We start from the raw sequence: 57,671 nt of genomic DNA, 5'->3' as shown, positions 1-57,671 counted from the left end.
CAGATCATCGAAAAGCTCGGCTTTTAAACGCCATTTCCGATTTAGGTCAGCGAACTTTCTTAGCAGGGTAGGTCTATGCAACAGCTTTCTGTGCAACTTGGCACGCGTAGTTACCCGATACTGGTCGGCAGCGGTCTGCTGTCGACCCTGGCTCTGCATTTAAAACCCTATCTGAACCAACAGGTCTTCGTCATTACCAATCAGGTTGTGGCGCCCCTGTACCTGGAAAAGATTAAAGCTGCATTATCCAACGACCATCAGCTGGATATCTTTATCATGGCCGATGGCGAAGAGGCGAAAAGCCTGCAAACCTGGCAAGCGGCGCTGGATGCCCTGCTGGCCAGTGGCTTTTCCCGGGACTGTACCGTGCTGGCATTAGGCGGTGGTGTAGTCGGTGACCTTGCAGGGTTTGTTGCCGCCAGCTTCCATCGCGGCGTTGATTTCGTTCAGATCCCGACCACCTTGCTGGCTCAGGTCGATTCATCGGTCGGTGGAAAGACGGCGGTTAACCATCCACGCGGTAAGAACCTGATTGGTGCCTTTCACCAACCACGAGCGGTTTTGATCGATACCAACTGTTTGCGGACCTTGCCACAGCGAGAACTCAGCGCAGGCCTGGCTGAAGTCATCAAGTACGGCGTGATGGCGGATCACGACTTTTTCAGCTGGCTGGAAAATACCATGCCTGCTTTAGTTGGCCTCGATGAGAGCAAACTCGAACAGGCGATCGTCCGCAGTTGTGCAATTAAAGCGCAGATAGTGGCAGCCGATGAAAAAGAACAGGGGCAACGCGCCTTACTTAACCTCGGCCACACCTTTGGCCATGCGATTGAAAAGGCACAGGGCTTTGGTAGCTGGCTGCATGGTGAAGCGGTCGCCGCAGGTATTGCCATCGCCGCCGATATTGCCTGTCAACGCGACATGCTTAGCGAAAGTGATTACCAACGTACCCTGCAGCTATTGAAAGCCGCGGACCTACCAGTGAGCGCACCGGTAGAAATGCCCTGGCAGCAGTGGCAAGATCTGATGTTGCGTGATAAAAAGGTGAAGCAAGGCAAAGTCCGCTTTGTATTACCCGAGAATTTAGGCCATGCGGTTCTCACCGCAGAGCTTGACCCAGAATTAATCCGTCAGGCGGTGAGCCGCCAACGTGACGCAGATAGCGGAAAGATCCATGCGCATTGAAGCACCAGAGCAGTCTCAAGAGCCAGGGTTGGCAATTGCCACTAAAATAACGGCCAGCCAACAGGCTATCCTTGACCAGCTACATAACCATGTGGCGTTCAGCGAGAGCCTGATTTTCCTAAGCGGCCCGCCGGGCGCTGGCAAGTCCACTATTCTTGAAGTTTTTCTTGAGCAGGCCTCAGATTACGCCAACCTCGCTTATCTGCCACAGCCGTCCAAGATCAATGCCGACGCCATGCGCAGCAAAATTTTGCGCCAGCTTGTCAGCCTCGACGCGTTTTCTACCGATGACCGAATCCTCGAAGCACTGCAACGCAATATGAAACCAGGCCGCCAGCATTTGGTGGTTTGCGTCGACAACGGCGAATCATTACCCGCGGCTATTTTAAGTGAACTGCAGGAACTGGCGACCAGCCGCCATTTATTTAAACCGGATCAACGAGTCAGTGTCGTTATTGCCGGATCGGCGGAGTGGATAAAGCGGGCCAGTAAAGGGCTTTCATTGGGCAGCAAGGAACCGGCATCACGTATTGAGGTATCACCTTTTAGCAAGCGTGAGCAGGCAAGTTTTGCGCGTAAGCTGGTTGAAACTCAGTCCAAGTCAATTCCGGAAGAAAAACTAAGCGCCGTGCTGCAACAAACACAGGGTTACCCTGGTGAAATCCAGCAGGCATTAGAAACCTTGTTACTTAAACCTAAAGCAGCACCTAGGTCAGCGAAACGCGGCGAGGCAACGAGTAACGAAAAAGGCGCCGCCAAAGCGCCTAAGTCAGGTTCGGCACTGAATAAACTACTGTTGCTGATGACGGTGATTGCATTTGCACTGGCGCTTTACGTCGCCTGGATGTTGCACGAAGGACAGCCCGGTGACCGCGAACCCGAGAGCCTTCCTGTCGAGACCGAGGTCGAAACCAGCAACGAACCAGAGCCCGCGCCAGCCGGGCAGGAAACACCACCTGTGGTGGTTGAACCCGCTGACGACGGCGTTGCAATGGATTACGACCAGGCCATAACACGGCTGCGTGAACGCAGTAGTCAGCGTCAGGAACAAGCCTCAGTGGAGGAACTTACCGCGCCGTTAAGCGAGCAGCCGGATACCATTACGCCTGCACCAGTTGCAGAGCAACCTGCAGAAGCCAGTGCCTCAGCTGACGCTAGTGACGAGGCTGAAACGGCCTACGATAACCAGGAGCTATGGCAGCGCAATGCGCAACGCTATGTGCTACAGGTTGCCGCATTCAGTGACGCAGCTCGCTTAGAGCTGTTTCTAAACGAATTCAGTCATCCGCAATTGCGGATATACCAGACCCTGCGCGATGATGAAAGCTGGTACTTTGTGGTGGTCGGTGATTACCCGTCGGCACAGGCTGCACGCGACTATGTGGCTGAGCAAAGCGAACAGGAAGACAGCGAACTGCAGGGCCTGCAGCCCTGGCCGAAGTCGATCGCTGGCGTGCGTCAGGATCTGGCACCGGTAATGGGCGACAACGCCGCTGCGACCAACTAACGATGAAAAAGCAACGCGCCTTTTTAAAGTGGGCCGGCGGTAAATACTCACTGGTCGAAGCCATTAACCAGTTGTTGCCGCCCGCTGACAAGCTAATTGAGCCCTTTGTTGGCGCCGGTTCGGTGTTTTTAAACAGCGATTATGACCATTATTTGCTGAACGATATCAATGCCGACCTGATTAACCTCTACCAGATTATTAAACGTCGCCCGAAAACCTTTATTGAGGACGCCAGGCGCTTGTTTGAGATGCGCAATAACCAGGCCGATGCCTTCTATGCGCTACGCCGTGAGTTCAACCAAAGCGACGACATTTACCACCGCTCGTTGCTTTTTTTGTACCTTAACCGCCACGGCTACAACGGCTTGTGCCGCTACAATGCCAGCGGCCAGTTCAATGTGCCATTTGGCAAGTACAAAAAGCCTTATTTTCCTCAAGCCGAACTGGAGTTTTTTGCTGAGAAAGCGAAAAAAGCCACCTTCACCTGCCAGCCATTTCAGAATAGCTTTCGACGGGCGCGTAAAGGGCATGCTATTTATTGCGATCCGCCCTATTTACCGCTTAGTCCGACTGCCAGCTTTACCAGCTATGCCAGCGGTGGTTTCAGCCTGGACGAACAGGCCATTTTGGCGCAAAAAGCAGAACGAGCAGCTTTCAAACGCGGGATCCCGGTTTTAATCAGCAACCATGACACAGAACACAGCCGTTTGTTCTACCATAAAGCTAAGCTGACCGAGTTGCAGGTTAATCGCTACATTTCACAGAAAGGCGACGGCCGCAGCAAAGCCGCCGAGTTGCTGGCGTTTTATCCGGCCCAGCTTTTCACCTGATTCAGGCTGACAAACCATGATTGAGTGGCAATTAAAGACCTTTAACGAACTTAGCGTAGCGGACCTTTATGCGGTACTGGCTCTGCGCCAGGCCGTTTTTGTAGTCGAACAAAACTGTCCTTATCAGGACGCCGACAGCGAAGATCAACAGGCGTTGCATCTGCTCGGTTACGAGAATGAGCAACTGATCGCCTACGCGCGTATTTTTCATGCCACAGGTAAAAAGAAAACCAGCCTGCACGGCGCCGATGCCGATGTACATCGAATTGGCCGGGTTATTGTGGCACCGCACGCCCGTGGACGACAACTCGGTCGGGTACTGATGAAAAAGGCGATGCAGGTAGCCCTGAGCAATAGCCTTAGCCAGCAGATTGTCATCGGTGCGCAGTGCTACCTGCTCGACTTCTATCGCTCCCTCGATTTTGTCTGTGAAGGGTCGGAATACCTCGAAGACGGCATTCCGCACCAGGACATGCGCCACATCGCCAGGGCTGACTAAGATGGCCACAGACACTGAGCACACCCCCGGTGGTTTACTGACTCCTGCACTGATGGCTGCGGAACCCGAACTCGCAGCCGCCGCCCAACAATTAGCCAGGCATTATCAGTTACCTGAAGAAGCCAATGAGCATGACTTTGTTCTTGAACTAACCCAATTCGGGGTTCAACTACGCTGGAAGTCACAACCGAAAGTAACGCCTTTGTTGGTCGATTTTGTCCGCGGCAAACAAGCCTGGCGTCGTCAGGCTGGCGGCGCTCGCGACGAGGCCATTGTCCGCGCCCTTGGCATTGCGAAGGGGCATCGGCCAACTATTCTGGATGCGACTGCAGGCCTGGGCCGCGACGGCATGATCCTGGTGCATGCAGGTTGCCAGGTACGTTTTTTAGAACGAAACCCAGCCATTCATGTTTTGTTGAGTGACGCGATCAACCGGGCTCAGCATGATGACAGCATAGGTCCATGGGTGACTGAACGCGCACGGGTACTGCCGCGCGGCAGTATCATTGAGCAGGCATACGCTCAGCAACTGACGAAAGAGCCACCCATGGCGATTTATCTAGACCCTATGTTTCCGCACCGGGATAAATCAGCGGCAGTCAAAAAAGACATGCAGATGCTGCAACATTTGGCAGGAACGGATGAAGACAGCGACCAGCTGTTACCCGCAGCGCTTGCGGTTGCCACGCACCGGGTAGTCGTCAAGCGCCCGGCGAAAGCGCCGTATCTGGCGGGGCAGCATCCAAGCGCCCAGGTTCCCAGCAAGAAGCACCGCTTCGATATTTATATAAAACAAGCCTATTAGCGCCCATTGGCGCTAAACATGCAGACAACTACCACATAGACAAAACCACGCAAACATACAACGCGCAAACAAAAAGGCCCCGTTGCGAGTGCAGCGGGGCCCTTCATTACAGCGGTGGCTAGTAGCCGACAAACACCGCAAATATCAGTGCGAACGAACACACTACCAGCAATTTCAACATCAAAGGCGCCATAAAACGGAACCAGCGGTCGTAAGGAATACCAGCCAGGCCAAGAATACCCATCAACACCGGGTTAGTCGGTACGATCATATTCATGAAACCGTCACCCATCTGGAACGCCAGTACAGCCACCTGACGACCAATTTCAGCGGTGTCCGCAATCGGCACCATAATCGGCATAGTCACAAACGCCTGCCCTGAGCCCGATGGAATGAACAGGTTAAGGAACGACTGAATGAAAAGCATGCCTACCGCACCAAAATAGGACCCCATGGCATCAACCGGCATCGACAAGTAATGGATAACGGTGTCGAGAACCTGACCATCTTCCAGGATCATCGCGATACTGCGGGCAAAACCAACCAATAATGCAGTCGCGGTTAACTGGGCAGCACCGTCAATGAACTTCTGCGCCGCTTCATCGAAGCCAAGCCGGCCGATAAAGATAGTCGCTATCCCCAGGCCGACAAACAGCGCACTCAGCTCTGTTAAATACCAACCGTGCCATTGAATGCCATAAACCAGTAACGCAAGGGCCAAACCAAAGGCGCTGATTACCGCAATATGGGTTTTATTCATTTTCGGGTAAGCATCGGCGTCCTGTTTGATCTCTTCGGTCGGTAAATCCGCCAGTAGCGAGTTGGCCGGGTCAGCTTTGACTTTTTTGGCGTAGCTGTAAACATGGTGGAAACCAACGGCAAAGACCGGGATCAACAACAGGATACGCAGCCAGGCGCCGCTGCCCGGTTGCACTTCGGCAATGGCCTGAGCGATCACCACGGTAAAGGGGTTGGTTAACGACAAACCGTACCCGACACCATAGCCGACCACCAGAATCCCCATTGCCACCATTGCATCGAGCTTAATGGCCCTGCACAACCCGACCAGCAGCGCCACGAAGACCACGTACTCGGCGGCCATGCCGATCACCGATGAGAACAGGCCAAAAATGAACATGCCACCGAAAATGAGCAGACCCATGCGGCTACCGAATTTCTCCAGCAGCTTGCCGATCACCGCATCCAGTGCGCCAGTGTGACGAATAATACCGAGCACGCCACCGATCAGAAAAACGAAGAAAATAACGTTTTGAGCCGCTTCCAGCGCTTCCGGAATCACCGTAAGCAAGCGCACAGGGCTCAGCCGGGGGACATCTTCCTGCATTTCATAACTGCCTGGTACCACGACGGTCAAACCATCTTCAACCTGACGGTCAAATGAACCGGTTGGCAAAATCCAGGTTAACACCAGCGCCACCATCATCATGATGAACATCAGCACCAGCGTGTGTGGAATTTTTATTTTTGACATAACAAATCAGTTCCCGAAATTTAAACGCGCTCTAGACTATGCAAAAGGGGGCTCCGAGGCAAATCCGATTTGTTCACAACTGTGCTAAACTGCCCGCTTTTAACGGTTGAAGCCAACCGCGAACTTGCCTGCTTTGAGCTAAGTAAATGGAAACTAAGACATTTGACTGCATTATTCTGGGCGCTGGCGCGGCCGGACTCCATTGCGCCGCCACCGCCGCTAAACGCGGAAAGTCGGTGCTGGTGCTCGATCACGCCAAGCAGGCAGGCAAAAAGATCCTGATTTCCGGCGGCGGACGCTGCAATTTCACCAATATGTACACCGCGCCAGACAACTTTTTGTCGGCAAACCCGCATTTCTGCAAGTCTGCATTAAGTCGCTACACCCAATGGGACTTCATTGCGCAGGTTAGCCGTTATGGTATTGCTTACCACGAGAAAACCCTGGGTCAGCTATTTTGCGACGACTCTGCTAAACAGATCGTCCGCATGTTGCTCGATGAATGCGCTGAACATGGCGCGCGTGTTCAACTGCGCACCAACGTGACTGATGTCAGCTTCGACGGCCAGGAGTACCAGCTCGACACATCGCAGGGAACATACAACGCTAAGTCAGTGGTGGTCGCGACTGGCGGTTTATCCATGCCGAAACTCGGCGCGACCGCGTTTGGCTTCAAGCTAGCGGAGCAGTTCGGTCACAGCATCCAGCCAGTACGTGCCGGGCTGGTGCCTTTTACCCTGCATGACAGTGACAAAGCGCAGTTTGAGCCCCTTGCCGGCACCGCCTGTGATGTCATTGCTGCCAGCGACCGTGCCAGCTTTAAAGAAGCCATGCTATTTACCCACCGCGGCGTCAGCGGACCGGCGATTTTGCAGGTGTCCTCCTACTGGCAGCCGGGCGAAAGCGTGCATATTAACTTAATGCCCGATGCAGATGCCTTTGAAGCGCTGAAAGCGAGCAAACAGCAACAACCCAAAATGGGCCTGAAAGCCTGGTTAAGCCAGCACATCGCCAAGCGTTTAGTAAGCATTCTGCTGGAGCGCGAAAAATGGCCACAGAAGAACCTCGCCGACTACAGTCATGCCGAACTCAGTAGCATCGCCGAATGCCTCCACAACTGGTCGCTTAAACCCAACGGTACCGAGGGCTACCGCACCGCCGAAGTCACTCTCGGCGGCGTCAACGTTGATGAGGTCAGTTCCAAGACCATGCAGAGCAAACTGCAACCAGGCCTCTACTTCATTGGCGAAGTGCTCGACGTCACCGGCTGGCTCGGCGGCTACAACTTCCAATGGGCATGGTCCAGCGCCTGGGTCTGCGGTGAGTCGGTTTGACCGCTAAAACCATACCCTTTTACCAGACAACCTAATTAGCTACAGCGCCCACCTGTTAGATAATTAGCGACTGTGTGAGCAATCTCGTCTTTAAGCCAGACGGGGCCGTAGTCAGTCATATCATTGTGCCGCGATTCCGCTATTGTCTTAACGCAAATACCGTAGCGCTCGCTTTCTTGTGATGAAGGTAACACCCCATCGTCCGCAGGGTAGTCACTGCCCCGAATTGAAAGCACGTCGATATCCGTACTACGTGGAAGCGGAACGCGCCGGTGATCAAGCGTAATGACGGTTGCTATGTAGTCTGTACCCTGATTGGCAAGCCAGGACGATATATCACCTCCGTTTGAATGACCGATAAGCAACAATTCACTAAAATTGTAGTTTTGATGAACAGGTTCAAGATTGTGTTTAATAAAGTCCAGTGTCTCAGCGCCCCGGCTCCAGTTCTCACTGCGGGATTCATACAGGTCACCAGACACCGATAACGGCGGATCACTCTCTAGTTCATGCCCGATAGCCACAACCATGTAACCCAATTGATTCAACTGCTGCGACAAAAAGGAGTATTTGACATGCGAGACACCATAACCCGCACTAAGAAATGCAACCGGACATTTTTCAGCCTCACTGCAGTCTCTTTGTGAGGTGGGATGCGATATTTCTATCGGAATATGCCTATCTCTCGATTCATCATAAACGGTACCAGCTGCGGCACTGAAAGCAGTGAATAGTGAAACAATAATTAATACAAAAGATTTCAAATCTTATTCCTTGAGTTTTGATCAAATTAAAGTCTTTAAAGAAAAAAGCGATTCGTTCCCCCTGGCGCACTTCTACCGTACAGTAGAAGAAAGAATCAAGGACGGAAACTTTTGCCAATGCCTGTTTATCAATCTGTGCAACGTATTTGCCTGATCCTGGCGACTTTAGTCATTGCTAGCGGCTGCACATCGCCTACAGTCTTCCTCAATGACTATAAGTTAAACCCCTCCAGCGTTATAGAAGTACAGCAAGAACTGGAGAAAGCGGGGCTTGAGGTTACGGTTATCTCGATTCCACACCCCGCAACGATGGATGCTTCGACCATAATTCTGGGCTCAGCGGCGACTCTTGGCCGCGAGGTCGACAGCGTCGCATCGCTTCTTCATGGCTTAGGCTACGAGAACATTGCCACCTCGATTATCCAGCGCGGTAACCACTGGTACCGGGCTGGCAATATGGGGTTATACCTGGTTGATGACACACTCATAAATGGAGCAATGCATTCTGTTATCGGGACCTATCAGGCAGACAACTGCGAGTTGATGCAAACCCTCACCCTGACCAACGACAATCGCTTTACGCTGACCTATACAGACGGTGAGACCTTGCAGGGTCAGTGGGCGATTGATGGCATGCCCTATATTAACCTGTCGAAGCAGAGCCCCTATGTAAACTTCTACTATCAGATTGAAAGTGAAGTGACGCATGATTTTTCTGGCCGGGTAGACATCACGAAACTACGACCATTAGAAAGCCAGAACTACCGCCAAATTGAAAATTGCGGGTTTGTTCAGGGCCTAAGGGTGAACCCCACTCAATCCCTTTAAACTGATCCGTACCGCCGGGCTCAGGTCTTTACAACCAACCTGGGATCAGGTTAGCTGGGGAGTAAGAAACCACATAAGGATTTGGCCATGGTCTTTTTTACTCGATTACTTGTTGCCGTACTTAGCTGCATTGTTTTGCCCTGCGCGGCGGCAGAAGAACCTTCTACGGACGTTACGCTGCTTGGCCAGGCGATCGAAGTGCGGCAGACACTTTCGTCTGAATGGATGGGAACCTACGGTACGGACGGGTATGAAGACGTAACTGCTTATGGCATCAGAAAGCTAGCTCAGGATACGCTTTGGATGCCTGCAGCTACATTGCAGACCTTTACCCGGCATGCGTTGCTAAACCAATTCGCCACAGACATTCAGTCTGCCCCTACACTGACGGACAATGAACGCACCTATGTACTTCACCTCTACAGTCAGGCGGACACGCAGACCGACGATGAGCAACTCACCGGCTTTAGCCTGGTGACCGAAAACAGCGAGAACGGCCAACTCAACATGCATACTTACCAGCGGGTCGATGAGCGGTTCGTGCGGCAAACGGAGTTCAGCGATGAGGTGCGCGGAGCACTTGACTGTGAGTCTGCTGCGCTGATGGCACTAACCTTCAGCATGCCCGGCACCATTAGCGGCTCCGGCGACAAGCAGGTTAAAGTGGTCACCCTCGGCCGTATGATTGATGAATATGACTCAATTGAATCAGAAACCCAATACCTCGAAGGATTGCAGCAACGCAGTCGGCAGTTGCTGCAATCCAGCGACTAGTTAAAGCAGCGTTTTCAGCATCTCGGCGTCGTATTCAACCAGCGCTTCGCCCTGTTGCACGCGTTGGATGTAATCCGGGTTGGCTATCAACGGCCGGCCGATTGCAGCGAGGTCAAATTTGCCTTCAGCGATACCCTGGTCAGCCTGATCGGCGGTGTAGCTGCCGCAGCCCATAAAGGTGCCTTTGTAGTTAGCCCGCAGGAACTCGCTGGAACGCATGCCGTCAAGGGCGTCGAAGGTCATACTGTCATCGAAAATACCCACATGCAGATAGGCCAGGTCGCGCTTGTCCAGCTCTGCTAACAGCAATTGAAAGACCGCTTTGTCGCGCGGATCTCCGGTCATATTCGCATAAGCGCCCGGCGATAAACGCAGGCCAACGCGATCGGCACCGACTGCTGCAATGACTGCATCGACCACCGCCAGAGGGAAACGCACCATGTTCTCCGGGCTACCACCAAATTCGTCCTCACGATGGTTACTGGCATAATGCAGGAACTGGTCGAGCAGGTAACCATTGGCTCCATGGATTTCAACCCCGTCAAACCCTGCGGCGCGTGAATTGGAAGCGGCCACCGCATAGTCTTCGATAAGCTGCTCGATTTCACCGCTGCCGAGAGCGCGCGGCACCGGGTACGTCAGACCCGGCATCCGCGGAATGCGCTCATTAAGGCCAATCGCTGACGCTGAGACCGGGCGCGAGCCATGAAAGACCTGATGCGAAACCCTGCCTACGTGCCACAACTGGCAAAACATGGTGCCACCTTTTTCATGCACGGCGTCGGTGACTTTCTGCCAGCCTTCAATATGGGACGGGCGGAAGATACCCGGCACGTTCGGGTAGCCCTGCGCGTCGGCACGAATGATGGTCGCTTCGGAAATGATTAAACCGACATCGGCACGGCGCGCATAATAGGCGGCCATGTCATCGGTCGGAGTCAGATCCGCAGCCGCCATGCAGCGGGTTAATGGGGCCATAGCGACACGGTTTTTCAGGGTTAGTGTCGGGTTTAAAGTCACCGGGGAAAACAGGTTGGTGTGCATTAGACGATCCTTTCAAGAGACTGTTGGTTGAATAGCAACCAGGACAAGTAAGCTAAGCTTGTCTACGCTATGAGGTCAGATTTGCTGCTTCACAAGGTCTGTTAAAAAGACAATAATCGGATAAATTATTCGTTTTTATACTAACGCATTGCCGAGGCCCCCAATTGGGACTGAAGTCTGGCATGGAAATTAACCACTAGGATGGTCTGAACTATGAAATCTATTGCCTGGCGTTCATTACTCATTAGCAGTTTATTAATTAGCTGGTTGGCGGCCTGTAGCTCACAGATTGCCACCGAAAACGAGACTCAGCGCGAGCTGGTCGAGCATGCTCAGTATATCGAACGCGCTGCTGCTCAGGCTGAAGAACTGTGGCCGGATTTCTGGAGCGCTAACACCCCCTTCATTGTCTATTTTCGACAAGGGCCCGCGTTGCTGGTTAGCGAGCAGGTGCCAGAGGGCGACTACCAGCAGCTTAGCGAGCGCTATTATTACTATGAAGATAGTCTGCCAAGACTCAGCGACAGCTTTCATATTGACTACCAGGCGGGCGATATCGTGGCCACGGCTGTGAGTTTACAAAGCAGCCCTCAGGACACTTTAAGCCTGCTGTTTCATGAAGCCTTCCACGGCTATCAACGCAGCCACTTTTCGCGCACCGCGGTGGCTGAATTTGTCGACCCTGACGCGTTTAAAAATCCACAAGTTCGCGCCTTACTGCAGCTTCGCCGCGATCTGCTGGAGCAGGCGCTGGATGCACCTGTCGAGCGCGTGCCCGGATTGCTGGATGACCTGCTGACCATTGATCATTTACTGGTCATGCAAATGGGCGCTGAACCGATGGAACGTATGCACCAGCTTGAAATTATTGAAGGGACTGCTGAATACATCGGGCTCACCGCCGGTCGTCTGGTGCATCCGCGCTTTAACGTCACACGCCGCGTTAAAGACCACCTGCAAGTAAACCCTGAAGGGGTTCACAACAGCAGTAACCTGCGCCGTTATTCCTATGGGACCGGCGCGGCCCAGGTGATCCTGGCAACCCGGTTGGAACAGGATGCGCAGCAGCAGATCAACGATGCCTCGTCATTAAACGCCCTGCTCGCCGAGTGGCGTCAGTTCGAAGAGCCTGATGAAGCGCGCATCAATGACCTGTTAGCCCGCTACCCTATTGAAGCGCTTGTCGAATGGGCCTATCAGCAAAGTAGCCCGGACCAGGCACTTAACCTTGAACAGTTCGCCGCGTTGACTGAAGCGACCCTGGATTTCGCCATTCATTTAAAGAGTAAGCAGGCGACCGCCGGGCTCGATGTTAACTTCTCAAGCGGTACGGGAGGCTTTACCCAGCCACAGCAGGGCTCGTATGTTCTGCCGCAGCCGCAGTCGATTTCTATTTACGGCAACATGACCAAGCTTCTTATCGAAGGTGCTGCAACCCATATGCAGTCACCGGGTGATGAAAGTCCGGTATTGCGACTGCAGGTTAAAGTCGATTCATTGCCCGTCTTGTGTGACGGAAACGAGAGCTGTCAGCTCGAGTCGATTGACTTTACCTGGCAGGGTATTGAGTTTAGCCATGCTGCCGAGACCAGTGTTCGTCAGCAAGGAAGTCATTTACATATTGATGTAACAGAGCTCTGATTGAATAGGCCGCTTTTATTGTATACTCAGGGGCTCTTTTAGCCCCTGTTTGTTATGCGCGTTTTTGTCGTACCCCTTAAAGCGCGCCGTATACAAGGAAGCCTTATGTTTCGTTGGTTTGAAAATCGTTTAGACCCATTTCCTGAAGCCGAGCCGGCCCAACCGCCGAAGGGTTTCTTTGCCTTCTGTTACCACTTCACCAAAGGCTCAGAAAAGTACCTGATTATGGTCGCCATTCTGATGGCGCTGGTAGCCATTACCGAAGTCTGGCTGTTCGGCTTTCTTGGCAGTATTGTCGACTGGCTCTCAGAGCAGGATCGCGCTAACTTTCTCGCCAACGAATGGATAAAACTGACCGCCATGTCGGCGGTGGTATTGATTGGCCTGCCTACACTGGTTTGGTTTCAGTCACTGCTTATGCACCAGACTCTGCTCGGCAACTACCCGATGCGTATTCGCTGGCTGGTGCATCGCTATCTGTTGAAGCAGTCTATGAGCTACTACCAGGACGAGTTTCCCGGCCGGGTTGCAACCAAGCTGATGCAAACCGCGCTCTCGGTGCGTCAGGTCGTGGTCAGCTTTATCGAAGTGGTCAATTACATCGGCGTTTATTTCCTTGCCATGTTTGTGTTGATTGCTACTGCCGACTGGCGTCTGATCCTGCCACTGGCTGGCTGGATCGTTATCTATGCATTGCTGCTTTATATCTTTGTTCCGCGGCTGGGCAAAATCTCCCAGGAGCAGGCCGATGCCCGTTCGATTATGACGGGTCGTATCGTCGACAGTTATACCAATATCCAGACCGTGAAATTGTTCTCTCATGGCGCGCGTGAAACCAGTTTTGCCCGCGATGGCATGGATGACTTTCTGCTCACCGTGCACAAACAGATGCGCCTGGTGACGTTGCTGTATGGTTTGCTATATGTCATCAACTGCCTTTTGCTGTTTGCTTCTGCCGCCCTGGCGATCGGTTTATGGCTCAATGAAGCTGTCTCCTTGGGCGCCGTCGCGGTAGTAGTAGGCCTGGTGCTGCGATTGTTTGGAATGTCACAAATGGTGATGTGGCAACTGACTCAGTTGTTTGAAGCCATAGGTACCGTGCAGGACGGGATCGGCTCGATTGCAGTCTCGCGTACGGTCGAAGACAAGCCCGACGCGCCTCCATTGCAGGTCAGCAAAGGTGGGATCGAATTCGACGACGTTAACTTCCACTACGGTAAAGCCAGCGGGGTGATGGACGGGCTCAAGCTGAACATCAAACCCGGCGAAAAAGTTGGTATTGTCGGTCGCTCCGGCGCCGGTAAGTCGACCCTGGTCAACTTGTTGCTGCGCTTCTACGATGTACAGAGTGGTCGTATTCTGATTGATGGTCAGAATATTTCTGACGTGCAGCAGGACACCCTGCGGGCACATATTGGCATGGTCACGCAGGACACCTCGTTACTGCATCGCTCGGTACGCGACAATATTATGTACGGCCGTCCGGATGCCAGCGAGGATGAACTCTTCTATGCAGCGCGGCGCGCCCATGCCGATGAGTTTATCGCCGGCTTAAGTGACCACAAAGGTCGCACTGGCTACGATGCGCATGTTGGTGAGCGCGGGGTCAAACTGTCCGGAGGCCAGCGCCAGCGGATCGCCATTGCCCGGGTGATGTTAAAGGATGCCCCCATTCTGATTCTGGATGAAGCGACCTCGGCACTCGACAGTGAAGTGGAAACCGCTATCCAGGAAAACCTCTATAACCTGATGGAAGGTAAAACGGTGATCGCAATTGCCCACCGACTGTCCACCATTGCCGCGATGGACCGTCTGGTGATCATGGATCAGGGACGGGTTATCGAACAGGGCACGCACGAACAACTGATCACCCAGGACGGTTTGTATGCCAAACTCTGGCGCCGACAGTCAGGCGGCTTCCTGGCGGAGGATGTAAGCTAACAGCACCTGTATGTCATTGAAATGAAACAAAGGTGACACCAAGTTGTCACCTTTTCATAACCATAGTGTCACGCAGAGGAAGCACACTAACCGCGCTTTTCTCTCACAACCCTCTGCGGAGACAACTCTATGTTCCAACTAAAACAATTATTCCGGCTGAGCCTGGTCACGGCCGCATTAACACTGGCTGCCTGTGGCGGTGACATCAACATTAGCAGTGGCGGTGACGGCGACGGCGGTAATACGCCTCCACCCGGTGGCGGCGGTGGTACTCCACCTCCAGCCACTGCTGATTGCCCGGAGTGGGCGGTAGCTGGCGATCCAGTGGATGGCATGAATGCAACCGTTTGCGAAATCAGTGGCACCTTCACCACCGACCGGACGTTAACCAATGACGTGCTGTGGGCCTTAGACGGCCGTGTTGCAGTGGGCAACGACCAAGCGGACAACACAGTACTGACCATCGAACGCGGCACCACGCTGTTCGGTAAAAGCGGTGCCGATTTCCTTGTTGTACGCCGCGGCTCTCAACTTGAAGCTGAAGGTACCCGCAACGAGCCTATCGTGATGACCTCGCTGCAGAACCTGCTCGGCCTGACCGATGCCACTTCAATCGGGCAATGGGGCGGTTTGGTATTACTTGGTCAGGCACCCGTCAACGGATGCGACCAGGCCAACCTGGATGACTGCGCCATTGAAGCAGAGGGTGATGCAGGTCCATACGGTGGCTCCGATGCAAATGACAATAGCGGAACCTTGCGCTATTTGCAGGTACGTTACGCAGGCTACGAAGTCCTGCCTGACAACGAACTGAATGGCATTACCTTCGGCGGCGTCGGTAAAGGCACCACCATTGAATACATTCAGGTACATAATAACCTCGACGATGGCATCGAGTTTTTCGGCGGCACTGCGGACGCTAAATACGTCGTTCTGACCGGCAACGGTGATGACTCGCTGGACTGGGATGCTGGCTGGAATGGCCGTCTGCAGCACGTATTAGTGCAGCACAACACAGTCAATGGTAAGGCCAACCGGGGTATCGAGGCTGATAACAGCTCAAGCAATTTCAGCGCGACCCCTCGCAGCCGCCCGATTATTTCCAATATGACTATTCTTGGCAATGAGTGGGATGGGGACGACGACGGTGAAGGCATTCTGCTACGTCGCGGCACCAGTGCTGAGCTTTATAACTTCGTTGTGACCGGTGAACCGGGCATGGGAGAATGCTTTGAGCTGAATGATCAGGAAACGGTCGACAACGCGGACAGCGGTGACTTACGTTTTGAGCATTCTATTATTCATTGCAGCGAACCATTCAAAGACAGCGTTGATGAGACCGACACCGTTATTTTTGACGCTGAAACCTGGTTCCTGGCACAGCCTGGTAACTCCACCGACGATCCGTTGTTAGGTGGCTACTTCCCGTCAGCGGTTTCACCTGCACTGGGTGCCGGACTGAACGTTGCCAACGAGGTCGATACCTGGTTTGACGACGTTGACTACATCGGTGCTTTCGATGGCGAGAACGACTGGACCCTGGATTGGACCTACGCGCTACACAACGACGCTTCTGCGATTAGTTGCCCGGCCGGTACGACACAGGTTGAGTCGCTGACTGACAAGCTGACTTGCGAACTAACTGGCTCCTACACTGAGAACCTTCACTTGCCCGTTGGCGCTGACTACCAGCTCGATGGCCTGGTCCGTATCGGCAACGACAATGCCGACTCAGCAACCTTGTTTATCGACCCGGGTGTGCGCCTTTACGGTGAAAACGGTGCTGATTTCCTGGTTATCGCCCGCGGTTCTAAAATTATCGCCGAAGGACGTCCAAACGCGCCCATCACTATGACCTCGCTACAGGATGTAATTGATGCCAACACTGGCAAAGGTCAGTGGGGTGGCCTGGTATTACTGGGTAACGCACCAAGCAATAAATGCGACCAGGCTGACCTTGCCAGCTGTGATATCGAAGCAGAAGGTGATGCAGGTCCTTACGGTGGTGCCGATGCCAACGACGATTCTGGCAAACTGAAGTTTGTCCGCGTTCAATACGCGGGTTACGAAGTACTAACTGATAACGAGCTGAACGGTATCACTTTCGCAGGCATTGGCGATCAAACCCGGGTAGCCTTTATCCAGGTACATGAAAACCTCGACGATGGCATTGAGTTCTTCGGCGGCACCGTCGATGCACGTTACGTGCTTACCACGGGTGCTGGTGACGATTCACTGGACTGGGCGGATGGCTGGACAGGTCGTATACAGTTTATGCTTGCAGCTCATAACGATGTAGCCAACCGCGGTATTGAAGCAGACAACCAGTCTGGTGACCTTACAGCGACACCAATTTCCAATCCTGTCATTGCCAACATGACTATTATCGGAAATGACTACACCTCGGCGGACAAAGACTCTGAGGGCATTCTGTTGCGCGCAGGCACCACCGGTAAACTTCACAACATGCTGGTAACTGGCCCGAGCGGAATGGGTGAATGCCTGGAGTTCAACTCGCAGGAGGCAGAGGACCTTGCTGCCAATTTCACCACTGAGATGACTTACTCGGTGATTGCCTGTGACGAACCTTTCCTTGGCGATGTCAGTGCTACGCAGACAACCGAACAGTGGTTCTTGGCTCAGGATGGTAATGCAGTCGCCGCTGGTATCGACGATGTAGTCGACGGTTACCTGACCATTAGCGCCAACCCAAGCAAAGACTTTAGCGGTGATGAGTTCTTCCTGAATGTTCCATTCGTCGGTGCAGCGTCTGCTGACTATGACTGGACTCAGGGCTGGACTATTGGTTTGCAAGCTAACTAAGAAGAGAGGCTGCGATGAGCTGTTCAAACATGACCTTACGCCCGCTGGCCAAGGCCATCCTGCTCGCGCTCGCCTCTGTCTCTTGTATCTCTCAGCCCGCATGGGCTGAGAGTGCAGAGAGCGCAGAAGCAGCCGACAGTAATGTGACACCTAGCATTGAGCGTATTCAGGTAACCGGCCGATTAATGAGTTCGGCGGCGATCACCGCGGCTGAACGCCGTGAGCAATCGCAGGTTACCGAAATTTTGGATGCAGAAATGATCAGCCGTATTGGCGACTCGGATGTTGCCGCGGCACTGAAACGAATCACTGGCCTGACCCTGATTGATAACAAATTTATCTACGTCCGTGGTCTCGGCGAGCGTTATTCCAGTACCTTACTCAACGGAGCCATGGTTCCCAGTCCTGACCCGACCCGGAACGTGGTACCGTTGGATATGTTTCCAACTGCTATCATCGAAAGCCTGATGGTGCAGAAGTCTTTCTCGGTAGATCAACCGGCTTCATTTGGCGGCGGCGGCGTTAACATTCGTACCCTAAGCCTGCCACGTGAACGTGTGTTCGAGCTGTCGCTGGGTACCGGGTACAACAGTCTGAATTCAGACGACGGACTCGAATATGCTGGCGGAGACGACGACTGGCGCGGCCGTGATGACGGCACCCGCGGTTTACCAACCGACATTCAGCAGGCGCTGGATTTGTATGGCTCGCTGGAAACCATTCCGATTGCCCGCCAACTTGGCGGTATCAACGCCGAAAACCTGGCGCGTGCCGAAACCATCAACCGTGAACTGGGTGTCGCCCTGAACCGGGAAATGGACATTGAGCGTACCTCGATTGGTCCAGACATGGATGCCAGCCTGACCTACGGCGACAGTCTGCAGTTAACTGATAAACTGACCTTTGGTGCCATTGGCTCCTTCGCTTATGACCGTTCCAGCAAAAATATTGACGAACAGGAACGCTACTACTCAATCACCAGTGGCAGTGAACTGACTCCACTGGTTCGCTACGATGATATTTCAGGCACCGAATACAGCACGCAGGTGTCCTCGATTGTGAACTTCGGGCTGAATTACGACAACATGCACACGCTCGAAAGCAGCACCATTTACCTGCTTGATACGAGCGATGAAGTAAAACTGAAAGTTGGCGATACCATCGAAACCATCAACGAGCCGAACCGTGAAAACATGGACTACTCGGCCCGTTATGAAGAACGCACCCTGACTGCTAACCAGTTTCGCGGCGACCATCATTTTGATTTCCTAAGTGATCTCAATATGCAGTGGCAATGGACAGATGCCCGCGCCCGCCGCTACGCACCTGGCGAAGTTGAGTACCGCTACATTCGCTCGATTGAGGATGACGGTAGTCAAACCGCCACCTTGCGCCGCAGCGACAATGCGGTGCAGTATATCTTTGGCGATATGAAAGATCGGACCGAGAACGGCAGCATCGACTTCAAATTGCCAGTTAGTCTGGCAAGTTGGGAGCTGGAACTGCAAGGCGGTTATATGTACTTCCAGCGCTCACGTAACTCAGAAGTCGACCGCTTCAAGCTGGATAGCCGTGGCTTCGATAACGTTGAGCTGCAGCAGCGCTTTTCGGATATATTTTCCGATGCCAATATTCTCGACCCGTCGAAGAGCTTCGCCATCTCAGATGTTACCGCCCAGGCGGACGACTATGTGGCCGCTCAGCAACTGGATGCGTTTTATCTCGGCCTCGACTCGATGCTAAATGACACCTGGCGCTTTACACTGGGTGCTCGCTACGAAGACTTCCGTCAGCTGGCATTGCCATTAAGCCCATCCACGGGTGAGATCCAGGGTGACCCTGCTGATTATCCGTTGCTGGATGAAGACTGGTACCCCAGCGCTGCACTAACCTGGTTGTACCACCCTGATATGCAGCTACGTTTTGGTCTCAGCCAGTCGGTAGTGCGTCCGGATTTACGTGAAGTCACGCCGGTTCTCTACGTCGACCCATTAACTGACTTCAACGTGATCGGCTTTCAGGATCTGGAAAGCTCGAAGCTGCTCAATGCTGACGTGCGCTGGGAGTGGTACCTACCCTCCGGCAACAGCCTTAGCATTGGCGCCTTCTATAAGGACATTGACGCGCCGATTGAAAGCATTGAAATCATGGGCTCGGACGGTAACTTACTGGTCTCGTTCCGTAATGCGGAAGAAGGCAGCATTTACGGTGTGGAAACCGAGTTTGTACGCCGTTTAGGTGGGCTATGGTCAACCTCTCCGGGCTGGCTGGATCAGTTCTTTGTCGCTGGTAACCTGACCCTGAGTGACTCAGATATCCGTATTGAGCGGTTCGGCGCGTCCAATATCACCAACCTGGAACGTCGCATGAGTGGACACTCGGAGTATGTTGTTAACGCGCAGCTCGGCTTCGATTCCAACAATGAACGCCACTCAGCAACGCTTAGCTACAACGTATTTGGCGAACGGATTAACTTTGCCGGCGTGAATGGCAAAGACGATGCCTTTGAGCAACCGTTCCACTCTGTCGATGCCACATACAGCTACTATCCGGTGGAAGGACTGTCGTTGAAACTGGCAGCGAAGAACCTGCTCGGGGAGCGCACTGAAATTCTCCAGCAAGGGGAAATTCTGCAAGGTCGCGACCCTGGGACTAGTGTCAGTGCCAGCCTGACCTACCGTTTCTAAGCAGGATTAAGAGCGACTACAAAGGGCCTGCGGGCCCTTTTTTAATCCCTGCTGCTGCGCTAAAGTAACGCCTTCCGTTACTTTACGTATTATGCCTGTAGCCCATGAAAACTCTGTCGACACCCTGTGTCTTATGCGCCTCAACCAATTTCGAACACTGGTATCAGGGCCAGCATGGTGCGATTGAGAATCGTGACTACTTTGCCTGCCTCGAATGTGGCCTGGTGCAGGTGCCCGCTGAGCAACAGCCTGGCGCCAGCGAGGAACAGGCAATCTATGAACTGCATCAGAATAACCCACAGGATCCAGGTTACCGGCGTTTTTTGAACCGAGCCTTTGAGCCTGTGGTAACAAGGCTGAAACCGGGGGCAAGCGGGCTGGACTTTGGCAGTGGCCCCGGCCCAGCCCTGTCGCTGATGTTCGAAGAGGCTGGTTTTAGCTGTGCCAATTACGATATTTATTACGCCAATGAACCTGCCCGTCTGCACCAGGATTACGACTTCATCACGGCCACCGAAGTGTTTGAACACCTGAGCCAGCCAGCTCAGGCTCTTGATACTCTCTGTCAGTGCCTTAAACCTGGCGGCTTACTGATGATCATGACCCAGCGTGCGACTAGCAAAGCTGAATTCGTCAGCTGGCGCTATATTCACGATCCGACCCATATCAGCCTGTTCAGTGACAAAAGCATGGACTACATTAGTCAACGCTGGCCTCTGCACGAGTTAGAGCGACGCCGCGATACCGTACTGTGGCAAAAACCTAGGGGTTAGTATTGTCATCCGCGACTTCCCGTGGCCCGCTCAACGTCTGCCCGAATTGCCGCAGTTCCAGCCCGCTAACGTGCCTGTCTTCGTCACGTTCAAATTCGATTTCGACGCCATGCTGAAGATTTTCAAAAGTATCTTCACTCTGATAATTAAGAGGTGCCGCAGGCTGCCCGCTTGCCTGCAAGTACAGCTGGTTATCTTCAACAAAAATACGCAGATTAAAGCCGGGCATCAATGGATAATCGCCCTCATAGTCGTCAAGGCTCAATGCCTCGGGCTGAGCGGCTACGCGGTGCGCCAGACCAGGTTCGACAGACTCATCCAGTAAATGCAGTCCCAGCGATTGCACGTCCTGAGTGTTATAGAGCGCGGCATTAGCCAATACCACCACCGCCTGCTGTTCTGCAGGTTCAATAATAATTACCGCATTGAAACCACCCGTGCCACCCCCGTGCAAAATATACTGATGATTGTTGCGCTCATGCAGCATCCAGCCCCAGGCGATACTGTGCTCCCCGACCTCGGCCAGCAGCTGATGCGATTGCTGAGCCGCATCGACCAGTTCAGGTGGTCCTAAGCCGAGCTGTAACTGCGCAAAATTAAGCATGTCATGTAAGCTGCTGCGCACTCCTCCGACGGCTTCCATATCCTTAGGGAAATTCCAGTTTTTAGCCGCATCCCCATTCGCCAGGCGCCCTTCAATGGTTTCCAGCCCGAAGCCGGAATGCTCCATTGCCAGTGGCTCAAATAAACGCGTCTGGTAATAATCCTGCAGCGACTGCCCGGTCACCTCCGCAATGAGCTTAGATAGGATCATGAAAGCAAAATTTGAGTAGCTGTACTCCGCTCCCGGCTCGCTTGCCAGTGGCGCGTTCTCAAACGAGTGCCACAAAGCTTCGTCGGTGAAGTCTGCATAAGGGTCTTCATGGTCCGCTGGTTGCAAAGCGGGTAGCCGCGGCAGCCCGGAGGTATGAGTTAGCAGGTGACGCACCAACATGGTCTCAGCGCTGTCCGGTGGACCAGAGTAAGGCAGGTAATCCGCTACCGGACGCTCAATATCAAGCTCCCCTTGCAGCACCAAATCGGCTGCTAAGACGCCAAGCATTGCTTTACTGATGGAGCCTATTTCAAAAACTGTGCGGGCGTCAGGCTTGTTTGTTTCATTGTCCGCACAGGCGAAAGTGGTCTCGCGCCTGATATCTGCACCGTCCTCAATTACCTGGATTCGCCCTACCGCCAGACATCCACCTGAGCTGTCGCCTTCAATGCGAGCCTGAACAGCAGTAGAAATATCAGCGCCGTTGGCACTGCCCAAGGGGCTTAGCAAGCCTGCTGCCAGAGCAGCAATAGCCCCAATAGTTTTTGCTGTTGGATACCCTCGTGGATACATAGAAATCTCCCGTATTTTCGATCCTGACGCTGATAACTTTAGTATGCATTGCTGGCAACAGATCATGCAGTAAAAAATTGTAACCAGTTTTAACCTTTAGCTGCTAGGCTAATCCAAATTAAGAATTAAAAAACAAGGACCTCACCCTATGATCGACTTTACTGACTATCGCATAAGTTTGCTGGCTATCGGACTGCTTTTATTAATGGTGTTCGTGCAGTGGCTTATTGCCAGTGGACGCAAAGCGCGCGAAGAAGGCGCTATTCCTGGCACGGCGCCGAAGGCCAGCGACCATCATAGCTTCACCTTTCGCGCCTGGCGTACGCACCAGAATACGCTGGAGAACCTAGGTACTATGTTGGGCGCCAGCGTATTCGCCATAGTGGTCGGCGTGAACCCGGTACTGGTTGCCTGGCTAACCTGGATTATGCTGCTCGCCCGGGTGCTACATATGGTGCTTTACTATGCGATTGCGACCAACAGTAACCCGAGCCCCCGTAGTTACTTTTTCATGCTGGCCTGGGTTGCGAACCTGGCATTGCTGATCAGCGCACTTATTGCGTTATTTTAGTGAGCTGGCATCAGCTCAACGCTAAACCAGCGAATGCTGACTGAGCAGGCCGCGGTTATCACGGCTTACGAAAATGCACTATAGTTGTCTCTTAACATTATTCGGAGCTTTATATGCGGTTTACCATGCGTAAGCTATCGCGTTTTATTGTGCGCGGCCTATTCATTATTTTACCTCTGGTCATCACCATCGAGTTGGTGCGCTGGCTACTAATGACCATCGAAAGCTGGTTGTCGCCCACACTCGAGGCGTTTGTTCCTGCCCATTGGTATATCCCAGGCATGGCGCTGCTTGCCTTTCTCACCATCTGCGCCCTAATTGGTTTTACTGCCTACTCACGGCGCGGTGCAAGGTTGTGGAAAATCCCTGGTCGTATCCTGGCGCACATTCCGGGGGTGAGTCAGGTGTACGGTATTATTCAGGATCTCTTTGAAGTGATGAGCGGTGAAAACTTTGAAGACGAGTCAGTGGTTATGGTGAAAATGCCTAATTCCGAGATCGAAATGATTGGAATAGTGACCAAGAAAGGCACAGATCAAAACGACAAAATTGCCGATTTGCTGGACGAAGAACAACTTGCAGTCTTTTTACCAATGGCGTACAACGTTGGTGGTTATATGATCATGGTGCCCAAATCCTATACACGCAATTTAAGCATGAAACCTGCTGAAGCTCTGCAACTGGTTCTGAGCGGCGGGCTTGGGAGCAAGAAGGCGCCACACACCACAATTAAATAATTACCAACGACCAGCAGGAACTAAGCATGAAGTTAGCGCTGTACCTGGCGTCCGGTGCGCTCTTGGCGAGTGGCTCGATGCACGTAGTCGCCGAGGAGAGTACTCGTGGCTATTATCGCAACCCCAGCATTCATCAGAACCAGATCGTTTTTACCGCTGAAGGCGACCTTTGGCGCACCACGGTGCATGGTGGCAACGCTACCCGGCTTACCACAAGTGATGCTGAAGAACGCTATGCAGCCATTTCTCCCGATGGCGACTGGGTTGCCTATGTGGCTGACTACGAAGGCGCACCAGAAGCCTATGTCATGCCACTTCAGGGCGGTATTCCAAAACGGATTACGTTTGAAAACAGCCGCGTACGAGTGCAGGGCTGGACGGCTGACGGCCAGGTGCTTTATAGCACCGATCATGTCATGGGCCCTGCAAATCAGTGGCTACTGCGCAGTGTCAATCCGGAGTCACTGACCACCAGCACAATCCCGCTGACTGACGCGATAGAAGGCAGTTACAACCTGCGCGCTGAGGGCCGGGTAATAGAGCACCGCAGCGACGAGCCGGATGCGGACGGCAATTACGAAGTTCGCAGCGAAACCATTCACCCGGTTAACCCCGAAACTCTCTACTTCACCCGTTTTGGTCTGCAGGCAACTGGCGACAACACGCGTATTTATCGTGGTGGGGCAATGGGCCAGCTGTGGCGCTTTAACCCCGGAGACGAAGAAGCAGAACTGCTGACCGACGACCATATTGCATCCGTTCGCCAACCGATGGTTGATGGCACTCGTGTGTATTTCATTTCGGACGCCACTGGTACTCCAAACTTGTGGTCAATGAATGGCGATGGCAGCGAGAAACAGCAAGTAACAGAATACAATGACTGGCAAGTCTGGTCGGCAGATATAAGTCAGGGCCGGATTGTCTACCAACTTGGTGCAGATCTGAAGCTACTGGACCTCGAATCAGGGCAGAGCGAAACACTCGATATCCAGCTTACCAGCGACTTTGCCCACCGCCAGGAACGCTGGATTGAAAACCCACTGGATTACCTGACTGACACCAGCTATAACGGCGAGCAGGAGCGGGTAGTGATAACAGCCCGCTCACAAATCGCGGTGGCAGGTAAAAGCCATCAACGCCTGTTTGAAGTGCAGACCCCGGTTGGCAGCCGCTCCCGTGGTGCGGTCATGAGCCCTGACGGGCGCTGGATATACGCGCTCAATGATCACAGTGGTGAAAATGAAATCTGGCGCTTCCCGGCCGATGGCTCCAGTGGTGCCAGCCAACTGACTGATGATGGCAATGTATTTCGCTGGGGTATCCACCTCTCGCCAGATGGCAACTACCTTGCCCATGACGATAAAAACGGCGATCTTTGGCTGCTTAATTTAAGCAATGGTAGCAACAGGCGCATCGCCGAAGGCGGCTGGGGTCACTCTCCCTACGCAGACGTCGTCTGGTCCACCGATAGTAAATTACTCGCATTCAGTAAAAGCAATCAGGACGGCGACCGCTCACAGGTTTTACTCTATTCGGTCGATGAAGAGCGTCAACAAGCGGTTAGCACAACTAAGTATGATTCATTCTCGCCGGCCTTTAGTACTGACGGTCATTGGTTGTACTTTGTGTCGAACCGTAATTTCGATGCCAATCCGCGTTCCCCATGGGGCGACCGCAACCTGGGCCCGATGTTCGACAAGCGTGGGCTAGTGTTTGCAGTGAGCCTGAAGTCACAGGCATGTTTCCCGTTTCAGCCAGAAAGTGAAGTCAGTCAGTGTGATCCGGATGCTACTGAAGAACGCTCGCGCCGCCAACCGGTTGACTGGGACGGCCTTGCTGACCGCCTGTGGCAAGTTCCACTGGAAGCCGGCAATTATCGCCAACTGCAAGTAAGCGATGAATTCCTCTACCTGCTGCGCGCCGGGGATAGTCATCCGCAGCTGATAAGTGTAGCCATTGACCCGCATCAACCAGAGGTTAAGGTATTTGCGAGCCAGGTCGAGGACTACGCCGTAAGCTCGCAGAGAGACAGTCTGTATTGGCGAACCAGCAACAATGACTTCTATATTGACGATGTTCAGGCCACCGCACCTGACGATCTGAGCCGCTCGCTTTTAGCAACTGACCAGTGGCAACTGGCATTCAACCCGGTTGAAGAGTGGCAGCAAATGTTCCGCGATGCCTGGCTAATGCACCGCGACTTCCTCTTTGACGCGGACATGCGTGGGTTAGACTGGCGTGCCACCCGGGAAAAATATCAGTCGTTGTTGCCCCGTGTTACTGACCGGCATGAGTTAGATGACTTATTCGCACAGATGATGGGCGAACTCAGCGTATTGCATTCGCAAGTTCGCGGCGGTGACTATCCAGCCGCGGACGATCAGCCATCGGCGGCAACCCTGGGAGCCGCCTTAGAAACAACCGACAACGGCGTGCGTATTCTGCGTATCTACCGGACCGATCCAGAGCTGCCCGAGCAAGCCTCTCCACTGGCCAAACCTGGTGTTAATGCGACTGAGGGAGACTACATAACAGCAGTCAATGGGCGCCACATCAGCACCCAGGCGGACCTTAGCCAGGCGCTGCGCAACCAGGCCAATAAACCGGTGCGCTTAGATCTGCGACGTGAACGATCCTCGCTACAGACCATGGTGTACCCCGCTACTGTGCAGGAAGACCATCAGTTACGTTATCAGGACTGGGTTCAGCGCAACCGCGAGAAAGTAGACGCGGCCTCGGAACAAAATTTCGGCTACCTGCACCTGTATGCGATGGGACCCAACGACATCGCCTCATTTGCCCGTGAATTTTATGCCAATGTCGACCGTGAGGGCCTGATTATCGACGTGCGGCGTAACCGTGGCGGCAATATTGACAGCTGGATTATCGAAAAACTGCTGCGCCGCGCCTGGTCATTCTGGGAGCCTAATACGCACGGCGCGCCGTATACCAATATGCAGCAAACCTTCCGCGGGCATCTGGTCATTCTTACTGATGAACTGACCTACTCTGACGGTGAAACGTTCGCTGCCGGGGTTAAAGCGCTTGGCCTCGGGCCGCTGGTGGGTAAACGCACGGCCGGGGCCGGGGTGTGGCTCTCAGGGCGTAATCAGTTAGCAGATGGCGGACTGGCACGAGTGGCTGAGACCGCGCAGTTTGCCATGGACGGACGCTGGGTTATTGAAGGCTACGGCGTGGAACCGGACATTGAAGTGGACAATCTGCCCCATGCCACCTTCAACGGCATCGATGCCCAGCTCAATTACGCTATCGAACTGTTGCAGCGCAAACTGGATGATGAGCCTATTCCGGAGCTGCGGAGTCAGCCCATTATGTTACCGGTCGCTGATGACATTACGCCCTAATGACGTTCAACGGGGACAAAAAAGCATGCCGGGTGGCATGCTTTTTTTATAGCTCAGGCTCTATCTGAGTTTTAGTCCCGCGTTACCACCACTTTACCTACGGTTCGCTGCGACATCAGCTGCTGGTGGGCCTGCCCGAGAGTCGCCGCGTTCAGCGGAGACAGATGCTGCTGCAAGCTTGTTTGTAAACGCCCACTATCGATTAACCTTGCCGCTTGTTTGAGAATATCGCCCTGACGTTGAATATCGGCGGTTTTGAACATGGCCCGGGTAAACATGAACTCCCAGTGCAATGACAGCGATTTTTGTTTCATCGAGCCGATATCGAGTGCTTGCTCAGGGTCATCAATCAATGCAAACCGCCCTTGTGGTCTGAGCATTCGCACCAGCTCATCAAAGTGACTGTCGGTGTGCGTTAACGAGGCCACATCGGTGATATCGCTGAGACCACATTCTGCAAGCCCTGCTGACAGCGGTTCAGAATGGTCAATCACATGATGTGCGCCACAACGACTCACCCAGTCTTTTGATTCAGGACGAGAGGCAGTGCCTATCACCGTCGCTTTGGTTAACTGTCGGGCAAGTTGCACCAACATCGAACCCACGCCTCCGGCGGCTCCTACGACCAGCAGTACCCGTTCGCTACTGGCGGTGTCCCCTGCATCGTCACTGGCATCCGAGGTCAATTGCAAGCGGTCAAACAGCAGTTCCCAGGCGGTTAATACCGTTAACGGAATTGCAGCGGCTTCGGCATCGCTTAATGACTTTGGTGCATGACTGACTATTCGCCAGTCGACACACTGAAATTCAGCGTTGCTGCCAGGCCGGGTGACGTCGCCGGCGTACCAGATACGGTCACCAGGTTTAAAGCCTTCTACCTGATCACCTACTGCCTCAACGATACCGACCGCATCATAACCAAGCACTTTTTCATCGCCACTTTGCTTTGCTCGCATCCGTACCTTGGTGTCTACCGGGTTGACCGATACCGCCTGCACCTGGACTAATATATCGTGCTCCTGCGGACTTGGCTTAGCCATTTCCACATCCACTAATTCGCCTTTACGCGCAACAACTGCTTGCATAGAGGTACCTCCGGTTACGTATCCTGTTTTTAAGGCCTGGGATTTTAAAGACCCGCGCTTTCCAGCAGCGAACTCATTCGTTCAAGCCCTTCGATTCCTTCAATATCCATTGCCTGCAACGGCACAAAATAACGCTTCAGATGAGCAAAGCGCTGATCTATCTGCTGCAGATATTGTTTTTCATGTTCCCGTCGTTTAGCCAGAAATTCCCCATCCGCGTCATCTGGCAGAACCCGGTTCACGATCAGGCCAGCCAGCGGTAACCCTTCACCCTTGAGAGTCTCAACGGCACGGCCGGTTTCCAGTACCGGTAGCTTTTCCGGGGTCAGCACAAATAGCATGGCACAGCGCTTACTGTCGGTAAACAGTCGCCGGGTCCGCTGAAACAAACGCTGCCGCGTGAGTAAGCGCTCCGTAATAGCCTGGTTACGTTTACTCATGCCGTCCGTTTCATGCTCTTTTGGGTCCGCCATCGGGTTGGCAATATCACGGCCCTGCTTCGGCGTCAGGTGATCGAGCACCCCTGCCAGCTTCTGCGATCTGCTGTCATGCTTTAGCAAACCCTGGGTCCATGCCGCCATCGCTTCTGGCAGACTGAGTAGTCGCAGGGTATGCCCGGTCGGTGCGGTGTCGAAAATAATCAGGTCATAGCCCTGCTCATTGAGGCCGCTATCAAGAATAGACGCTATGCGTTCTAACAAAGCCGCTTCCTGCGCCCCCGGTGACTGCTGAGTGAGGCGTAACTGACGTTCAATCTCATGATACATCTCAGGGCGCGTAAGCTTTTTCATTTCCGCCGCCACCCGATCGATGTGAGCTTTTACTTCCCGATCAGGGTCGATTTCCAGGGCCCACAGATTTTCCCGTAGCTTAACTTCCTGATCACCCACCGGCTGACCAAAGGCGTCTGCCAGACTATGAGCGGGATCCGTTGAGATCACCAGCGTTTTACGTCCCCGCGACGCAGCCAGTAAAGCCAGGGTCGCCGACATCGTCGTCTTGCCGACCCCGCCTTTGCCGCCGACAAGGAGAACATTTTTATCAGTTAGCAGCATTTAAAATGATCCAAAGGGGATTTTTCCATGCCCATGCGCATATGCCAGTCATGAAAACGTTCCAGTAATAAAGGTTGTAACTCAAGGGTGTAATAGCTGGCGGGATTGGGAACACCCATCATTTCAGAAAAGACGAGCAGCATGAATAAATCATCCTGCTCGCGTTTTGCTCTTGCTATGGCAGCGCGGTAGGGGGCGTTATACGCCTCCTCCGCGAAGTAGTTCGCTTTTTGCCACCACTTTTTGATGGCTGTCAGCTTATGAATTTTCATTGATTCCTTTTTCAACCCGCTCTTTACGCAGTCGGCTCAATGTAGTGCCACACTCAAACACTATAAAGATAGCAGCAACCAGCACCACAATATCCAGACTGAAGAGGAACCAGTTGCCACTGGCGTAGAATGTCTTCAATTGCAGAATCAGCGCTGCAACCGTCATTAGCAACAGGAAAATTAAGGGGATAAGCGTGTAGTATGCTGGACGACCCATGCGCACCAGAATCACTGTAATTACCATCAGGGTCAGGCCGGCAAGTAACTGGTTAGTGGTGCCAAACAGCGGCCAGATAACCAGACCACCAGAACCGTCCGCGCCACCGGCTCCAAACGCCAGTAACAAACAGGTGCCCACCGCGAGTAGGGTGGCCGGCATAATTTTTTGCATCCATTTTATATCGTAGATGCTACCCCATTCCTGGAAGATATAACGCTGCAAGCGCAAACCTGTATCCATCGTGGTCCCGGCAAATAATACCGCCATTACGGTGAGCAGCGTTTCAGCCAGACCAATCTCAATGCCAAGCCCATTATTAATGATGTATGCGCCCCCTTCGACAAAGGCATTGACACCACCCTGACCGAAGGCAGAGTAAACCGCATTCCAGTCAGCAAAGGTGGCAAAGCCTGCTGTCGCGGCAATGATAGCGGCTAAGGCCAGTGAGCCTTCACCTACCGCACCAAAATAACCAACAAAACGGGCATCGGTTTCTTTATCCAGCTGCTTAGACGTAGTACCGCCCGCAACCAGACCGTGGAAGCCAGAAATTGCACCACAGGCAATCGTTACAAAGAGCAGTGGGATAATCGATGGCGTTCCCTCGGGCACGTCGCTGTTAAACGCTGGGGCAACCATTTCAGGCCCCATTACCAACACGGCTGCGTAAAGCAGGATGAGGCCGATAAACAACTGCAAACCATTGATGTAATCGCGTGGCTGGAGCAACATCCAGACAGGCAATAACGAGGCAATTGCTGCATAGCCGAAGAGGATGACAATCCACATCGCGCGGTCAGACAGCCCGACCATAGTTTCAGGTAAGCTGATCGGCATCACCGGACCGAGCCCGATCAACGCGTACAGTGCAATCACACCAACAATAGAAACCGTAATAAGACCAATGTACTTACGGTAAATCAATTGGCCGATAATCAAGGCGACAAAAATAGCGCCCCAGACCGGAATTACCGATGTCGGGAAATCGACCAGTAAGCCTGCAATGACGGTGGCAAACACGGCATTTACCATCAGCAGTACAAGGAAGATTACAATCATAAACAAGCTGCGGGCACGAGTTCCAACCACATCCCCGGTCAATGCACCCATTGACTTCGCTTTATTGCGGTTGCTCGCCCATACCGCTCCGGCATCATGCACGCCGGCAAAGAAAATAGTACCTAATATGACCCACAAAAAGGCAGGCACCCACCCCCAGATAACCGCTATCGCAGGGCCTATAATCGGCGCCGCGCCAGCGACAGAGGTAAAGTGGTGGCCCCATAACACGTATTTATTGGTAGGCACAAAATCAACGCCATCCTCAAACTCATGCGCTGGCGTTTGAAAATTAGGATCGAGCCGATAAATCCGTTCGGCAATGAACTTCGAGTAAAAGACGTAACCAAGCGCCATTGCGCCAAGCCCTACTATGAGTACGAAGATTGCATTCATGTGTTGCTCTCACTAGGTATATTTACAGAATTAGAGATTCTACCATGTACGTTTATAGCCCGAGATTAGACTAAGGTATAGGGTGACAAATACCGAAAATGGCAGAAAGTTCCATTTTTGGAGTAAATAAACATGAAAAAAGTATGAAATTGGTTACTTTTTGTCATAAAATACGCGCCACATTGTCATGGTGTTGTCACAAACTGGATGTAACCTCACGCATTCAACAAGCTTTACTCTCAAACTCTCTCACAAACTATGCAGGAAAATGGCATGACTAAGAAGACGAAACTGACTCGCATCGCAGCGGCAGTCGCGCTTACCATCGGAATGTCCTCTGGTGTTGCTTTAGCTCAGGAAACAACCTCCGCGGTACGTGGTGTTGTCTCAAACGAGCAGGGGCAGACAGTTGCAAACGCGACTATTCAGCTGATTGATACCCGCACAGGTACAAGCCGCACACTCACCTCGAATGCAAATGGTACTTTCAACGCGCGCGGTCTGGCGGTTGGTGGTCCATACATGATGGTTGTCGAAGGTCCTGAAGGCCGTCGCGATACCGTCGAAAATGTGTTCCTGTCACTGGGTGATACGCAAAACGTTAGCGTAACCATTCGTTCTCAGGAAGAGTTCGAACGCATCGCAGTCACTGGTAGCCGCATGAGCGACCCAATGATCGGTCGCAACAGCCCAGCCGCCGTTTTCTCGCAAGAAGATTTAGAAAATGCGCCTGCTATTAACCGTGATATTAAAGACGTCCTGCGCATCGACCCACGCGTATACGTTGACGAGAGTTTCGGTGATGCCATTCAATGTGGTGGTGCTCACCCACGTTACAACTCACTGACAGTTGACGGCGTGCGCATGAACGATAACTTTGGTCTGAACTCAAATGGCTACCCAACTGAGCGCATCCCGTTCTCTTTCGACGCCATTCAGCAAGTAGCCGTCGAGTTCGCGCCTTTTGACGTACAGTACGGTAACTTCACCGCCTGTAACATCAACGCTGTTACTAAATCGGGTGGGAATGAGCTGTTTGGTTCTGCTTTTTTTGACTACACCAGCGATTCTTTAAGCGGCGATTCCCTTGAAGGTGATAACTTTGATAATGGCGACTACACCGAGGAACGTTATGGCTTTAACGTCGGTGGTGCGCTAATTAAAGACAAGTTATTCTTCTTCACCGCTTACGAAAAACTCGAAGGTGTTGAAAACTTTTCCTTTGGTCCTGCCGACTCGACAGCCGCTACTCAGGTTGCCGGCGTGACCCAATCACAGATTGACCGCATTGCTCAAATCGCGAGTGAACGTTATGGCTACCAGGTAGGTCAACCGATAGCTTCAGCGCCGGTTGAAGATGAAAAATTACTGGTCAAATTAGATTGGTACATCAATGACGACCATCGTTTAGCCTACACCTACAATTATAATGACGGCGGTAACGTACGTCGCTCAGATGGTGACTCGGACGAATACGAATTCTCTGACCACTTTTATAACCGTAGCACTAAGCTAGAGTCGCATGTGGCTCAGTTGTTCTCTGACTGGACCTATGACTTCTCTACCGAAGTTCGGGTTGGTTCAACATCTGTTGAGAACTCTCAGGTAAACAATGGTCCAGGCGGCTTCGGTGAAGTTCAGATTGCCACCACCAATATTGCCCCAGACCAGTCAGAGCCATCATCGGCAACGGTTTACCTGGGTGTGGATGACTCTCGTCAATCAAACTCTCTCAGCTATGATTCAACGTTCTTCAATGCGATGGCCACCTATCAGTTAAATGACCACACATTGTCAGCTGGTTTCGAGCGCGAAGAGTTCGATATCTTCAACATGTTCGTTCAGCACAGCATTGGCGAATATCGCTTCGACTCAATTGACGCATTCGAAGCTGGCACTCCAAGCGTTATTTATTACGGTAATGCCGCAGACACCCTAAACCCGCGTGATGCTGCGGCTGAATACAGCTATGCGATTAACACGGCTTATCTGCAGGACGAGTACTATCACTACGACTGGGATGTAACTTTTACTTTCGGTCTGCGTTACGACTGGTACACCAGCAGTGACTTACCAGCAGAAAACGCTAACTTTACTGAGCGCTACGGGTATAGCAACGCCCAGAACTTTGATGGCGAAGGCCTGCTGCAACCACGCTTCGGCTTTAACTGGCGCGCCCTGCCAGAGCTGGAAGTTCGCGGTGGTATTGGTCTCTACTCTGGTGGTAACCCGAACGTCTGGGTAGCGAACGGCTATCAAAACGACGGTATTACTCAGGTTCAGTTAACTGACCGCACTGGCCAAAGTTTGTTTGACCGTGAAATCAGCGGTGACGGCAACCCAATCGCCAATGCGCCAGCAGACATGGTCGATCAGGTTGCAAACGCAAGCCCTGACTCAGGTGTTAATACGTTAGATCCTAACTTTGAAATTCCAAGCGAGTGGAAATATGCGTTAGGTGCTACGTACTCGTTCGACAGTGGTTATGTAGTAAATGCTGATCTGATTTACACGCAGAAAAAAGATTCAGTCATTGTCTATGACGGATCAGTTGAACAAACTGATACATTGCCGGATGGACGTCCGTTGTATTCTCCTATCTTCGAGAATTCAGACGGTGAGCTGGAAGCGCGTGAAGACTTCATTTTGGGTAACGCTGCCGAAGATGGTAAGTCAGTCGTCTTCTCTACCTCTCTGAGCAAGTCATATGATTTCGGCTTAAGCTGGTCACTTGCCTATGCTTACGCAGACGCAGAAGATGCTAACCCAATGACGAGTTCAGTTGCCTATTCAAACTGGTCATCATACGCTGCTAGTGACTTCAACAACCCAGGCCTTGCGACCTCGAATTACGAGATTCCGCATCGCTTTACGATGAGAGCTACGTATCAGCACGAGTTCGTTAGTGGTTACAACACGACCTTTAGTTTAGTCGGTACCCACAACAAAGGCCGCCCCTATAGCTACACATTTAGCGGTCAAAACTTCGGCGATGGTGGCTACGACCGTCAGTTGCTGTACGTACCAACAGGCATCGACGATCCAAACGTAGTTTTTGGAGCTGATTTCAACACTGACGCATTCTTTGACTTCGTTCAGAATTCAGGACTGGATAAGTATGCTGGTGGCATTGCAGACCGAAATGCGTTCTACAGTGACTGGTGGACTAAAGTCGATTTGCGGATTGAGCAGGAGCTTCCTGGGTTCATGGAGAACCATCGTGCTAAAGCCTTCTTCACCATCAACAACCTGACAAACCTGTTGAACGATGACTGGGGCGTGATGTACCAGGCTGGATTCCCTCAGATGACAGATGTTGTCAATGTCGACTTAGTAGGCTCTGAAGGTAACTACCAGTACCAGTTCAACGAGTTCTTCTCACCATCTGGTCAGTCGCGCGTTCAGGCGCCATCAGTTTGGGAAATTCGTGTAGGTGTTAAATACGACTTCTAAGACACTTATAGAAACGTAGTTAATCTACCAACAATAAAAAGGCCCCTCACGACAACGTGAGGGGCCTTTTTTTTATTATTGATTGAAGGCGGCCTGTTTACTGAGACCGTTGTGACTCAGTTTGAAGACGTTCTGCTTCAAATTCATTGCCTTCGCGCCAGGCTGGCCAGGTGCGGCTGTTAACCAGTTCATGGCCAACCCGGAAGTAGATCCAGAGGTCCTGTTGCATGCCACGTAAGTCCCACTCAGGGTCATATTCATCTGCTGGTTTGTGGTACAACTCTGCAAATAAATAATCAAACTTCTCACGGCCATAGTCTTTGCCAAACTCGAAGTGGTCTATACCTCCCTTCGCGTAGAGCATCGGCACACCTTTATTGGCCAGGCTAAAGTGGTCCGAGCGGTAAAAGAAGCCTCGTTCCGGGTTGGTTTCCGGCGCCAGATAGCGTTGTTGCGCCTCAACATAAGGGGCCGCAATGTCCTGCATTTCAGAATTGTCCCAACCGACCACGACGAAGTCACGCACCGGCCCGTACATATTCTGCATATCCATATTGATTCCGGCGACAGCCTGGTCGAGCGGTAGCAAGGGGTTCTCGGCATACCATTTGGACCCTAGCAGGCCGCGCTCTTCAGCGCCGACCATAGCAAACACCACAGTCCGCTCAGGTTGTTCAATGGCGGCAAACTTCTCAGCCAGTGCTAACAGGGCGGCGGCGCCGCTCGCGTTGTCCTGGGCACCGTTAAACACTTCGCCGCTAATGGGTTCGACCCCCATATGGTCCCAATGCGCCATGTAGATCACATGTTCATCCGGGTAACGGCTGCCTTCAACCTGGCCGATCAGGTTGGCGGTTTCAAAATACTCAATCTCATTCTCTATAATCAGTGACAGCTCGCGCTGCAAGGGCAGCGGTTCAAAGTCGGCTGCCAGAGCCTGAGTCCGTGCCTGGTCCAGGGTCATGCCGACGTTGGCGAACAGTTGTTCTGCGCTGTCCTCGGTGATCCAGCCTTCCACCTTGGCGCGGCCCGCATTCATGTCCTCACTTTTCATGCTGTAACGAATGGGTGAGCCACCCGCCACCACACCCCAGCCGTAGCCCGCTGGCCCTGTTTCATGGACAATAATAGCCGCATCGGCACCTTGCCGTGCTGCTTCTTCAAACTTGTAGGTCCAGCGCCCATAGTAGGTCATCGAATTGCCGTTAAATAACGCCTCGTCCTGAGTCGCATAACCGGGGTCGTTCACCAGCATCACCACAGTTTTACCCTCGACATCGAGGCCTTCATAATCATTCCAGTCATATTCCGGGGCAACAATGCCGTAGCCGACAAAGACCATCTCACTGTCTGCAATTTCGACCTCGTTGACGGCGCGATGAGTCCAGCCCATCATTTGCTGACGGTACGCCAAGGTTTCCTCAGCCTCGCCACCGCGTAATGTCATGTCGGTCACCCGGGTTGGCGCGATACGAACCATCGGCACCATTTGCGTATAGTCGCCTTCGGTCCCGCTGAGCGACTGCACGCCGGCCTGCTGAAAAACGTTGGTAATGTAGTCGATGGTGAGCTCTTCACCCCGGGTCCCGGGGGCACGCCCTTCAAACTCGTCAGAGGCGAGGGTCCGTAAATGCTCACGATAGGTGGTTGAGAAGTCGGTGTCGAAATAGCCGTCGGCGTCTTCGACCAGGGGGAATTGACTGGCCGTTTTCGGTTCGTCAGGCCCTGAGGTTGGGGTGCAGGCCAGCAGAGCTGAACACACCAAAGTAGAAGTAACTAGTTGCCGCATCGGAAGATCCTTTACATAGGTAAGTCGGTTTACGCACATTGCGCAACTGATACCATACGTCGGGACACAACCGGGTTACAAGTTTCCTGTCAGGTAGCTGGTAATCTCTTCAAGAAAGGCTTTGCCGTAGCGCTCAAGCTTAACCTGACCGACACCGGACACCAGCAGGAACTCAGCTTCAGTGGTCGGTAAACGGGTCGCCATGTCCTGCAAGCTGCTGTCGCCAAAGACCACAAAAGGGGGCACTTCCGCTTGTTCAGCAATGCGTTTGCGTAACTTGCGCAAGCGTCCAAACAGTACTTTGTCGTGGTTGCCCCGCTCGGCCACGGCCGCGCCAGTTTTGATCGCATCCAAACGCGGTTTAGCCAGGGTCAGTGCGACTTCTCCACGCAAAACCGGCCGCGCATTCTGGGCCAGATGCATCGCACTATGACGACGAATATCCTGGATTAGCAGGCCACGGTGGATAAGTTGACGAATAACCGACACCCAGTGCTCCGCGCTTTCTTCTTTACCGATGCCATAGGTAGAAAGCTGGCTGTGGCCATGCTGTTTGACCTTTTGCGTTTGCGCCCCGCGCAGCACTTCAACAATGTAATTAACGCCGAATTGCTGGCCTGTCCGGTAGACACAACTTAGCGCCTTCTGCGCATCCACGGTGCCATCGTACTGTTTAGGCGGGTCAATGCAGAGGTCGCAGTTGCCACAGGGCTGCTCGCGGTATTCGCCAAAATAATTCAGTAACACCAGGCGGCGACAGGTTTGTGCTTCCGCAAACGAGGTCATTGCATGAAATTTCTGCCGCTCAACACGGATCCGTTCACTATCGGGCTGCTCATCGAACAAACGCCAGATCCAGCCGGCGTCGTTCGGCTCGTAGAACATAACCGCTTCGGAGGCGACCCCATCGCGGCCAGCCCGACCAGTTTCCTGATAGTACGCTTCAATACTTCGCGGAATATCGTAGTGCAACACGAAACGCACATTGGGCTTGTTGATCCCCATCCCAAAGGCGATGGTCGCCACCACGACATCAATGTCGTCGCGCAAAAAACCGTGCAACGTTTCGCGTTTTTCTTCGTGCGGTAAGCCTGCATGGTAAGGGCGCGCCTTCACGCCTTCAATTTGCAGCTTTAGCGACAGCTCTTCGGTCTTCTTTCTGCTTCCGCAGTAAATAATTCCGGAGGCCCCGCGCTGTGCTTTGACGTAATCAATAACCTGCTTTTGCGGCTTAAACTTTTCCTGCACCAGGTAACGGATATTGGGGCGGTCGAAGGAACTTTGGAATATAAAGGGGTCGCGCAGCGCCAGGCGTTGCACAATATCATCACGCGTCACGTGGTCTGCAGTAGCAGTGAGTGCTAACAGGGGGGCATTAGGTAACAGCTGGCGCAGCTCGCCTAAGCGACCGTATTCGGGTCTGAAGTCATGCCCCCACTGTGAGATACAATGCGCTTCATCGACCGCAATCAGCGCCACCTGCAAGGTTTGTAGCCGTTCCAGAAACGCCGGGGTCAGAATCCGCTCAGGCGCGACATAGAGCAGCTTAATAGAGCCGTCCTGCAGCGCCCGTAACACCTCCATCACCTCAGGTCCCTGCATTCCGGAGTGGATAGCGCCAGCTGAGATACCCATAGCTTTAAGAGCACTGACCTGATCATCCATTAACGAGACCAGCGGCGACACCACAATGGTCACTCCGGGCAGTAACATCGCTGGCAACTGGTAGCACAATGACTTACCGCCACCTGTCGGCATCAGCGCTACCGCATCGCGCCCCGCCAGTACCTGCTCTATCACCCCCTCCTGACCATCGCGAAACTGACGGTAGCCGAACACCCGCTGCAGAACCTCGAGGGCCTGTTGCATGTGATCGTGGTTTGAGGTGGCTAGGCTTTGCATGGTACTCCAGAGTTGACGGCGATTTGTTCGCCCCCTATTGTATGCGTCCCGACCCTTAATAACCATTTACAAATGCCGACATCGCCGCTACTTGACCAAATTTCGCGCTTAATGAATGAACAAATTCCCTTCCATCGCCTTATTGGGCTTGAGGTGAAGCGGTTCGCGTCCGATATTTCGGAAGTTCAGTTCCACTGGCAGGCTGACCTGATTGGGAATGTCCCCCAGGGCATTTTACATGGCGGGGTCACCGCTACGGCGCTGGATATGTGTGGCGGTCTGGTCGCTATCGCAGGCGTGGTCGAGACATTGCCGGACGATACGTCACCGGACGAGGTGATTCAGCGTATCTCACGTTGTGGCACCATTGATTTACGGGTCGACTATGTGCGCCCGGGCCGGGGCAAGACCTTTATCACCACGGCGCACACCATTCGTTCGGGCAATAAAGTCGCTGTCGCGCGGATGGAAATGCATAATGAAGACAACATGCTGATAGCCTTTGGCACCGGCACTTACATGGTGGGTTAGTAATGGACGATCTGCACGCTGCAGAACAACATAAGCGCTCCCGCGAGGGTGTTATCTTCGCCATTGTGGCGTATACCATCTGGGGGCTGGCGCCTATCTATTTCAAAGCCGTGGGCCATGTCCCGGCATTCGAAATTCTTGCCCACCGGATTATCTGGGCCTTTGTCCTGGTGCTGATACTTATTATCGCGACTGGTCGAATGGGGCGGGTCGCCGCCGCCTTCAAGGCGCCAGCATTACTATTCCGGCTGGGTATTGCAGCCTGCCTGATCGGCTTTAACTGGTTGCTGTTTATCTGGGCGATCGCCAATGACTTTATTCTTGAGGCCAGTCTGGGCTACTACATTAACCCGTTACTGAACGTGGTGATTGGCATGGTCTTCTTTGCCGAACGCCTGCGCCGGTTGCAACTGGCGGCGGTCTTTCTGGCTCTTTTCGGCGTGCTCTTTCAGCTGATTACCTTTGGCTCTATTCCCTGGATAGCATTAGCACTGGCCGCCTCGTTTGCTACCTACGGGGCGATCCGTAAAAAGCTGCCGTTTGATTCGCTGACCGGGCTGTGGCTGGAAATTCTTTTGTTACTGCCGTTTATTCTGCTTTGGTTTTTCTTCTGGGCAGACAGTGAAACCAGCAACCTGATGGCCAACAGCTGGCAATTAAATGGGCTGTTAATAGCCGCAGGGGTGATTACCACAGTGCCCTTACTATTTTTTACCGGCGCGGCACAGCGGATTCGCTACTCGACCCTTGGCTTTTTCCAGTACATTGGCCCCAGCCTGATGTTTTTACTCGCGGTGGGGGTGTATGGCGAAACCTTTAGCAAAGACAAAGTTATTACCTTTGCGATTATCTGGACCGCCCTGGCGATTTACTCCTTTGACGCCGCGCGTACCCACCGTCAAACCATTCTTGCGGCCCGGCGTTATCGCAACGAGCAACATTAAACCCGCTCTCGCCAACGTTATCCACGTTAACATTAACCCCGCTAAGACAGCGGGGTTAATTTAGCATAGGCCACCACCAGCCATTTGCTGCCGCGATCGTCGAAATTAATCTGAATCCGACTTTGCGGCCCGCTGCCCTCATAGTTCAGCACCGTGCCTTCGCCAAAGGTTGCATGCAATACTCGCTGCCCCAGCTGAAAACCCGTTTGCTCAAAGGTTTCGTGACTGGCGCCGGTATGGAAACGACCTAAACCTGTCTGCGGCGCGCTGACCCGGGCTTGCATCCGCACTTCATCCAATGCTTCCGGCGGCATTTCTCCTATAAAACGACTTTTACGGTGAAACTGTTCCTGCCCATACAAGCGACGGCTCTCGGCATAGGTAATGACCAGCTGCTGCATGGCGCGTGTCATACCGACATAGCACAGGCGTCGTTCTTCTTCGAGCCGCCCCGGTTCTCCCATCGACTGCTGCGACGGAAATAAACCTTCCTCGACACCGACCATAAACACCAGAGGGAACTCAAGCCCTTTGGCGCTGTGCAGCGTCATCAACTGCACCGCGTCCTGGTGCTCATCTGCCTGCTCATCACCGGCTTCAAGCGCGGCGTGAGAGAGAAACTCAGCCAGCGGTGTCATCTCTTCATCGCCGGTTGGCATAAAGCTTTCAGTTGCACTGACCAGCTCACGTAAGTTTTCTACCCGGGTTTCCGCCTTTTCACTTTTTTCCGACTCATACATCGCCATCAGGCCACTGCGTGAAATCGCAATATCCGTCTGTTTTGCCAGCGGGCGATCAGTGGTTTCATCTTCCAGCTGGGTAATAAGGTCAATAAACCCCTGCACCGCTGACTTCGCACGTCCGGTCAGCCGCCCTTCGCGAACCAGAAACGCGGCGGCGTCCCACATGGGTAGCTGCTGATCGCGCGCTGCTTCACGGATTAAGCCTAAGGTGCGATCACCAATACCGCGGCTGGGGGTGTTAATCACCCGCTCAAATGCGGCATCATCAATTCGGTTGCTGATTAAGCGTAAGTAGGCGAGGGCGTCTTTAATCTCCTGCCGGTCGAAGAAGCGCAGGCCACCGTAAATCCGGTAGGCCAGGCTGTTGTATAGCAAGGTCTCCTCCAGCACCCGTGACTGGGCGTTGGAACGATACAAAATAGCGACATCCTGCAAGGCATTGCCCTGATCCAGCCATTCCTGAATACGCCCTATTACATAGCGTGCTTCGTCCTGCTCATTAAACGCAGCGTACACCTTAATCGGCTCGCCGCTTACCCCGTCGGTCCAGAGATCTTTGCCTAAGCGGTCGCTGTTATTGGCAATAACCTCGTTGGCGGCATTAAGGATGGTGCTGGTCGAGCGGTAATTTTGTTCCAGCCGAATGGTCTCGGCAGTCGGAAAGTCACGCAGAAAGTGCTGCAAATTCTCTACCTGGGCTCCGCGCCAGCCGTAGATCGACTGATCGTCATCACCGACGATGGTGACATGATTGTCTTTACCGGCCAGCAACTGGACCCAGGCATACTGAATGGAGTTGGTATCCTGAAATTCGTCGACCAGTAGATGACGAAAGCGTCGCTGGTAGTGCTCCCGTACATACTGATTGTCGCGAAGTAGCTCATGAGCACGTAACAACAGCTCCGCAAAATCGACCAGGCCAGCCCGGTCACAGGACTCCTGGTAGGTCTGATAAATCGATTTGTGGGTTTGCTCGGCAATATCATAGGCATCGATGTGGTGCGCACGCAGGCCCTCATCTTTTTTCCCATTGATATACCACTGCGCCTGTTTCGCTGGCCATTGCTTTTCATCAATGTTCAAAGCACGAATGGTGCGTTTGACCAGGCGAAGTTGGTCATCACTATCGAGGATCTGGAAGTTCTGTGGCAAACCAGCATCTTTGTAATGAGCGCGCAGCAGACGGTGGGCGAGACCGTGGAACGTGCCGATCCACATTTGACGGACATCGCGGCCCATTAGCTTTTCAATTCGTCCGCGCATTTCCGCGGCCGCTTTGTTGGTAAAGGTCACCGCCATCACCGACAACGGTGACTGGTTCATAACCTGGATCAGCCAGGCAATCCGATGGACCAGCACCCGTGTTTTGCCGCTGCCAGCTCCGGCCAGAACCAGCATGTGCTGCTCACCCGCGCTGACCGCTTCACGTTGCTTGTCGTTAAGTCCATCAAGTAAGTAAGATACGTCCACTGCGAGCCCCATATAACAAGATAAGCAAAAGGCAACGGCTGCTGCCCAGGCGGTTCAGCCTATAGTGTACGGCCCGTATACTGTATATGCAACCAGCACTCGGCGTTACAGAAAGTCGGACAGCAGCGGCAAATGCGCAATTGTGACCGTGGGCAACCAGGTCAGGCGCGGGTCAAAACGGCCACTCTGGTTCAGCCACACAGTTTGCGCACCAAAGCGGGCCGCGCCCTGCACGTCACTTACCGGATGGTCGCCGATATGCAGCAGTTCAACTGGGTTAAAGCCCAGTTTCTGCTGTGCGGCACGAAACATATCCGCGGTCGGTTTACCGCGTAAACGGTCACTGGGTTGCCATGCGTGGGTAAAGTAATCGCCGATGCCGATCTTACTGATATCCGCGTTGCCATTGGAAATAGCCAGCAGCGGGAAGCGTCCGGCTAAGGCGTCCAGCAGGCGATGCACATCATCCGCGACGTCCACCTGGTTTCGATGTTCAAGAAAGTGAAGCATGGCGTCTTCAGCACCGCGCGTGGCCAGATCAGCGGCGAGGCCGTGTTGTTCCAGTCCATGGCGCAGTGTGGCCTGGCGTAACGCGGTCATATTGGTTGCCAGCATGGCATCAGCCGCCGCCAGTTTGTCACGCAGCGCGCGCCAGTCATGCAGGCCGAAGGCCTCTGTTTGCGGGAACTGCTGATGAAGGTATTCAAGCAGCGCCTGTTCAGCCTGCTGCATCACCGGAAGGTTGTCGTACAGAGTGTCATCAAGATCAAAGCTAATCACTTTGACCGGTCGTAAGCGACGGTGAAATTGGATCATGGTTTCTTCTTTGCCCGTGGGTGAGCGTTGTCATAGACACCAGCCAGATGCTGGAAGTCGAGATGGGTATAGACCTGAGTAGTGGATAAATTGGCGTGCCCTAAAAGCTCCTGCACCGCGCGCAGATCGCCACTCGACTCCAGCATATGCGAGGCGAAACTATGGCGCAGTTTATGTGGATGCAAGTTATCGCTGATACCCCGGCGCAAGGCCCATTGTTTCAGCCGCAACTGCACCGAACGGACCGACAGCCGCCGTCCGCGCTGGCTTAAAAACAATGCCTCGGGTTCTGTCTGTGGCCAGTTTTTGCGGGTCGCTATCCATAGTTTTAACCACAACCCGGCTTCAGCGCCATAGGGTACTATTCGGGTCTTACCGCCTTTCCCGGTCACTCTGAGCTCATGGGTAGCAAGCCGCCCGGTAGGGATATCTGAGAGGTTGAGACTAACCAGCTCCGACACACGCAAACCGGCACTGTATATCAATTCAAACATACTACGGTCACGAATACCGAGTTCGTCGTCTGGCTCCTCATCAAGCAGATGAGCCACCCCATCGACATCCATGTTTTTTGGTAAGCGCCGACCTTGCTTCGGTGCCTGCACCAGTTTAGCCGGGTTGTGTTGCAGTTCACCACGTTCGCCAAGGTAATCGCAAAAGCTGCGCAACGCGGCCAGACGCTGATGAATCGAAGGAATACCGACTTCCTGGCGACGCCAGCTCACCACCAGGCCCTCGACGGCGCGGGCGGTTAATTCCGACCACTGTTGCAGTCCCTGCGAAGCAAGCGCCTGAGTAATGACCCCTAACTGGCGGCGATACTGGGTGAGCGTATGCACCGCATAGCCGCGACTACCCTGCAGGTAATCAATAAACCGTTCGACCAGTCGTTCAAGCTCGATGGACTCAGCCATAGGGGCTTCCGCTACTCTGGTGTGGTAACCAGTCCAGGTAAAACGACACTTAGCAGCGCCTGTAACTGACTGATTAACAGGTAATCCATATTGGGTTCGAAATGCGACGGGTCATGACTGCCAAGCGCCAGCAACCCGACTTTCGGATCACGCCCCAACAGCATCAAGGCCACGGACTGAACTGGTTTACCCGGGAATAGTAAATTCAGTTCATCCTGGGTAAGTCGGCCAAAGTAGACCGGCTCATCGACAAAGCGTTTACTGAGTAATTGCTTGTGCGTGTCGGCGCTGAACCGGTAACGATCCGGCACGCGGTGGTCGTCAATGAAGAACTTTAAGGTTAACTCAGGCAGACTTAATTCATTGATAAAGGTGTCATGCAACGCCGCTGACACTTCAGTCAACGACTGACAGCGTAGCAGCCTTGTATACAACGCACTGTAACCACGGAAAATATGTTCGTTACGCCGGGCGTTGCTCATTAAGTCAGTAATTTCTTCCTGCAACAGTTCAATCTGGTCGCGCAGCAAACGCTGTTGACGCTCGATCAGTGACACTGTCCCCTGCTGTTCATGGGGTAGCTTCATCGATGCAATCAATTCCGGATTGCGAGCGAAGAACTCTGGGTTTTCTTTGAGGTATTCTGCGATCGCCTGGTCATCCAGGCGCAGTTCACTTTCGCTGACTAACATCTCGGCTTTGCTCATAATACCATTTGTCCATCAAATACATGGGTCGCCGACCCGGTCATCATTACGCTTTGCCCTGCTTGCCAGGTTATCTGTAGTGGTCCACCTGGTAGCTGAATCGTGGCAGTCGCATCCAGTTTATCTTGCATCATTGCCCAAACGGCGGCGGCACATGCACCACTGCCACAGGCTTGTGTTTCGCCGACACCGCGCTCAAATACACGTAAGCGCGCATTCTGGCGGTCTATAATCTGTAAAAAGCCAATATTGGCACCTTCCGCAAAACGTTCATGCTGGGTCAGCAACTGGCCAACCTCGTTCACTGGCGCTTGCTCGATATCATCAACCAGCATCACACAATGGGGGTTACCCATACTTAATACACCGCAAAGGAAGGTTTGTTCCGCTGCTCTTAAAATATAGGTGGTCTCACTTTTATTCGCCCGGAACGGAATCTGTGCAGGGTCGAACACGGGTTGGCCCATGTCCACTTCCACCTGCCCATCGCTTAACAGGCTAATACTGATCACCCCTTTTTTCGTGCTGACGCGGAAACGGTTCTTATTGGATAATCCTTTATGGCGGATAAAGCGTCCAAAACAGCGCGCGCCATTGCCGCATTGCTGAACTTCCGAGCCATCCGCATTAAAAATTCGATAATGAAAATCCACGTCAGGATCGTACGGCGCTTCGACCATCAGCAATTGGTCAAAGCCTACTCCACGGTGACGATCAGCAAGCATGGCAATTTGATCGTTGTTCAGAAAGACATTCTGAGTCACATTGTCAATGACCATAAAGTCATTGCCAAGACCATGCATTTTCGAAAAATGAATCAACATTTAAAGTCCGCCAGTCGTTCGTGTTGCCACAGCTGCTCCAGCTCCTCTCGCTCGCGGATGAGATAAGCGGCATCGCCGTCGACCATGACTTCAGCGGGCCGTACCCGGGTATTGTAGTTTGAACTCATAGCAAAACCATAGGCGCCAGCACCGAAAACCGCCAGTACATCACCTTCTTCGGCGGCCAGTGTTCGTCCTTGCGCTAAAAAATCGCCGGTTTCACATACCGGGCCGACCACGTCGACCGGCTTAGTAATAAGTGGCTTACCCTGCACGCTATTCTCAACACGATGATAGGCCTGATACAGCGACGGACGCAACATGTCATTCATACCCGCATCGACAATCACAAAGTCTTTTTTCTGACTGGCTTTAATATACTCAACCCGGGTCAACAGCATGCCTGCATTGGCGACAATGGCGCGGCCAGGCTCAAGGTACAAGGCCAACTGAGGATAATCTGCAAGCCTGGCAAGCATTGCCTGGATGTAGTCACCTACTGCCGGGGGCTGTTCATCCTCGTACTGCACGCCTAAACCGCCGCCCATGTCGAGATGAGTAATTTCAATACCCTGGGCGGCCAGCTCGTCAATCAACTTGAGCATACGGTCCATGGCGTCAAGGAAAGGAGTCAACTCAGTCAGTTGCGAGCCGATATGGCAATCCACACCGACCACCTGCAGACCCGGCAACTGACTCGCTTTGCTAAAGGCAGCCAGTGCATCCCGCATCGGAATACCAAATTTATTCGCTTCAAGCCCGGTCGCAATGTAGGGATGAGTGCGGGCGTCTACGTCAGGATTAACACGCAATGAGATCCGCGCCTGCTGTTGACGCTGCTGCGCAATCGCACTGATACGTTCAAGTTCGGCTAAGGATTCGACATTGAACTGGAGGATGCCGACCTCTAGTGCGTACTCAATTTCAGCTTTCGATTTAGCGACCCCGGAAAAAACGATGCTGTCTGCGCGGCCACCGGCTTTTAAAACGCGAGCGATTTCACCGCCCGAAACAACATCGAAACCGGCCCCTTTTAACGCCAGTAATTGCAGGATCGCCAGGTTGCTGTTCGCCTTTACCGCATAACAGGTGCGATGTGGGGCCGGCAGGTGCTGATTAAACGCATCCCAGTTTTGCTCGATCGCAGCGCGGGAATATACATACAGCGGCGTGCCGAAACGTTCGGCCAGACTAGCCGCCGTCACATTTTCTGCATGGAGGTGAGTCGCCTGGAACGTAAATGCTTGAAAACTCTGATTAGCCATTGTTACTCACTGATTGCTGGGACTGCGCACTCTGATCGGCTTCATCGCGTTGTTGCTCAATATCTGTGGTTTCAGGTTCCGGCGGTATATAAAGCGGCCCTTTTTGCCCACAGCCAGCCAGGGCAGAAACAACGGAAACAACAGTTACCAGGTGGAAGATGCGTTTTATCATAGCTCGCGTTACACTTAAGACGGCAAAGGGCCTATAATCGCATTCAAAGGGGCATTTGTCACCCGACTCCAGGGGTTTTCGTGTGGCTATTCACGCGGCTATTCAATGACAGCCAGGCAAGTTAAAGTGGTACTCATGGTGGCTGCCCAATACAAGGACTTAGATGATGCTAAACAAACTCGCGACAATTTCACTTTCTTTACTTTTCCTGTTCCAGTTTTCTGCTGTGACGGCTTCCGAGACAGACCACGTCACTCTTAATGAACAATATGTTGAACGCGCTGTACTGACCACTGCAGTAGAAAATCGCGAACCCGTTGATGACCTGGGCAGCAGTTACACTCACAGCGGTGAAGAGTTCGACCGTCTGGCTTTTTTCACTCATATGGTTAATCACGATGGACGCGGTATTACTCACCGCTGGTACCGCAATGGCGAACTGGATGCTGAAATCGAGCTTGCTGTCGGTAGTAACAGCTGGCGTACCTACTCCACTAAACAGATCAGTCATTTGGAAGAAGGCGACTGGACCGTGCGCGTGGTCAATGACGGTGGTGATGAATTGGTAGAGTATAACTTCCAGGTGCAGCGCTAATCGTGCTGCCTCATTCTTTAAGTAGTAGAGCAGGTTCATGAGCAAAAACGATAAACTGGTCATTGCAACACGCAAAAGCGCGCTTGCCCTATGGCAGGCAGAACATATTAAAGCACGTCTGGAAGCGCTACATCCGGGGTTGCAGGTGGAGTTGTTGCCAATGAGCACGCGCGGCGACGTTATTCTGGACACGCCGCTGGCGAAAATCGGAGGCAAAGGACTGTTTGTCAAAGAACTTGAAGTTGCCATGATCGAACGCCGTGCTGACCTGGCTGTCCACTCAATGAAAGACCTGCCGGTTGAGTTCCCACCTGGTCTCGAGCTGTTCACTATTTGTGAACGTGAAGAGCCCAGCGACGCCTTTGTCTCGAATCAGTACGACAATTTGCAGCAGATGCCAGAGGGGGCCGTGGTCGGCACCTGCAGTCTGCGCCGCCGCTGCCAGATCGCAGCACGGTTTCCGCATCTGCGGATTAAAGATTTACGGGGCAATGTGCAAACCCGTTTACGCAAGCTCGATGAAGGTGAGTTCGATGCCATTATCCTGGCGACGTCGGGACTGGTTCGGCTGGAGCTTGGTGAGCGGATCCGCATGCGCTTACCCGCAGAGGAGTCATTGCCGGCCAATGGTCAGGGTGCCTTAGGTATTGAATGTCGCAGTGACGATGATCGCGTCAAGGCCTACCTGAAGCCGCTGGAACACGAGATCACCCGTATTTGTGTGCTCGCAGAACGGGCCATGAACCGACGTCTGGAAGGAGGCTGCCAGGTTCCTATCGGAGCCTTTGCTGAACTGCACGGCGACGAAATTTATTTGCGCGGCCTGGTGGGCCGCCCTGACGGTAGCGAAATTGTTCGTGGTGAAATCCGCGGCGATAAAACTGACGCTGAAGACTTAGGCACCGCGCTTGCCGATGACCTGCTGTCCCGTGGTGCTGGTGTGATTTTACGCGACGTCTACGAAAGTAACGAGGCCTGAGCTATGACCACCGGTGTTCTGTTAATCCGACCGCATGATCAGGCCAACGCGCTTGAGCAAACTCTGTCCAGCGAAGGCTATCAGGTGTTTCGTCATGCGGTGATTGAAACTCAACAGATCACCTTATCCGACGAGGTGTTGGCGCAGCTTGCTGATACCTATGACGGCATTGTCGTGGTCAGCCCGACGGCCGTTGGTTTTCTCGATCAGCAGCTTAGCGGGCACAAACTTACCTGGCCAAAAGGCCGTTATTACTGTGTCGGCAGTGGCACCGCTGAGCGTCTCGTTGCCGCTACTCATCAAGCGGTAACCTATCCGGCGCCCGAGCATACCGGCGAGTCACTACTCGCCCTCGACGAATTAGGTAAACTGGATAACCAGCACTGGTTATTTGTTACCGGTAAAGACGGTCGTACCCTGATTGCCGATACACTGCGCCAGCGAGGCGCCAGCGTTGAGACGCTGGAGGTCTATGAGCGCAGCCCGTTGCATCCGAATATCTCGGCCAAACTTCCAGAATGGCAGCAACAGGTAGATATCGCCGTGGTCACCAGCATGCAGCAGCTGGAACTGTTTTTTTCCGACCTTATTGATGACGGGCTGCAGTGGGCGCAACGTTTAAACTGGGTCGTTTCCAGTCAGCGCCTGCACGATGCGTTGACCCAGCAAGGGGTCAAAACCACACATGTACATAAGGCACAGAATGCCACCACGAATGCATTGGTGACGACCATTCAAAACCTGCAAACTAAAGAGACTAAAACTGTGACCAGTCAATCTTCTGACCGCACCGAACATTCTGCCAAGCCTATTGAGCCGACCCCCCGTAGTCGCTTTTACCTCTTTTTCAGCCTCATCCTGTTAGTGTGCGTCATTATACTCGCGGGAGGAAACTACTGGGTATGGACGCAGCAACAGAGTTATCGGTCGCAGACCAACGCTCAGTTACAAACGCTGAATGAGCGTATTGAATCGTCAGCCCGGGCTCAGGAAAGACTGGAAGGGGATCTTTTCAGAGGCCTGCAAAATAGTCTCGATGAACGCATGAGTCGATTGCAACAGGAACGCGAACAAGAGGCGAACCAACGACGGGAAGAACAGGCGGAAGAACGCCAGGCGATGCGTGACGAGTTTTCCCAGCAACGCAATGAATTAGAGCGGCTACAAGAGGATTTAGATAGCTCAGGCATGCGCATGTCGCAGGACCTCTATCTGGTTGAAGCACGTGATCTGGTTATGGCCGCAGGCCGGACGCTGTGGTTGGATATGGACCGGCCGACCGCGATTCGTTTACTACAACGAGCGGACGAATTACTGCGCGACGCCGATGACCGGAGTTTGATTCCGCTGCGCCAGCAATTGCAGGCAGACATTGATTTACTCGAGAACATCGAAGAGCCCAATCTGGAAGAGCTCGCTATTCGCTTGAGCTCGATGCGCCGTCAGATCCATGACCTGCCATTCAATCAGCAACAATCGCAACTGGATCAACCGACAGAGAACAACAGTGATATCAGTGGAGACTTCTCAGAATGGCGCAACAACCTTGCCAAAGCCTGGGACTCCTTCACCGACGACTTCATTCGCGTTCAGCGCACTGATGAACTGCCAGCAATGCAGCTGGGCCATGAGCAACGGAGCTTACTGGTAAGTCAGTTGCAGCTGCAATTGCAGTTAGCCCAGCAGGCATTGATGCAACGGCAAACGGTTAATTACCGTGAAGCTTTACGCCAGACAGCAGACTGGATAGAGCGCTATTTCGATATCGAAAGCCAACGAGTGCAGGAGTTAGTGAGTGAATTACGGCAACTGAGTGAACACGATTTAGAGCCTGACTACCCGACACGGTTACTGTCTGAAGCGATGCTTAAAGATGCAGTAGATGACCGACTTGAAGGAGCAAACTAGTGGTTAAAGCCCTGATCTTGCTCCTTATAGTTCTGGCTGGGTTCATCGCTGGGCCGTTATTTTCCGGTCAAACCGGTTATGTGCTTATTGTGATGGCCGGGTATCAGATAGAAACCAGCGTCGTGGTACTGGTTTTGGTAGTCCTCGCAGCACTGTTACTCATCTGGCTGCTGGATTGGTTAATTAAAAAGATAGTCCGCAGCACCCGACGCGGCTCCCGGTGGGCAAGCCAGCGTCGAGAGCGTAAAGCCCACGAGCAGTTCACTCAGGCGCTGCAGCAGCTCACCGCGGGTGACTACGAGCAGGCGCAGAAACATGCCGAACGTGCGGCCAGTCTGCTCAAAGCGCCCCATAATGCTCTATTGCTTGCAGCCACCTCAGCACGGTTGCTGAAAGACGACGATACTGAACGCCGCTTGCTTGAACAAGCCAGCGACAAAACAGATCCGCTTCTGGCACTGCAAATCCAGCATGCTGCCAGCTCTGCACCAGATGCTGGTGTTACTGCGTTCAAACGCTTACTTTCAGAACACCCCGGACATGCCGGGGTAACACGTGCGGCGGCCGCGTTTTATCTGCGTCATAATCGCCATGAGTTACTTTTCGAACTGTTGCCCGCCTTAGAAAGCGACCGTGCACTGCTCTCGACTTTATTAACTGAGTATCAAAGAAAAGCGGTGATTGGCTATTTCACTGCTGCCTCTTCCAGTACTGATTTACAACAGCGTTGGCGTTCGCTACACAAAAAATCCCGCCAGCGTGCATTAGTGCGCCTGGCCTATGCCGCGGTACTCGACCAGCGAGGAGAGCAAAGCGCAAGTCAGAGCGTATTAATAAAAGGTCTGCAAAAGCAGTACCTGACGCCCGCAGAGCTACTATACTCACCCTTTACACATACTTGGCAGACAGCCAGTGACCTGACTGGCTATATTGAAGCGTACATAAAGGGGGCACCGCAAGACGCGGATGCCATCGCGTTACTTGGAGTGTTGTATCTGCAGCAAGGTGACTCAGAACCTGCCCAGCGAGCACTCAGAACGGCGCTAAGTCTGCATAGTACGCCCTACTATTATCGACTGCTTGGGGATGCCTACCTCGCTTCAGGGCACAGTGAAAAGGCAGTGGAGGCGTATAAAGAGGCGCAGTCGTATAAACTCTGAATAAGGTAATGACATGAAACTGTGGTGGCTTCCACTCGGGACAATTTGTTTGATGGTACTGTCCCTGCAAGTCACAGCGCAGGACGAAGATGAAGCAAACCCCCAACTCCAGGTCGTCATTGAGGGAGTCAGTGGACAATTGCTCACCAATGTCCGCAACCGTCTTTCTATTTACGCCTATCACAATCAGGCCGCGCCTGGCCCGGGCCGGGTGCGTTACCTTCACCGCAGGGCTGAACAGGAAATCCGCCGCGCCCTGGCACCGGCCGGCTATTATCGCAGCGACATCGATAGCGAACTGCAACGCCATGACGATGGGTGGCAAGCAACCTACCGTATCGAAACAGGTGACGCGATGCCGATCCGTGAGGTCGACATCCGCCTCATGGGTGATGCTCAGGACGACGCCGCATTTTCCAGTCTTCTCAACGACCTTCCGATTCAACCCGGCCAAAGTATTCACCATCGCAACTACGAGAATGCGAAAAGTCGACTACGGTCGCTGGCGGCAGACCGCGGCTACCGTAATGCCAGTTTCGAAGAAAGCGAGCTGCGCCTCGATATGGGTGACTATGCAGCAGATGTTATCCTCCACTTTGACTCGGGACCGCGTCATCGCTTTGGCCGGGTCAGTTTCAGTGAATCACAACTTGACGAAGAAATTTTACAGCGCTTTGTGCAGTTCGAAGAAGGCGAGCACATTACCTCCGAGGAGCTGGTCGAGCTGCAAATGGGACTCGCTGACAGTAATTATTTCAGCCGGGTGCAAATCCAGCCACTTTGGGACGAAACAAGCGAAGATTATCAGGTTCCCATTGATATCACCCTGGAGCCGAATAAGCGCACTCATTATCGGGCCGGTATTGGCTACGGCACCGATACGGGGGCACGCATTAGCTTTGAACAAAATCGCCGCTGGGTAAACCGCCGCGGGCATCGTTTTAATACCCAGTTCCAAATTTCCGAATTAGTTTCTGCGGTCGGTACGAACTACATTATTCCGGGTGAACAACCGCAAACCGATCAGTATATTGTCCGTGCCGCCTGGAGTGATGAAGACACCTCAACCACCCGTTCCGAACTAATTAACGTGGGGGTAAGCTGGCAACATCAACTCGATCGCACCCAGCGCACCATCAGTCTTGACTGGCAGGACGAGAGAGATGAGCTTTCCGGAGAGCGCCGCGATACCCAGTTCTTAATCCCAGGCATTCAGTGGGATCGCGTACACACACCCAACCGCCTCGATGTGCAAGAGGGCTTTCGTACCTCACTTGGCTTACGTGGCGCCACCGAAGAAATCCTTTCCAGCACCAATTTCTTCCAGGTCTCGCTGGGAGGAAAGCTGGTGGTTCCCTTTATGGACCGTTTTCGCTTACTCACCCGCGCTGATCTTGGCACCACCGTCTCTTCTGATTTTTCGCGTATTCCCACCTCGCTGCGTTTTTATGCAGGCGGTGACTCGAGCATTCGTGGCTATGGCTATCGCGAAGTCGGTCCACGCGATGACGAAGGATTCATGCGCGGTGGACGTCATTTGATCGTCACCAGCCTCGAAGCCGATTATGAATTTAAGCCAAACTGGCGGGTCGCTGCGTTTTGGGACGCAGGTAAAGCCTTCAACGATATAGCGACCGCCTTTCGCCACGGCGCCGGTTTTGGGGTTCGCTGGCAAAGTCCGGTGGGCCCTATTCGTATCGATCTAGCTCACGGTTTCGGTCCGGAAGGCAGCAATGTACGTTTACACCTTACTTTAGGGCCGGACTTATGAAGCCTGCCATTAAACGTACGCTTCATTACACCAGTGTCGGGCTACTAGTATTAGCATCGCTACTAATCAGCCTTGTTGTCGCTATTCTGCTGCTTCTGGGGACTGAAGCGGGTACCCGGGCAACCTTCAGCCTGGCCAGTAAACTGGCACCAGGCACGCTTGAAGTCGAACACCTTGATGGCCATCTGCTCGGCGAACTCAACCTGAGACGGGTTCGTTATCAGCAAGGTGAACTTGAACTGGATATTTCCGATCTGCATCTGCAATGGAAGCCGGCTCAACTAGGTAAGCGCTTACTAGATGTCGAATCATTTGAATTCAGCGCCATGCAATTAACGTTGCCGCCGGGCGAGGATACAGACGACAGCTCCCAGCCGCCTTTTCAACCGCCCGAGATTAATCTGCCGGTAAATATCCAGCTCGAGCATGTGGCACTTCGGAACATCAGAATTCACAGTAACGGCACCACACAACAGGTGGATACCATTGAGCTACGAGCGCAAAGCCTGGGCAGCCAACAGCACATCGAGTACCTAAAGATTGAAGCGCCACAGGGAATGGTCACTCTTTACGGGGAAGTCGATACACGAGGACGCTACCCCTTTGACCTGAACGCCGAGGCGACCCTTGATCTGGGCGATACCGGTGAACTGGCACTGGTCGCTGAAGCGAATGGCGATCTGGACCAAGTGGAGCTTACCGCCACGACTGAAGGTATCGCCGATAGTGTCCTGACTGCAGAGCTAGGCAATTATCTGCAAGCGGAAAGGTTACGCTGGCAAGCCAACCTCAACCTGACCCAGTTATCCCTTGCCGCGACGGACGATAGAATCAATGACCTTGACGTGAGCATTGCTGGAGAGGGTAACCTTGAGCAACTCGATATTGAAGTGTCGGGTTGGTTAGATAGTGTGAGCCAGGGCCGTGTCGACCTCGATGGACTGTTCACCTATGCCGATCAAAGGCTCGACATTGACCACTTTAAAGCAGAAGTGGACAGCAACGATGGAGAATTCAACCTCAATGGATTTGCACAACTCGGCGAGCAGCTGGAAGTGGATATTCAGGGTGAAGTGGAATTTCTTGGCTTTACGTTATCTGAGTTCTCCCTTCAGGCTGAAGGTGATCAACAAGGGGCGTCACAGTTAAGTGTCAGTGCTTCAACGGGTCAGGGCGAAATAGCGATCGACGGCAGTTTTCTGTGGCAACCGGATTTACGTTGGGACCTGGCCGTTCGTGTTGATAATTTGGAGTTAGAAGGTTTAACCGACCAGGTGAGCGGAAACCTTAATAGCCATATCACTACCCAGGGACACTACACAGACACCCTGCAGGTGTTTGCCTCCATTGAAAGCCTGAGTGGTACCCTCGATTCATCCGAGGTTAGTGGCCGTGGCGAAATTGAAATCGACGGTGACCGCATCCAGGCCAACGACTTTGAATTGCAGCTTGGCGATGCCTTACTACAGGCCGATGGTCGTTATGGCCCGGATGATCTGACACTAAGCTGGACCCTGCAAGTGCCCGACATCGAAAGTCTGTATTCTCAAGCTCAGGGACAATTGCAATCCAGCGGCCGCTTAAGCGGTGACCCCGGCGCACCGGTTCTGCACGTCGAAGTTAACGGGGCGGACCTCGTCTACGGCGACTACGCAATAGGCACTATTGGGCTGAATCTGGACCTGAATACAGACTTTGAAAATTTACCAACAGGTTCACTGCAGGTCTCTGATCTAGCCATTGCTGAACACCAGGTTGAACAGGTTAATTTAACCCTACAGCAAAACTCCAACCAACCACATCAGGTCGCGCTCGATGTCGAATACGAGCAACTAACGATGCACACACAGCTGCAGGGGCGCTGGTCCCGGGAGCAGATTACCTGGCAAGGTGAACTGCAGGAACTGGAGCTTCGTTATCCTGAACTTGGTCGATGGCGTCTGACGCAGCCGGCTCCGTTGCACCTGTCAGAGCAGGCTGTCGAACTCGGCCAAAGCTGTATTTTAATAGCGTCCCGTGAGTCTGAAATATGTCTGCAGGCGGATTGGCAACGAGATTCGAACAACTCGACTTTGCAAGTGGCCGCCGAAAACGTACCTTATCAAATGTTTGCGCCCTGGTTTCCTGAGGATTTCAATATTCTGGGTGAATTCAGCCTGTTCGCCGACCTCGGTCTGCAAGACGACCAGCTACAGAGTGACGTTCGTCTGTCCATTTCCGATTCATCCGTCCAGATCCCGACTCAAGACCTCCGCGTTGACCTCGATGCGGGTGAAGTGTTGCGTATTCAGGGTGGCCAGGAGCAGCTTGAGGTTTACCTTCAGCTGCTTTCAGAGCAACTCGAAGGCGGTGTGGAAGCGGAGTTCGATATCTTCAACGTGTTAACGCCTGATCGCGAGTTCGAGGGCTACGTTGGTATCGATGTACAACGTTTAACCTTAATTTCCGCCGTGGTTCCAGAGGTTCAGAACATTTCTGGCAACCTCAACGGACGTCTCGATTTTTCAGGAACTATAAATGATTTAAATGTCGGCGGCGGACTAGAGCTACGCGACGGGCATGCGGAAATCCCTGCTACCGGCCTCGATTTACGCAATCTGAATATGAGCGTAGAGGCGCCCAGTGCTGCCCGGGAACCCTTTCAGTTCACTGGCTCAGTAGATGCCGGGGAAGGCCAGGTCAGTATTGAAGGGAGCTATAATTTACAGCAACAGCGCGCGCAGGTAAGTGTGCAAGGCGATGCGTTTCCTGCGTTGAACACCCGCGATCTTAAGGTCACCATTGCACCTCAACTCGAAATCGAATATACACCTGAGCTTATACGTCTGCGAGGATCAGTAGATGTGCCTAGCGCCCGAATTACCCCTCCCGATTTTGAAACGGTCGATTCCATCTCATCAGATACGGTTTTTATCGGACGCGACGGCACTGAATATGACATCGATGCCACCGCAGTACCGCTCGATATGGATCTTACCGTTCGCCTGGGAGATGACGTTCAGGTTAGTGCCTATGGCTTTGAGGGCCGACTCATTGGTCAGCTAAGAGTCATTGAACAACCCGGCCAGGAAACCTCTGCTGTCGGTAATATCGACGTTGCGACGGGTGAATATGAAATTTATGGACAGAATCTCAATATAGAACGGGGCCGACTTATCTTTACTGGGGGGCCGGTGGCCAACCCGGGACTCGATCTGCGTGTAGAGCGTCGTATCGAAATGGACAGTGTGACGGCCGGCGCAAGGGTAGGCGGGACATTACAGAACCCGACATTCAACTTATTTAGTTCGCCCAGCATGCAGGATAGCGCCATTCTGTCCTACCTTTTATTTGGGCGGGGGCCAGGACAAAGTGATACCGGTGAAGCGAATATGCTGGCCCGGGCAACGCTTGCTTTAGGCATGAGCGGCGGTAACCGACTCGGCGAACGACTGACTAATACCTTGGGCGTTGATGAGATCAGTCTGGATGCAGGCGATACCTTTGAGTCCACCTCTCTCTATATTGGCAAACAAATTTCATCTCGTTTGTATATTAAGTACGGGGTAGGCTTGGTCGAACCGGTCAGTACGTTCTTCATTATGTATCGGTTAACAGACAACCTTAACTTCGAATCGCACACCGGCAACGAACGAAGCGGCGCAGATTTCTTCTATTCGATTGAGCGTAACTAGTAATAAAAAACCCCTCATCAGGAGGGGTTTTCATTCACTCTGAATTCAGCTTCAGTCTGCAACGCCAATGACGCCACAACTTAAACGGCTACCGGCATCGCCTGTTGGCTGACTTTCAAGGTCATCAGCCTGAGCGTGGACAATAACACCCCGACCGAGAATGCTGTGCGGGCCATCCATTTGCAGACGATCATCGATGAACTCAACATGGGCTTCGCCATTTTCGTTTGACTCTAAATTGCCCAAATCCCCAACATGACGTTCGTCATGATCACGACCACCATGGCGAGTGGACTCTGGATTAAAATGACCACCTGCGGAGGTACCATCCGGAGCACTGCAGTCGCCGTACTGGTGAATATGGAACCCATGCTGCTGGTTAGGTTGTAAGCCTTCAATATGCGCGGTAACCGCTATACCGTCGCCGGTTCGGCGAAAAGTTACCATGCCTGTTACGTCGTTTCCTTCCGTTGCTACCATCGCGGTGGTGTACTCTTCAATACCCGCCTGATGTAAGACATCGTCGGTACCGCTTTCACCGCATGCACTCAGCATCAACGCTGGTATAACACCTAATATTAGTTTCTTCATGGTCTGACTCCCTTAAGGAAAATATTAACTACATGAATAGGTTAGCATAGATTGAGGGGTTGCGGGGGGGTGTGTGGATGGTGCTTGGATTGGCTGTCGGTGGTGGATGGGCAACCCAGGCGCGGGGCTTGAATCTTGAATGGGAACGAGATGGTGAACGTTGCTGGCACCTGCAGACCCATTCAAGATTCAAGCCCCGCGCCTGCTTTTAAACAACCATAAGCAAAAAGGCCACCCAGATGGGTGGCCTTTTTGACTTATATGGATGCCTGGCGGTGTCCTACTCTCACATGGGGAGGCCCCACACTACCATCGGCGCTGACATGTTTCACTACTGAGTTCGGAATGGATTCAGGTGGTTCCACGTCGCTATGGCCGCCAGACAAATT

44 protein-coding genes and 1 rRNA gene (1 of these 45 running past the window's edge) are annotated in these 57,671 nt (G+C 53.0%); 26 read left to right on the top strand and 19 right to left on the bottom strand.

Features of this window, described 5'->3' with window-relative positions:
* The 6 genes in view from aroK to CWE12_RS09305 are tightly spaced (at most 48 nt apart) and all read left to right on the top strand, a layout consistent with a single transcriptional unit that may run on beyond the window.
* Positions 1-27: the 3' end of a shikimate kinase AroK gene (aroK, locus tag CWE12_RS09330; protein ID WP_126789443.1), read on the top strand. The gene continues 492 nt to the left of window position 1, outside the view; only the last 27 of its 519 coding nucleotides appear in the window; its start codon lies beyond the left edge, outside the window; it ends in the stop codon at positions 25-27.
* Positions 28-75: 48 nt separating this feature from the next.
* Positions 76-1,185, top strand: coding sequence for a 3-dehydroquinate synthase (aroB, locus tag CWE12_RS09325; protein WP_126789442.1), 1,110 nt, complete (start codon positions 76-78; stop codon positions 1,183-1,185).
* Entirely contained in the window at positions 1,175-2,692 is a 1,518-nt protein-coding gene (locus CWE12_RS09320) for an SPOR domain-containing protein (RefSeq protein WP_126789441.1), read from the top strand. Before aroB ends, CWE12_RS09320 begins: the two co-directional genes overlap by 11 nt.
* Before the next feature lie 2 nt (positions 2,693-2,694).
* The gene (locus CWE12_RS09315) at positions 2,695-3,522 is read left to right on the top strand and encodes a Dam family site-specific DNA-(adenine-N6)-methyltransferase (protein ID WP_126789440.1); all 828 of its coding nucleotides are present in this window, start codon (positions 2,695-2,697) and stop codon (positions 3,520-3,522) included.
* Positions 3,523-3,538: 16 nt separating this feature from the next.
* On the top strand, positions 3,539-4,021 hold the full coding sequence (locus CWE12_RS09310) for a GNAT family N-acetyltransferase (protein ID WP_241984182.1): 483 nt from the start codon (positions 3,539-3,541) through the stop codon (positions 4,019-4,021).
* Between the two features lies 1 nt (position 4,022).
* Positions 4,023-4,826 carry a class I SAM-dependent methyltransferase gene (locus tag CWE12_RS09305; protein ID WP_126789439.1) on the top strand — a complete coding sequence of 268 codons (804 nt, stop codon included), beginning with the start codon at positions 4,023-4,025 and terminating at the stop codon, positions 4,824-4,826.
* 118 nt (positions 4,827-4,944) lie between these two features.
* On the opposite strand, the gene CWE12_RS09300 is transcribed toward CWE12_RS09305, so the two are convergent.
* Complete coding sequence (locus CWE12_RS09300; RefSeq protein WP_126789438.1) at positions 4,945-6,318, bottom strand: YfcC family protein; 1,374 nt, start codon at positions 6,316-6,318, stop codon at positions 4,945-4,947.
* Between the two features lie 146 nt (positions 6,319-6,464).
* Here CWE12_RS09300 and CWE12_RS09295 point away from each other — a divergent pair, with 146 nt between their 5' ends.
* A complete protein-coding gene (locus tag CWE12_RS09295; RefSeq protein WP_126789437.1) occupies positions 6,465-7,652 on the top strand; it encodes a BaiN/RdsA family NAD(P)/FAD-dependent oxidoreductase in 1,188 nt (395 codons plus the stop codon).
* Positions 7,653-7,687: 35 nt separating this feature from the next.
* Here CWE12_RS09295 and CWE12_RS09290 read toward each other — a convergent pair whose 3' ends face one another.
* A complete protein-coding gene (locus tag CWE12_RS09290) occupies positions 7,688-8,416 on the bottom strand; it encodes an alpha/beta hydrolase (protein ID WP_126789436.1) in 729 nt (242 codons plus the stop codon).
* Positions 8,417-8,533: 117 nt separating this feature from the next.
* On the opposite strand from CWE12_RS09290, the gene CWE12_RS09285 reads away from it, so the two are divergent.
* Positions 8,534-9,244 carry a hypothetical protein gene (locus CWE12_RS09285; protein ID WP_126789435.1) on the top strand — a complete coding sequence of 237 codons (711 nt, stop codon included), beginning with the start codon at positions 8,534-8,536 and terminating at the stop codon, positions 9,242-9,244.
* Positions 9,245-9,331: 87 nt separating this feature from the next.
* On the top strand, positions 9,332-10,018 hold the full coding sequence (locus tag CWE12_RS09280; RefSeq protein WP_126789434.1) for a hypothetical protein: 687 nt from the start codon (positions 9,332-9,334) through the stop codon (positions 10,016-10,018).
* On the opposite strand, the gene CWE12_RS09275 is transcribed toward CWE12_RS09280, so the two are convergent.
* Positions 10,019-11,062, bottom strand: coding sequence for an alkene reductase (locus tag CWE12_RS09275; RefSeq protein ID WP_126789433.1), 1,044 nt, complete (start codon positions 11,060-11,062; stop codon positions 10,019-10,021).
* A gap of 213 nt (positions 11,063-11,275) precedes the next feature.
* Here CWE12_RS09275 and CWE12_RS09270 point away from each other — a divergent pair, with 213 nt between their 5' ends.
* From CWE12_RS09270 to CWE12_RS09250, 5 genes are all read left to right on the top strand, one after another.
* Positions 11,276-12,703 (top strand): hypothetical protein, encoded by a 1,428-nt coding sequence (locus CWE12_RS09270; RefSeq protein WP_126789432.1) that lies wholly within the window; start codon positions 11,276-11,278, stop codon positions 12,701-12,703.
* Between the two features lie 105 nt (positions 12,704-12,808).
* Positions 12,809-14,644: an ABC transporter ATP-binding protein gene (locus tag CWE12_RS09265; RefSeq protein ID WP_126789431.1), complete on the top strand. Its 1,836-nt coding sequence runs from the start codon at positions 12,809-12,811 to the stop codon at positions 14,642-14,644.
* A 129-nt stretch (positions 14,645-14,773) separates the two neighbouring features.
* Complete coding sequence (locus CWE12_RS09260) at positions 14,774-17,467, top strand: hypothetical protein (protein WP_126789430.1); 2,694 nt, start codon at positions 14,774-14,776, stop codon at positions 17,465-17,467.
* Positions 17,468-17,481: 14 nt separating this feature from the next.
* The gene (locus tag CWE12_RS09255; RefSeq protein WP_126789429.1) at positions 17,482-20,154 is read left to right on the top strand and encodes a TonB-dependent receptor domain-containing protein; all 2,673 of its coding nucleotides are present in this window, start codon (positions 17,482-17,484) and stop codon (positions 20,152-20,154) included.
* Positions 20,155-20,258: 104 nt separating this feature from the next.
* On the top strand, positions 20,259-20,927 hold the full coding sequence (locus CWE12_RS09250) for a class I SAM-dependent methyltransferase (RefSeq protein ID WP_126789428.1): 669 nt from the start codon (positions 20,259-20,261) through the stop codon (positions 20,925-20,927).
* Here CWE12_RS09250 and CWE12_RS09245 read toward each other — a convergent pair.
* Positions 20,917-22,314, bottom strand: coding sequence for a serine hydrolase (locus tag CWE12_RS09245; protein WP_198675726.1), 1,398 nt, complete (start codon positions 22,312-22,314; stop codon positions 20,917-20,919). The two genes, CWE12_RS09250 and CWE12_RS09245, sit on opposite strands and share 11 nt — an antisense overlap.
* 148 nt (positions 22,315-22,462) lie before the next feature.
* On the opposite strand from CWE12_RS09245, the gene CWE12_RS09240 reads away from it, so the two are divergent.
* The 3 genes from CWE12_RS09240 (at position 22,463) to CWE12_RS09230 (ending at position 26,987) form a co-directional block, all read left to right on the top strand.
* On the top strand, positions 22,463-22,885 hold the full coding sequence (locus tag CWE12_RS09240; RefSeq protein WP_126789426.1) for an MAPEG family protein: 423 nt from the start codon (positions 22,463-22,465) through the stop codon (positions 22,883-22,885).
* 125 nt (positions 22,886-23,010) lie between these two features.
* A complete protein-coding gene (locus CWE12_RS09235; RefSeq protein ID WP_126789425.1) occupies positions 23,011-23,622 on the top strand; it encodes a DUF502 domain-containing protein in 612 nt (203 codons plus the stop codon).
* A 26-nt stretch (positions 23,623-23,648) separates the two neighbouring features.
* Positions 23,649-26,987 (top strand): S41 family peptidase, encoded by a 3,339-nt coding sequence (locus tag CWE12_RS09230; RefSeq protein ID WP_126789424.1) that lies wholly within the window; start codon positions 23,649-23,651, stop codon positions 26,985-26,987.
* A 71-nt stretch (positions 26,988-27,058) separates the two neighbouring features.
* Here CWE12_RS09230 and CWE12_RS09225 read toward each other — a convergent pair whose 3' ends face one another.
* From CWE12_RS09225 to CWE12_RS09210, 4 genes are read right to left on the bottom strand one after another with little or no spacing between them, the layout of a single operon-like run.
* Positions 27,059-28,072, bottom strand: coding sequence for a zinc-binding alcohol dehydrogenase family protein (locus CWE12_RS09225; protein WP_126789423.1), 1,014 nt, complete (start codon positions 28,070-28,072; stop codon positions 27,059-27,061).
* A 44-nt stretch (positions 28,073-28,116) separates the two neighbouring features.
* Positions 28,117-29,127, bottom strand: a complete 1,011-nt coding sequence (locus CWE12_RS09220) for an ArsA family ATPase (RefSeq protein WP_126789422.1) — start codon at positions 29,125-29,127, stop codon at positions 28,117-28,119.
* On the bottom strand, positions 29,118-29,399 hold the full coding sequence (locus CWE12_RS09215) for a cory-CC-star protein (RefSeq protein ID WP_126789421.1): 282 nt from the start codon (positions 29,397-29,399) through the stop codon (positions 29,118-29,120). Before CWE12_RS09215 ends, CWE12_RS09220 begins: the two co-directional genes overlap by 10 nt.
* The gene (locus CWE12_RS09210; protein ID WP_126789420.1) at positions 29,386-31,074 is read right to left on the bottom strand and encodes a carbon starvation CstA family protein; all 1,689 of its coding nucleotides are present in this window, start codon (positions 31,072-31,074) and stop codon (positions 29,386-29,388) included. Before CWE12_RS09210 ends, CWE12_RS09215 begins: the two co-directional genes overlap by 14 nt.
* A 273-nt stretch (positions 31,075-31,347) precedes the next feature.
* Between CWE12_RS09210 and CWE12_RS09205 the strand changes: the two genes are divergently transcribed.
* Positions 31,348-34,527: a TonB-dependent receptor gene (locus CWE12_RS09205; protein WP_126789419.1), complete on the top strand. Its 3,180-nt coding sequence runs from the start codon at positions 31,348-31,350 to the stop codon at positions 34,525-34,527.
* A 97-nt stretch (positions 34,528-34,624) separates the two neighbouring features.
* Here the strand turns inward: CWE12_RS09205 and CWE12_RS09200 are convergent, their stop codons facing one another.
* Positions 34,625-36,316, bottom strand: a complete 1,692-nt coding sequence (locus CWE12_RS09200) for a M28 family metallopeptidase (protein ID WP_126789418.1) — start codon at positions 36,314-36,316, stop codon at positions 34,625-34,627.
* 75 nt (positions 36,317-36,391) lie between these two features.
* The gene (recQ, locus tag CWE12_RS09195) at positions 36,392-38,218 is read right to left on the bottom strand and encodes a DNA helicase RecQ (protein WP_241972367.1); all 1,827 of its coding nucleotides are present in this window, start codon (positions 38,216-38,218) and stop codon (positions 36,392-36,394) included.
* A gap of 72 nt (positions 38,219-38,290) precedes the next feature.
* Between recQ and CWE12_RS09190 the strand changes: the two genes are divergently transcribed.
* Both CWE12_RS09190 and rarD read left to right on the top strand, forming a co-directional pair.
* A complete protein-coding gene (locus tag CWE12_RS09190; RefSeq protein WP_126789417.1) occupies positions 38,291-38,749 on the top strand; it encodes a thioesterase family protein in 459 nt (152 codons plus the stop codon).
* 2 nt (positions 38,750-38,751) lie between these two features.
* On the top strand, positions 38,752-39,693 hold the full coding sequence (gene rarD, locus CWE12_RS09185) for an EamA family transporter RarD (RefSeq protein WP_126789416.1): 942 nt from the start codon (positions 38,752-38,754) through the stop codon (positions 39,691-39,693).
* 41 nt (positions 39,694-39,734) lie between these two features.
* Here rarD and uvrD read toward each other — a convergent pair whose 3' ends face one another.
* The 7 genes from uvrD to lptM all read right to left on the bottom strand — a co-directional run bounded on the left by uvrD (position 39,735) and on the right by lptM (position 46,604).
* Positions 39,735-41,906, bottom strand: a complete 2,172-nt coding sequence (uvrD, locus tag CWE12_RS09180; RefSeq protein ID WP_198675725.1) for a DNA helicase II — start codon at positions 41,904-41,906, stop codon at positions 39,735-39,737.
* A gap of 105 nt (positions 41,907-42,011) precedes the next feature.
* Positions 42,012-42,722 (bottom strand): HAD-IA family hydrolase, encoded by a 711-nt coding sequence (locus CWE12_RS09175; protein ID WP_126789414.1) that lies wholly within the window; start codon positions 42,720-42,722, stop codon positions 42,012-42,014.
* Positions 42,719-43,636 carry a tyrosine recombinase XerC gene (locus CWE12_RS09170; protein WP_126789413.1) on the bottom strand — a complete coding sequence of 306 codons (918 nt, stop codon included), beginning with the start codon at positions 43,634-43,636 and terminating at the stop codon, positions 42,719-42,721. Before CWE12_RS09170 ends, CWE12_RS09175 begins: the two co-directional genes overlap by 4 nt.
* Before the next feature lie 11 nt (positions 43,637-43,647).
* Positions 43,648-44,343 (bottom strand): DUF484 family protein, encoded by a 696-nt coding sequence (locus CWE12_RS09165; protein ID WP_241972366.1) that lies wholly within the window; start codon positions 44,341-44,343, stop codon positions 43,648-43,650.
* The gene (dapF, locus tag CWE12_RS09160; protein ID WP_126789411.1) at positions 44,340-45,167 is read right to left on the bottom strand and encodes a diaminopimelate epimerase; all 828 of its coding nucleotides are present in this window, start codon (positions 45,165-45,167) and stop codon (positions 44,340-44,342) included. The genes CWE12_RS09165 and dapF overlap by 4 nt, the downstream gene beginning before the upstream one ends.
* Positions 45,161-46,432 carry a diaminopimelate decarboxylase gene (gene lysA / locus CWE12_RS09155; RefSeq protein ID WP_126789410.1) on the bottom strand — a complete coding sequence of 424 codons (1,272 nt, stop codon included), beginning with the start codon at positions 46,430-46,432 and terminating at the stop codon, positions 45,161-45,163. The genes dapF and lysA overlap by 7 nt, the downstream gene beginning before the upstream one ends.
* Complete coding sequence (gene lptM, locus CWE12_RS09150; protein WP_126789409.1) at positions 46,425-46,604, bottom strand: LPS translocon maturation chaperone LptM; 180 nt, start codon at positions 46,602-46,604, stop codon at positions 46,425-46,427. Before lptM ends, lysA begins: the two co-directional genes overlap by 8 nt.
* 163 nt (positions 46,605-46,767) lie before the next feature.
* Here lptM and CWE12_RS09145 point away from each other — a divergent pair, with 163 nt between their 5' ends.
* Genes CWE12_RS09145 through CWE12_RS09120 form a run of 6 tightly spaced genes read left to right on the top strand, consistent with a single transcriptional unit; the run spans position 46,768 to position 56,691 of the window.
* The gene (locus CWE12_RS09145; RefSeq protein ID WP_126789408.1) at positions 46,768-47,199 is read left to right on the top strand and encodes a DUF2914 domain-containing protein; all 432 of its coding nucleotides are present in this window, start codon (positions 46,768-46,770) and stop codon (positions 47,197-47,199) included.
* 37 nt (positions 47,200-47,236) lie between these two features.
* Entirely contained in the window at positions 47,237-48,178 is a 942-nt protein-coding gene (gene hemC / locus CWE12_RS09140) for a hydroxymethylbilane synthase (protein WP_126789407.1), read from the top strand.
* Positions 48,179-48,181: 3 nt separating this feature from the next.
* A complete protein-coding gene (locus CWE12_RS09135; protein WP_126789406.1) occupies positions 48,182-50,086 on the top strand; it encodes a uroporphyrinogen-III C-methyltransferase in 1,905 nt (634 codons plus the stop codon).
* Complete coding sequence (locus CWE12_RS09130) at positions 50,086-51,246, top strand: heme biosynthesis HemY N-terminal domain-containing protein (protein ID WP_126789405.1); 1,161 nt, start codon at positions 50,086-50,088, stop codon at positions 51,244-51,246. Before CWE12_RS09135 ends, CWE12_RS09130 begins: the two co-directional genes overlap by 1 nt.
* A gap of 13 nt (positions 51,247-51,259) precedes the next feature.
* Positions 51,260-53,017 carry an autotransporter assembly complex protein TamA gene (locus tag CWE12_RS09125; protein WP_126789404.1) on the top strand — a complete coding sequence of 586 codons (1,758 nt, stop codon included), beginning with the start codon at positions 51,260-51,262 and terminating at the stop codon, positions 53,015-53,017.
* Complete coding sequence (locus CWE12_RS09120; protein ID WP_126789403.1) at positions 53,014-56,691, top strand: translocation/assembly module TamB domain-containing protein; 3,678 nt, start codon at positions 53,014-53,016, stop codon at positions 56,689-56,691. Before CWE12_RS09125 ends, CWE12_RS09120 begins: the two co-directional genes overlap by 4 nt.
* Positions 56,692-56,742: 51 nt before the next feature.
* Here the strand turns inward: CWE12_RS09120 and CWE12_RS09115 are convergent, their stop codons facing one another.
* Together CWE12_RS09115 and rrf are read right to left on the bottom strand one after the other, a co-directional pair.
* The gene (locus tag CWE12_RS09115; protein WP_126789402.1) at positions 56,743-57,282 is read right to left on the bottom strand and encodes a superoxide dismutase family protein; all 540 of its coding nucleotides are present in this window, start codon (positions 57,280-57,282) and stop codon (positions 56,743-56,745) included.
* A gap of 267 nt (positions 57,283-57,549) precedes the next feature.
* A 5S ribosomal RNA gene (gene rrf, locus CWE12_RS09110) occupies positions 57,550-57,665 on the bottom strand.
* Between the last annotated feature and the right edge of the window lie 6 nt (positions 57,666-57,671).

Origin of the sequence: Aliidiomarina sedimenti (assembly GCF_003986955.1) — a bacterium.
Lineage (GTDB): Bacteria > Pseudomonadota > Gammaproteobacteria > Enterobacterales > Alteromonadaceae > Aliidiomarina > Aliidiomarina sedimenti.
The sequence above is the reverse complement of the archived record's forward strand: the minus strand, read 5'-3'. Positions and strand labels throughout refer to the sequence as shown.

Coding starts and splice junctions, on each gene's coding strand:
- CWE12_RS09315 (WP_126789440.1), top strand. CDS start 2,695: ATGAAAAAGCAACGCGCCTTTTTAAAGTGGGCCGGCGGTAAATACTCA.
- dapF (WP_126789411.1), bottom strand. CDS start 45,167: ATGTTGATTCATTTTTCGAAAATGCATGGTCTTGGCAATGACTTTATG.
- CWE12_RS09260 (WP_126789430.1), top strand. CDS start 14,774: ATGTTCCAACTAAAACAATTATTCCGGCTGAGCCTGGTCACGGCCGCA.
- CWE12_RS09200 (WP_126789418.1), bottom strand. CDS start 36,316: ATGCGGCAACTAGTTACTTCTACTTTGGTGTGTTCAGCTCTGCTGGCC.
- CWE12_RS09165 (WP_241972366.1), bottom strand. CDS start 44,343: ATGAGCAAAGCCGAGATGTTAGTCAGCGAAAGTGAACTGCGCCTGGAT.
- CWE12_RS09295 (WP_126789437.1), top strand. CDS start 6,465: ATGGAAACTAAGACATTTGACTGCATTATTCTGGGCGCTGGCGCGGCC.
- CWE12_RS09285 (WP_126789435.1), top strand. CDS start 8,534: ATGCCTGTTTATCAATCTGTGCAACGTATTTGCCTGATCCTGGCGACT.
- CWE12_RS09270 (WP_126789432.1), top strand. CDS start 11,276: ATGAAATCTATTGCCTGGCGTTCATTACTCATTAGCAGTTTATTAATT.
- CWE12_RS09175 (WP_126789414.1), bottom strand. CDS start 42,722: ATGATCCAATTTCACCGTCGCTTACGACCGGTCAAAGTGATTAGCTTT.
- CWE12_RS09300 (WP_126789438.1), bottom strand. CDS start 6,318: ATGTCAAAAATAAAAATTCCACACACGCTGGTGCTGATGTTCATCATG.
- aroB (WP_126789442.1), top strand. CDS start 76: ATGCAACAGCTTTCTGTGCAACTTGGCACGCGTAGTTACCCGATACTG.
- CWE12_RS09135 (WP_126789406.1), top strand. CDS start 48,182: ATGACCACCGGTGTTCTGTTAATCCGACCGCATGATCAGGCCAACGCG.
- CWE12_RS09280 (WP_126789434.1), top strand. CDS start 9,332: ATGGTCTTTTTTACTCGATTACTTGTTGCCGTACTTAGCTGCATTGTT.
- CWE12_RS09125 (WP_126789404.1), top strand. CDS start 51,260: ATGAAACTGTGGTGGCTTCCACTCGGGACAATTTGTTTGATGGTACTG.
- CWE12_RS09245 (WP_198675726.1), bottom strand. CDS start 22,314: ATGTATCCACGAGGGTATCCAACAGCAAAAACTATTGGGGCTATTGCT.
- CWE12_RS09255 (WP_126789429.1), top strand. CDS start 17,482: ATGAGCTGTTCAAACATGACCTTACGCCCGCTGGCCAAGGCCATCCTG.
- CWE12_RS09240 (WP_126789426.1), top strand. CDS start 22,463: ATGATCGACTTTACTGACTATCGCATAAGTTTGCTGGCTATCGGACTG.
- CWE12_RS09230 (WP_126789424.1), top strand. CDS start 23,649: ATGAAGTTAGCGCTGTACCTGGCGTCCGGTGCGCTCTTGGCGAGTGGC.
- CWE12_RS09205 (WP_126789419.1), top strand. CDS start 31,348: ATGACTAAGAAGACGAAACTGACTCGCATCGCAGCGGCAGTCGCGCTT.
- lptM (WP_126789409.1), bottom strand. CDS start 46,604: ATGATAAAACGCATCTTCCACCTGGTAACTGTTGTTTCCGTTGTTTCT.
- CWE12_RS09250 (WP_126789428.1), top strand. CDS start 20,259: ATGAAAACTCTGTCGACACCCTGTGTCTTATGCGCCTCAACCAATTTC.
- CWE12_RS09275 (WP_126789433.1), bottom strand. CDS start 11,062: ATGCACACCAACCTGTTTTCCCCGGTGACTTTAAACCCGACACTAACC.
- CWE12_RS09210 (WP_126789420.1), bottom strand. CDS start 31,074: ATGAATGCAATCTTCGTACTCATAGTAGGGCTTGGCGCAATGGCGCTT.
- CWE12_RS09320 (WP_126789441.1), top strand. CDS start 1,175: ATGCGCATTGAAGCACCAGAGCAGTCTCAAGAGCCAGGGTTGGCAATT.
- CWE12_RS09310 (WP_241984182.1), top strand. CDS start 3,539: ATGATTGAGTGGCAATTAAAGACCTTTAACGAACTTAGCGTAGCGGAC.
- hemC (WP_126789407.1), top strand. CDS start 47,237: ATGAGCAAAAACGATAAACTGGTCATTGCAACACGCAAAAGCGCGCTT.
- CWE12_RS09215 (WP_126789421.1), bottom strand. CDS start 29,399: ATGAAAATTCATAAGCTGACAGCCATCAAAAAGTGGTGGCAAAAAGCG.
- CWE12_RS09190 (WP_126789417.1), top strand. CDS start 38,291: ATGCCGACATCGCCGCTACTTGACCAAATTTCGCGCTTAATGAATGAA.
- CWE12_RS09265 (WP_126789431.1), top strand. CDS start 12,809: ATGTTTCGTTGGTTTGAAAATCGTTTAGACCCATTTCCTGAAGCCGAG.
- CWE12_RS09120 (WP_126789403.1), top strand. CDS start 53,014: ATGAAGCCTGCCATTAAACGTACGCTTCATTACACCAGTGTCGGGCTA.
- CWE12_RS09115 (WP_126789402.1), bottom strand. CDS start 57,282: ATGAAGAAACTAATATTAGGTGTTATACCAGCGTTGATGCTGAGTGCA.
- CWE12_RS09225 (WP_126789423.1), bottom strand. CDS start 28,072: ATGCAAGCAGTTGTTGCGCGTAAAGGCGAATTAGTGGATGTGGAAATG.
- CWE12_RS09145 (WP_126789408.1), top strand. CDS start 46,768: ATGATGCTAAACAAACTCGCGACAATTTCACTTTCTTTACTTTTCCTG.
- lysA (WP_126789410.1), bottom strand. CDS start 46,432: ATGGCTAATCAGAGTTTTCAAGCATTTACGTTCCAGGCGACTCACCTC.
- CWE12_RS09305 (WP_126789439.1), top strand. CDS start 4,023: ATGGCCACAGACACTGAGCACACCCCCGGTGGTTTACTGACTCCTGCA.
- recQ (WP_241972367.1), bottom strand. CDS start 38,218: ATGCAAAGCCTAGCCACCTCAAACCACGATCACATGCAACAGGCCCTC.
- CWE12_RS09220 (WP_126789422.1), bottom strand. CDS start 29,127: ATGCTGCTAACTGATAAAAATGTTCTCCTTGTCGGCGGCAAAGGCGGG.
- rarD (WP_126789416.1), top strand. CDS start 38,752: ATGGACGATCTGCACGCTGCAGAACAACATAAGCGCTCCCGCGAGGGT.
- CWE12_RS09235 (WP_126789425.1), top strand. CDS start 23,011: ATGCGTAAGCTATCGCGTTTTATTGTGCGCGGCCTATTCATTATTTTA.
- CWE12_RS09170 (WP_126789413.1), bottom strand. CDS start 43,636: ATGGCTGAGTCCATCGAGCTTGAACGACTGGTCGAACGGTTTATTGAT.